General features: G+C 39.9%; 46 protein-coding genes (1 of these 46 running past the window's edge). 33 read left to right on the top strand and 13 right to left on the bottom strand.

Annotated features, from left to right (window positions below; translation table 11 throughout):
* Positions 1-132: 132 nt before the first annotated feature.
* On the bottom strand, positions 133-864 hold the full coding sequence (locus M3600_RS12190; protein ID WP_251646223.1) for a hypothetical protein: 732 nt from the start codon (positions 862-864) through the stop codon (positions 133-135).
* A gap of 152 nt (positions 865-1,016) precedes the next feature.
* On the opposite strand from M3600_RS12190, the gene M3600_RS12185 reads away from it, so the two are divergent.
* Entirely contained in the window at positions 1,017-3,071 is a 2,055-nt protein-coding gene (locus M3600_RS12185; RefSeq protein ID WP_237941370.1) for a methyl-accepting chemotaxis protein, read from the top strand.
* Between the two features lie 262 nt (positions 3,072-3,333).
* On the opposite strand, the gene M3600_RS12180 is transcribed toward M3600_RS12185, so the two are convergent.
* Positions 3,334-3,570 (bottom strand): helix-turn-helix transcriptional regulator, encoded by a 237-nt coding sequence (locus tag M3600_RS12180; protein ID WP_233313946.1) that lies wholly within the window; start codon positions 3,568-3,570, stop codon positions 3,334-3,336.
* A 290-nt stretch (positions 3,571-3,860) separates the two neighbouring features.
* On the opposite strand from M3600_RS12180, the gene M3600_RS12175 reads away from it, so the two are divergent.
* From M3600_RS12175 to M3600_RS12115, 13 genes are all read left to right on the top strand, one after another.
* Positions 3,861-4,430 carry a glycerol-3-phosphate acyltransferase gene (locus M3600_RS12175; protein WP_233313945.1) on the top strand — a complete coding sequence of 190 codons (570 nt, stop codon included), beginning with the start codon at positions 3,861-3,863 and terminating at the stop codon, positions 4,428-4,430.
* A gap of 32 nt (positions 4,431-4,462) precedes the next feature.
* The gene (locus M3600_RS12170) at positions 4,463-6,079 is read left to right on the top strand and encodes an aminotransferase class V-fold PLP-dependent enzyme (protein ID WP_251646221.1); all 1,617 of its coding nucleotides are present in this window, start codon (positions 4,463-4,465) and stop codon (positions 6,077-6,079) included.
* A 222-nt stretch (positions 6,080-6,301) separates the two neighbouring features.
* On the top strand, positions 6,302-7,327 hold the full coding sequence (locus M3600_RS12165) for an XdhC family protein (protein WP_251646219.1): 1,026 nt from the start codon (positions 6,302-6,304) through the stop codon (positions 7,325-7,327).
* Positions 7,324-7,965: an NTP transferase domain-containing protein gene (locus M3600_RS12160; RefSeq protein WP_251646217.1), complete on the top strand. Its 642-nt coding sequence runs from the start codon at positions 7,324-7,326 to the stop codon at positions 7,963-7,965. Before M3600_RS12165 ends, M3600_RS12160 begins: the two co-directional genes overlap by 4 nt.
* Positions 7,940-8,824 (top strand): FAD binding domain-containing protein, encoded by an 885-nt coding sequence (locus M3600_RS12155; protein WP_251646215.1) that lies wholly within the window; start codon positions 7,940-7,942, stop codon positions 8,822-8,824. Before M3600_RS12160 ends, M3600_RS12155 begins: the two co-directional genes overlap by 26 nt.
* On the top strand, positions 8,815-11,121 hold the full coding sequence (gene pucD / locus M3600_RS12150) for a xanthine dehydrogenase subunit D (protein WP_251646203.1): 2,307 nt from the start codon (positions 8,815-8,817) through the stop codon (positions 11,119-11,121). The genes M3600_RS12155 and pucD overlap by 10 nt, the downstream gene beginning before the upstream one ends.
* Positions 11,118-11,600, top strand: coding sequence for a (2Fe-2S)-binding protein (locus M3600_RS12145; protein ID WP_233313939.1), 483 nt, complete (start codon positions 11,118-11,120; stop codon positions 11,598-11,600). Before pucD ends, M3600_RS12145 begins: the two co-directional genes overlap by 4 nt.
* A 27-nt stretch (positions 11,601-11,627) precedes the next feature.
* Positions 11,628-12,140 (top strand): 2-oxo-4-hydroxy-4-carboxy-5-ureidoimidazoline decarboxylase, encoded by a 513-nt coding sequence (uraD, locus tag M3600_RS12140; RefSeq protein ID WP_251646194.1) that lies wholly within the window; start codon positions 11,628-11,630, stop codon positions 12,138-12,140.
* 22 nt (positions 12,141-12,162) lie between these two features.
* On the top strand, positions 12,163-12,507 hold the full coding sequence (gene uraH, locus M3600_RS12135) for a hydroxyisourate hydrolase (protein WP_233313937.1): 345 nt from the start codon (positions 12,163-12,165) through the stop codon (positions 12,505-12,507).
* A gap of 26 nt (positions 12,508-12,533) precedes the next feature.
* Positions 12,534-13,835 carry an allantoinase gene (locus M3600_RS12130; protein ID WP_237941379.1) on the top strand — a complete coding sequence of 434 codons (1,302 nt, stop codon included), beginning with the start codon at positions 12,534-12,536 and terminating at the stop codon, positions 13,833-13,835.
* A gap of 247 nt (positions 13,836-14,082) precedes the next feature.
* A complete protein-coding gene (gene purT, locus M3600_RS12125; RefSeq protein ID WP_251646190.1) occupies positions 14,083-15,273 on the top strand; it encodes a formate-dependent phosphoribosylglycinamide formyltransferase in 1,191 nt (396 codons plus the stop codon).
* Between the two features lie 49 nt (positions 15,274-15,322).
* Positions 15,323-16,585, top strand: a complete 1,263-nt coding sequence (locus M3600_RS12120) for an L-lactate MFS transporter (protein WP_251646188.1) — start codon at positions 15,323-15,325, stop codon at positions 16,583-16,585.
* Positions 16,586-16,648: 63 nt separating this feature from the next.
* Positions 16,649-17,560: an AEC family transporter gene (locus tag M3600_RS12115; RefSeq protein WP_237941382.1), complete on the top strand. Its 912-nt coding sequence runs from the start codon at positions 16,649-16,651 to the stop codon at positions 17,558-17,560.
* A 38-nt stretch (positions 17,561-17,598) separates the two neighbouring features.
* On the opposite strand, the gene M3600_RS12110 is transcribed toward M3600_RS12115, so the two are convergent.
* Positions 17,599-18,729: a CAP domain-containing protein gene (locus M3600_RS12110; protein ID WP_251646187.1), complete on the bottom strand. Its 1,131-nt coding sequence runs from the start codon at positions 18,727-18,729 to the stop codon at positions 17,599-17,601.
* Between the two features lie 416 nt (positions 18,730-19,145).
* Here M3600_RS12110 and M3600_RS28945 point away from each other — a divergent pair, with 416 nt between their 5' ends.
* The 3 genes from M3600_RS28945 (at position 19,146) to M3600_RS12100 (ending at position 22,120) form a co-directional block, all read left to right on the top strand.
* Positions 19,146-19,277 (top strand): hypothetical protein, encoded by a 132-nt coding sequence (locus tag M3600_RS28945; protein ID WP_267913281.1) that lies wholly within the window; start codon positions 19,146-19,148, stop codon positions 19,275-19,277.
* 187 nt (positions 19,278-19,464) lie between these two features.
* A complete protein-coding gene (locus M3600_RS12105) occupies positions 19,465-20,859 on the top strand; it encodes a M20/M25/M40 family metallo-hydrolase (RefSeq protein ID WP_233314756.1) in 1,395 nt (464 codons plus the stop codon).
* A 190-nt stretch (positions 20,860-21,049) separates the two neighbouring features.
* A complete protein-coding gene (locus M3600_RS12100) occupies positions 21,050-22,120 on the top strand; it encodes a branched-chain amino acid aminotransferase (RefSeq protein ID WP_233313931.1) in 1,071 nt (356 codons plus the stop codon).
* A 41-nt stretch (positions 22,121-22,161) separates the two neighbouring features.
* Here the strand turns inward: M3600_RS12100 and M3600_RS12095 are convergent, their stop codons facing one another.
* Together M3600_RS12095 and M3600_RS12090 are read right to left on the bottom strand one after the other, a co-directional pair.
* A complete protein-coding gene (locus tag M3600_RS12095; protein WP_233313930.1) occupies positions 22,162-23,019 on the bottom strand; it encodes a dimethylarginine dimethylaminohydrolase family protein in 858 nt (285 codons plus the stop codon).
* Between the two features lie 59 nt (positions 23,020-23,078).
* Positions 23,079-23,888, bottom strand: a complete 810-nt coding sequence (locus tag M3600_RS12090) for a Cof-type HAD-IIB family hydrolase (RefSeq protein WP_233313929.1) — start codon at positions 23,886-23,888, stop codon at positions 23,079-23,081.
* Positions 23,889-24,065: 177 nt separating this feature from the next.
* On the opposite strand from M3600_RS12090, the gene M3600_RS12085 reads away from it, so the two are divergent.
* From M3600_RS12085 to pepF, 4 genes are all read left to right on the top strand, one after another.
* Positions 24,066-24,266, top strand: a complete 201-nt coding sequence (locus M3600_RS12085) for an IDEAL domain-containing protein (protein ID WP_233313928.1) — start codon at positions 24,066-24,068, stop codon at positions 24,264-24,266.
* Positions 24,267-24,602: 336 nt separating this feature from the next.
* On the top strand, positions 24,603-25,418 hold the full coding sequence (locus M3600_RS12080; protein ID WP_237941384.1) for an STAS domain-containing protein: 816 nt from the start codon (positions 24,603-24,605) through the stop codon (positions 25,416-25,418).
* A gap of 219 nt (positions 25,419-25,637) precedes the next feature.
* The gene (locus M3600_RS12075) at positions 25,638-26,753 is read left to right on the top strand and encodes an NADH-dependent flavin oxidoreductase (RefSeq protein ID WP_251646229.1); all 1,116 of its coding nucleotides are present in this window, start codon (positions 25,638-25,640) and stop codon (positions 26,751-26,753) included.
* Positions 26,754-26,951: 198 nt separating this feature from the next.
* Entirely contained in the window at positions 26,952-28,745 is a 1,794-nt protein-coding gene (pepF, locus tag M3600_RS12070; protein WP_251646186.1) for an oligoendopeptidase F, read from the top strand.
* A gap of 89 nt (positions 28,746-28,834) precedes the next feature.
* Here the strand turns inward: pepF and gltC are convergent, their stop codons facing one another.
* On the bottom strand, positions 28,835-29,737 hold the full coding sequence (gene gltC, locus M3600_RS12065) for a glutamate biosynthesis transcriptional regulator GltC (protein WP_233313925.1): 903 nt from the start codon (positions 29,735-29,737) through the stop codon (positions 28,835-28,837).
* Positions 29,738-29,876: 139 nt separating this feature from the next.
* Here gltC and gltB point away from each other — a divergent pair, with 139 nt between their 5' ends.
* The 8 genes from gltB to M3600_RS12025 all read left to right on the top strand — a co-directional run bounded on the left by gltB (position 29,877) and on the right by M3600_RS12025 (position 41,152).
* Complete coding sequence (gene gltB / locus M3600_RS12060) at positions 29,877-34,430, top strand: glutamate synthase large subunit (RefSeq protein ID WP_251646183.1); 4,554 nt, start codon at positions 29,877-29,879, stop codon at positions 34,428-34,430.
* A 17-nt stretch (positions 34,431-34,447) separates the two neighbouring features.
* The gene (gltD, locus tag M3600_RS12055) at positions 34,448-35,938 is read left to right on the top strand and encodes a glutamate synthase small subunit (protein WP_233313923.1); all 1,491 of its coding nucleotides are present in this window, start codon (positions 34,448-34,450) and stop codon (positions 35,936-35,938) included.
* A 220-nt stretch (positions 35,939-36,158) separates the two neighbouring features.
* Positions 36,159-36,698 (top strand): HD domain-containing protein, encoded by a 540-nt coding sequence (locus M3600_RS12050; RefSeq protein WP_233313922.1) that lies wholly within the window; start codon positions 36,159-36,161, stop codon positions 36,696-36,698.
* A 97-nt stretch (positions 36,699-36,795) separates the two neighbouring features.
* Entirely contained in the window at positions 36,796-37,260 is a 465-nt protein-coding gene (locus tag M3600_RS12045) for a hypothetical protein (protein WP_237941387.1), read from the top strand.
* Positions 37,261-37,335: 75 nt separating this feature from the next.
* The gene (locus M3600_RS12040; RefSeq protein WP_251646180.1) at positions 37,336-39,570 is read left to right on the top strand and encodes a DEAD/DEAH box helicase; all 2,235 of its coding nucleotides are present in this window, start codon (positions 37,336-37,338) and stop codon (positions 39,568-39,570) included.
* An 84-nt stretch (positions 39,571-39,654) separates the two neighbouring features.
* Positions 39,655-39,861, top strand: a complete 207-nt coding sequence (locus M3600_RS12035; RefSeq protein WP_233313919.1) for a hypothetical protein — start codon at positions 39,655-39,657, stop codon at positions 39,859-39,861.
* A 79-nt stretch (positions 39,862-39,940) separates the two neighbouring features.
* Positions 39,941-40,600 carry a peptidylprolyl isomerase gene (locus tag M3600_RS12030; RefSeq protein ID WP_233313918.1) on the top strand — a complete coding sequence of 220 codons (660 nt, stop codon included), beginning with the start codon at positions 39,941-39,943 and terminating at the stop codon, positions 40,598-40,600.
* A 117-nt stretch (positions 40,601-40,717) separates the two neighbouring features.
* Complete coding sequence (locus tag M3600_RS12025) at positions 40,718-41,152, top strand: peptidylprolyl isomerase (protein ID WP_233313917.1); 435 nt, start codon at positions 40,718-40,720, stop codon at positions 41,150-41,152.
* A gap of 111 nt (positions 41,153-41,263) precedes the next feature.
* Here M3600_RS12025 and M3600_RS12020 read toward each other — a convergent pair whose 3' ends face one another.
* Positions 41,264-41,986: a glycosyltransferase gene (locus M3600_RS12020; protein WP_233313916.1), complete on the bottom strand. Its 723-nt coding sequence runs from the start codon at positions 41,984-41,986 to the stop codon at positions 41,264-41,266.
* A gap of 231 nt (positions 41,987-42,217) precedes the next feature.
* Here M3600_RS12020 and M3600_RS12015 point away from each other — a divergent pair, with 231 nt between their 5' ends.
* Positions 42,218-43,300, top strand: a complete 1,083-nt coding sequence (locus M3600_RS12015; protein WP_251646178.1) for a glycosyltransferase family 4 protein — start codon at positions 42,218-42,220, stop codon at positions 43,298-43,300.
* 56 nt (positions 43,301-43,356) lie between these two features.
* Here M3600_RS12015 and M3600_RS12010 read toward each other — a convergent pair whose 3' ends face one another.
* The 6 genes from M3600_RS12010 to M3600_RS11985 form a co-directional block, all read right to left on the bottom strand.
* On the bottom strand, positions 43,357-44,247 hold the full coding sequence (locus M3600_RS12010) for an NAD-dependent epimerase/dehydratase family protein (RefSeq protein ID WP_251646177.1): 891 nt from the start codon (positions 44,245-44,247) through the stop codon (positions 43,357-43,359).
* Positions 44,240-45,070 carry a dTDP-4-dehydrorhamnose reductase family protein gene (locus M3600_RS12005; protein WP_233313913.1) on the bottom strand — a complete coding sequence of 277 codons (831 nt, stop codon included), beginning with the start codon at positions 45,068-45,070 and terminating at the stop codon, positions 44,240-44,242. The genes M3600_RS12010 and M3600_RS12005 overlap by 8 nt, the downstream gene beginning before the upstream one ends.
* Positions 45,071-46,057: a polysaccharide biosynthesis protein gene (locus tag M3600_RS12000; protein ID WP_251646174.1), complete on the bottom strand. Its 987-nt coding sequence runs from the start codon at positions 46,055-46,057 to the stop codon at positions 45,071-45,073.
* Entirely contained in the window at positions 46,050-47,141 is a 1,092-nt protein-coding gene (gene wecB / locus M3600_RS11995) for a non-hydrolyzing UDP-N-acetylglucosamine 2-epimerase (RefSeq protein ID WP_233313911.1), read from the bottom strand. Before wecB ends, M3600_RS12000 begins: the two co-directional genes overlap by 8 nt.
* 170 nt (positions 47,142-47,311) lie before the next feature.
* Positions 47,312-47,830, bottom strand: a complete 519-nt coding sequence (locus M3600_RS11990; RefSeq protein WP_233313910.1) for a hypothetical protein — start codon at positions 47,828-47,830, stop codon at positions 47,312-47,314.
* A 42-nt stretch (positions 47,831-47,872) separates the two neighbouring features.
* Complete coding sequence (locus M3600_RS11985) at positions 47,873-48,391, bottom strand: hypothetical protein (RefSeq protein WP_237941390.1); 519 nt, start codon at positions 48,389-48,391, stop codon at positions 47,873-47,875.
* A gap of 192 nt (positions 48,392-48,583) precedes the next feature.
* Between M3600_RS11985 and M3600_RS11980 the strand changes: the two genes are divergently transcribed.
* The 3 genes in view from M3600_RS11980 to M3600_RS11970 are tightly spaced (at most 37 nt apart) and all read left to right on the top strand, a layout consistent with a single transcriptional unit that may run on beyond the window.
* Complete coding sequence (locus M3600_RS11980; RefSeq protein WP_233313908.1) at positions 48,584-49,798, top strand: glycosyltransferase family 4 protein; 1,215 nt, start codon at positions 48,584-48,586, stop codon at positions 49,796-49,798.
* 37 nt (positions 49,799-49,835) lie between these two features.
* On the top strand, positions 49,836-51,068 hold the full coding sequence (locus tag M3600_RS11975; RefSeq protein ID WP_237941392.1) for a glycosyltransferase family 4 protein: 1,233 nt from the start codon (positions 49,836-49,838) through the stop codon (positions 51,066-51,068).
* Positions 51,068-51,983 carry the 5' portion of a hypothetical protein gene (locus M3600_RS11970; RefSeq protein ID WP_251646172.1) on the top strand. The gene runs 278 nt beyond the window's last position, so only the first 916 of its 1,194 coding nucleotides appear in the window; its start codon is at positions 51,068-51,070; its stop codon lies off the right edge, out of view. Before M3600_RS11975 ends, M3600_RS11970 begins: the two co-directional genes overlap by 1 nt.

Raw genomic sequence — 51,983 nt, 5'->3', positions numbered from 1 at the left:
GTTTGCATGTGAAAAATGTGGGGGTGAAATGTATCCTGAGTATTATAAAGGGGTACATGGCATAGAGTACAAATTATCGGATATTCTCTAACCATGAAAAGGACCGGGCTATGCCCGGTTTTTCTTACTTTCTTATTTATTTTCCTTATCATTCGCCTTCACAAAAAATTGGTGTACAGGCATAACAAGTGATTTCATATTGTCCTCTAGCTTAGTTGCTAGAAATTGAATTCTTTCAAAAACGATGCCTTTAAGCTGATCCATTTGTCTTGTTAGTTTACCGACTTTCGCATCTGTATCTTCCATTTTCTCTAGGATTGTTTGCTGGAAAACCTCTTGAAGGTCTAATTTTTCTTCGATTTTTTGCTGCGTTTCTTCATTCGCACTTATTTTTGCTGTTAAGGAGTCAGAGCTCTGCTTAAATGTTTCTAATGATTTAGTAAGTGTATGAAGCGCAGTTTCTTGGATGGTGAACTGATCGAGTATGGCTGTATGAACGAGCTGCTCTTCAATGAGCTTTTGTTCGGTGTCTGCAGCCAATCTTTCTGTTTGCTGGGTGGTCTGGAGAATCGTTTTTATGTCATCTTGGTTTCGTTTTGCTTCTTCAAGAATATCTTTAGACAAAGCTTCCTGCACAAAAAGTAATTCCTCCAAATGCTGTATTTTTTCTCCTTGCGCATTGCTGTTTCTATTTCCTTGAAGTAAAAGCTCCTCTAATTGCAATGCAAGCTGCTCGTTTTTTATCTGCTGGTTTGCTAAAACAGATTGCAGATAGTTATGATGATATACCGATTGGCACGTATCTGCGGTTATATTTGTCTCTGGCAAATACACAGATGTATTTCGATTATCATATTCAGGCAATTTACTTCCTCCTTTTTTATCTATTCCTTACAGCTTATGTGCTTCTTTGCAAAAAGGTTGCTATTGCTAAACAGCATTCTATCCGAGATAAAATTTAACATTTCTCGAGATTGTCCGATAAAAATATGTATTAATATTTTTGGAGGTTACTTATGTCATTAAAAAACAAAATGATTGGCATCACGAGCTTAATCATTATTGTGCTCATAGCAGCATCAAGTCTTGTGCAATTTGTGGAAACAAATCGCATGAAAAAGGATACAAAGGCAGTAATGGAAGAATTGGATGCCAACTCAACAAAAGATGTGGAAGAAAAGCTAACAGAATTATCAACGCAAATTTCACAGCATGTAGTAGTTTTAGAGGAGCAGTTAGACCAAGCAATGGCAAATGCTGCTTATACGCTTCAACAAATAGATGCGCAAAAAAATATCTCTAATCAAGATTTAAAGGAGATAGCAGAACAAACAGGGATGAATGATTTCTTAATTACGGATGAAAAAGGGGTTTTTACTCATTCAACAGATAAAGCATCCATTGGCTTTGATTTGCTTGCCATAGATCCAACCGTTAAGGGACTTCTGTCAGGTGAACTTAAAATCATGGAAGGTCCGCTGACAATAAAAAAAGAAAGTGGTGAGATCTTTAAATTTACCTCTATTCCAAGACTAGATGGAAAGGGGATAGTAGAGGTCGGTCAAAATGCCGAAGTTTTTGAAGAGTCTCTTTCTAAATTTATTCAAGATGGAAACGGTGTTCAGTCACTGTACTTAATTAGCAGCAGTGGTATTGTTTTGACGGAAACCTTGAGAGAAGGACAAGAGCAAGTGTTTGAAAAGGGTTCAACGATTAAGGATGAAACAATTCAATCAGTTATAGATTCAAAAAAACCGGCCTTATCCATAAAAGATGGAAAAGCTGAAACATATTATCCAGTTATCGTTAATGATGAAGCGAGATATGTGCTAATGGCGCAAGTGGATACAGCCTCTTATTTTGAGAATGCAAATATCGCAAGTGCGGCTTTGACGGATGTTCAAGACAGCTTGACAAAAACGAATATGACTTCCCTTATTTTGTCACTAATCCTGTCAATTGGCTTGATTGCCGCATTGGTTTATATTATTAGAAAAAGCTTACAGCCATTGGATCATATTAGATTGCATGCTCAAAAAATAGCAGAAGGCGACCTGCAAAGTGATGATGTGATTACGAACTCTAAGGACGAAATTGGCGAACTTGCCGCTTCCTTTCGTGTAATGACCGACAACCTTAGGGAGGTTATCCAAAAGGTGAGAATCAGCTCAGAACAAGTCGCAGCCTCAGCTGAAGAGCTGACAGCAGGCACAGAAGAAATGAATGCCGCATCAGAGCATATTTCAACAACTGTCCATGAAGTGAGTGCAGCAATGGATAACCAAGTTGTTGAATTGACAAAAACAGATCAGTCTGTAGCTAATATGCTTAATTATGTACAGAAAATTTCAGTCAGCTCTGATGGAGTTGCAAAACGGTCTGTGGATGCATCTGCAAAGGCAGCAGACGGAAACAAAGCAATTGATACTGTTGAAGCCCAGATGGATACGATTAACACTAGTGTTAGAGAGACATCAAAGGTTATTAAAGAGCTTGGCAGCTATTCAAGTGAAATTGGAGAGATATCGAAAGTTATTACTGGCATTGCTGACCAAACGAATCTTCTTGCCTTAAATGCAGCGATTGAAGCAGCAAGAGCTGGCGAACAGGGTAAAGGCTTTGCGGTTGTGGCAGAAGAAGTCCGCCAATTGGCAGAGCAATCCTCTGAATCAGCAGGCAAGATAAGTAATCTTATCGGCAGAATCCAAACAGAAACAATAAAAGCAGTTGAATCGATGAATAATGCGACTGCAGAGGTGGATGGCGGTATTAAAGTAGTCCATCAAACAGGAGAAATATTTGGTGAAATAAAATCTGCGGTAGATGAAGTCAGTGGTCAAATTACGCATGTTTCTCATTCTGTTAAAGAATTGAACAATGGCATGGAACAAATGGTTCTAGCAATCAATCTTGTCAAACAAATGGCAGAGCAAACAGATCAAGGAACACAGAATGTTTCGGCAGCTACAGAAGAACAAATTGCATCCATGCAGGAAATTTCTGCATCTGCACTCTCTTTAAGTAAAATGGCGGAAGAATTAATGACATTAATTAGCAGATTTAAGCTGTAAATAACAACAAAGCCCTCGAGCGTACTCGAGGGCTTTGTTTAGGAAATAATCAGATTTTTCGTAAGAAAATGAGAGAAAAGAGGGAGATATAAGATTTATTTTCACTAAAAAAACTTATGTAAATAATAAATAAGCATTTTGTTAACTGGAAATTAATAAAAGAATGGAGAAGGCATTTTTAATTAGCAATAGAAGGAAAAAAGAAGGGGAGAGCAAAGTTGATAAGAAGAGCAAATTATTTGCCCCTCTTGTTTTGCTCGTTTTACATGAATGGAGGGATGCCTTTACTAAATTCAGAGATAATAGTAGTGATGGACTGTATGTCTTGATCATCTATGTTAAATGCCGTCTTCACCTTGTTCTCAAGCTCCTTGCTGACATTTCTTTTACCTACTTCCACAAGTGCAATTAACGCAAAGCTGCAATTGACAACCTTAGCAAAGTCTCTCTGTGTCATCTCATAGTTTTTTCGAATAAATTTAATAATTTCTTTGTTCATTTCGTTCACCTCGGTTTTACAAGCAAATACATCTGAACCTGGACATAAATCACCCCAGATTCTAAACATTTCTTCTCAACTATCTATATATCGGATAGATTGCTACATTCATAATAAAAAAACTAAAGAAATTATTCAACAGGTATTTCGCATCTGTAAATAAAATATCTTCATTTTGGTCTTATCTTAAAGAAAAATTAATAATAATTGTGTAAATTTATTCTAATCATGTATAATTTACTTGGTTGAAAATTACAGTTAAATAGTAAAAACAGACAGAGGGTGTAAATTTGCTAGTTTTGTATTTCATTTCCGCTTATCTACTCGGAAATCTTTTATTTGGTGTCATCATTGGGAGAATTCTGTCAGGGACAGATATACGTTCAGAAGGCAGCCAAAATGCTGGGGCAAGGAATGCTGGCAGGCTGTATGGTAAAAAAGCTTTTGTACTTACGTTTTTAGGAGATGCCTTAAAAGGTGCGGCTGTTATTATAACAGGAAGATTACTTGGTTACTCGACTGCAGTGTTGCTTGCCGGCTTGCTGTTTGTTTGTATCGGGCATATTAAGCCGCTTGTTTTTCGGTTTAAAGGCGGAAAAGGAATCTCCACATTAATCGGCGGACTAATCGCGATTCATTGGCTGTTTGTCCCGATCATCATTGTCAGCTTCTTTGTTTTTTATCTTCTATACCGAGGTTTTACTGTACCAGGTTTGCTGAGTTTAACTGTTTGTGCCTTCGCTTTTTTCTTAATGGAAAAGGACGTTTGGTCAGGCTGCCTTGCTCTGCTGCTGGTAGCTGTGATTATACTCGCCCATCGTGTCAGCTGGAGGGAGTTTCTAGTTAGAAAAACTAAATAATAAGCTTATATTTCTTGGAGAGGTGTATTTTAATGGTGAAAAAAACTTCCTATTTATTCAAAATTGCTTCACATCCACAGGAATTCGAACAGATTTTTCGGTTAAATCATGAAACCTTTGCTGAGGAAATTCCCCAGCATGACAGAAATGAGCAAGGAGTGCTAATTGATTCTTTTCATGACCAAAATACATATATCATTGCCTTAAAGGATCATCAAGTAATTGGCATGATTTCTCTGGCAGATAAGCGGCCTTTTTCCTTAGATAAAAAGCTGGGAGATATTGGTGTTTACTTGTCTGACATAGTGAATGTAAATAAGCTTTGCGAAATCAGGCTGCTCTCTATTAGGAAGGAGTACCGGAAAACAAAGGTTTTCGTTGGCTTATTGCGCATGCTTCACCATGTCTTTATCGAGAAAGGCTACGATGGAGCTGTTATTAGCGGCATTCTCCGTGAGGAAAAACTGTATAAGCATATCGGGTTTATTCCGTTTGCCCATCAAGTTGGCAGTCATGGAGCAATCTATCAGCCTATGTATCTGTTAAAGGAAAGAATTTTGCTTTCAGAAAAAGTCTTGCCGGCAACGGTTTCTTTTTTGCCAGGCCCTGTTTTAGTAACAGACAATGTCCTTGATGCGTTTTGTCGCCAAGGTTTCTCCCATCGTGACAACTTATTTATGGAGATGATGGAACGAGTGCAGACAAGGCTGACAGATCTTACGAAAGCTAAATATGTTCAAGTAATGCTCGGAACAGGAACGCTCGCAAACGACGCTGTCGCCGCCCAGCTGTCTCTATTAAACGGTAAAGGCCTAATCTTAAGCAACGGAGAATTTGGAGAGCGTTTGGCGCAAAGGGCAGCAAGATTCCAGCTTCATTGCCAAGTTTTAAAGAAAGAGTGGGGCGAGCCGTTCTCAGAGGAGGAATTGAGAACAGCACTCAATGGAGGAGTGGAATGGATATGGTATGTTCATTGTGAAACCTCTACGGGCACTGTCATTCCGATTGAACATATAACCAAGTTAATAGGTAACAAGCCGATTAAACAGGCAGTAGACTGTATCAGCACGATAGGAGCACTGCCAGTCAGCCTTAAAAATGTATATTTAGCAACAGCTGTGAGTGGAAAAGGAATTGAATCAGTCTCAGGATTAGCTCTCGTATTTCATAATCATGCTGTTAAGCCGAATGAACAGCTTCCACCGTATTTAGATTTAGGACTGTACCATTCCCATAACAGTGTCCCATATACCCATTCTTCCCCATTGCTTGCTGCATTAGAGCAAGCGCTCACAAAAGATTTCACAAAAAAGTTTAGCGATGTTGCCGACTGGTTTGCATACACATATAAAAGACTGACAGATGCTAAGTTTTATGTGTTGCCGGCAGCAAATTTGCACTGTTCCCCAATCCTGACAGTATGTCTTGATCCCGCTCTTTCCTCTGTTATGATTGGTGATTGGATGAAAAAGCAAGGTTTTCATCTCCATTATCAAAGCAGCTACTTGCAAGAGAGAAACTGGATTCAAATATCAATGTTAGCAAATGTGTCAATTGAAAATACCGAGGCAATGCTGCAAATATTTTTTAGCATTTGTTCTTATCTGCAACAATTACTAGACGACAACAGAGAAGCGCTGGCAAACTGATTTTTTACAATATATTAGCAGGTTAAATAGTTGTGCAATTTAGCTAATTCTAAATATTTTTATTATATAAATTCAACAATGACATTTTTTATGGAGAAAGATAATATTTTTTAATAACAAATGATGTTATATTTATTAACATGAGGGCGGTTATAAGCCCTCTTTCTTTAAATAGTTAGAGTTGTTTCTATCCCAGAATAGCCACCCATTTAGGAGGTTAACATGATGTCTTCAGATGAGTATGCTGTTATACACGCTGTTGCAGCTAGTTGCTCTGGCGGTTTTTTAACGACAATCATTGATGTAACAGGTTCTGCATACCGCAGAGAAGGAACGATGATGTTCTTTTCAGAGGATAACTGGGAAATGGGTTTGTTGAGCGGCGGCTGCGTCGAGCAAGATATTTTAGCAAGAATGGAAATCGAGGGGCATGATAGAAGATCATCCTTTTCCCTTATATATGATTTGCGTTCAGAGGATGATTTATCTTGGGGACAGGGCGCAGGCTGCGACGGCAGCATAACTGTATTGATGGAATATGTGAGCAGTGAGCTTAAGAATAATCTCACCTTGGTGAGGCAATGGCTCGAAAATGGCGATACAGTAGAGCATATTAAGATGCTTGATGATGATTTAAACGTCATTTCAAGTGTGTTTATCAGTGAAACAGGAGAGAATGCTGGCAATTTTGACACTCATTTTGTGCACTCTGTTCCAGTGAATAAGCTGTATGCTGACGAAAAGACAGGCAGATATTATTTTCGCCAAACCTTCTTACCACAGCCAAGATTGATTATATATGGTGCAGGAGCTGATGCACGGCCAGTTTGTGAAATAGCCAAACAGGCAGGTTTCCAAGTAATTGTTGCTGATTGGCGCCAAAGCTATTGCACAAAAGAGCATTTCCCCCATGCTGACCTGCTCGTTAATGGCAATCCTTTGTCTGTGCTGGAGGAAGTTCATGTTAGAAGCAGCGATTTTATTGTTATCATGACACATAACTTTACGAAGGATAAAGAGCTGATGAACTATTTACTTGGTGGAGAGTATGCTTTTGTCGGTATGCTCGGCTCGAAAAAACGAGCAGATCGGCTGTTGGGCAATAAAGGCAAACCAGACTGGTTTTATTCTCCTGTGGGGCTGAGCATAAATGCAGACGGTCCTGAACAAATAGCAATCAGCATTGCAGCACAATTAATTGCAGTCAAAAACAGCAATACGGAAAGCTCGAAAGTGGTGAAAAGTTGAAGGTAATTTACCTCGCTGCTGGGCAAAGCAAAAGGATGGGCTGCAAAAAAATGGCACTTCACTTTGGAGGAGAAGCGCTGGGAATGAGGGCGTTAAAAACAATCCTTCATAATCCAAAAACCTATGTGTATGTTGTCGTGCATCCACAAGATAACTTAGATTGGATTTCTGCAGATGTGCAGCAACAGCTATCAGCTGGAAGAGGGGAATTAGTTGTCTCTGAAAAAGCCCATTTAGGGCAATCCTGCTCCTTAATTGCAGGCGTAAAAAAAGCAGAAGAGCATAAGGCAGACAAAGTGCTGATTTGCTTGGCAGATCAGCCTTTCATTCCTAAATCTATGCTGCAAACCTTGCTGTGCCAGTCATTGGAGAAAGACGAAAAATATATTGCTTGCTTAAATAACGGAGTCATTAAACCGCCTGTAGTGTTATCCTCTTTATTGTTTGATCGAATTTATGAATTGACTGGAGACACAGGAGCAAGAACTATTCTAAAAGACTCAAGTTTAAAAGGGAAGTTGCTTGAATTTATTGATGATGACTTTTTCGCAGATATCGATACAATGGCTGACTATCGAAATTATTGCCGTGTTTTAGAAGATAGGGGGGCAGATGATGAAAAATTCACTACAAAATGATGATACAGCTGTTGATGCACCTGCGGGCTTAGGAGAGGTTTTTTCATTAAGACAGGAAGGTTCTATGTTTATTGCCGGAGGCACTCTTTTACAATTGAACTGGGAAGCTGGTCAGCCAAAACCACATCATTTGATCAGCTCCCACCGGTTAGAAAGCTTACAAGGTATAGAAGAAGAAGCATATTTTTTGCGAATCGGTGCATCAGCTTTATTGTCTGATTGTATCCTTGACTTAAATATTCAGAAAAGAGCGAAAATTTTAGCGGAGGCCTGTACAAAAATTGCTGCACCTGCTGTTCGGAACAGGGGTACATTAGGCGGAAATATTTGCAGCAGAGTAGGAGATTCTATCCCTGCTTTACTTGTTTTAGATGCACAGCTGCATTTTTTTAATGGCGTTTCAACGTATGTTGTTCCATTATCACAATGGATTAAAGCTGGTCCGCTAACAGAGCCTGATTTGCTTGTTTCGGTAAATATCCCGCTATCCACCGAAAGCCGGAGCATATCCTTTTTTCAGAAGATAGGACGCAGAGAAAGCTTCACTGCTGCCATTATTTCTTCAGCAGGCAGGATAGAGATGGAAAATGGCGTCATTACAGATGCAAAAATGGCCATCGGCGGCGGTGCTCACCAGCCGCAAAGACTGTCAGACGCGGAAAGCTATGTACTGCAGAAAAGCTTAAAAACGATGGAGTGGCAAGTGTTACGCTCTATGATTGAACATGGCTTCCATTCTTATTCTGACCCTTTTGTTACAGACAGCTACAGAAGAAAAGCGGCTGCCAATATTATTGTTGCCAATCTTTATAACCTGCTAAATTCGGAGTATGTAAAGGAGGATGAAGGATGCGATTGACTAGAGCAGGCTCTCAAAACAGGTGGAAGGCAAGAAGAGATGGGATTCAAAAAGTAACGGGTGAATTGAAGTATCTTTCGGATATGTCCTTCCCGAACATGCTTTATGGAACTGTGCTCCGCAGTGAATATGCCTTTGCAAAAATAAACAGTATTGATACTTCAGAAGCTGAAAAACTTCCAGGTGTTAGTGCGGTTCTGACATCAAAAGATATTCCTGGCTTAAATGGCTTTGGCATTGTTATTCAAGACCAGCCTGTTTTTTGTGAGGATACAGTCAGATATGTGGGAGATGCCATTGCTGCAGTTGCTGCAGAAACACAGGAAATTGCCGAAAAGGCGGCAGCGCTTATTAAGGTCGAATACACTCCTTTGCAGCCCATTACAGATCCGGAAGTCAGCCTGTTAGCAAAAACTCCTAAGCTCCATGAAAATGGCAATCTTCTGCATAATGCCTTTTACAAACAAGGAGCTGATGTAGAAGAAGCGTTTGCAAACTGTGCTTGTATCGTGGAAGAGGTCTACTATACACCAAGGCAAATGCATGCATATATGGAAACAGAAGGTGGAGTTGCTGTTCCTCATGAAGATGGCTTAACGATATATGCTCCAACCCAGCATGGCTTTAAAGATCAGCTGCAGCTATCCAGAATACTAAATATGCCAGAGAGCGATATAAGAGTCATTTCAAGTCCGATTGGCGGATCTTTTGGCGGAAAAGATGAATTAAATATCCAGCCCTTTATTTGTTTGCTTGCAAGAGCAACTGGAAAACCAGTTAAAATCCATCAATCGAGAAGAACGTCTGTTAAAGCAGGCCTAAAAAGACATCCGATGAAAATAACCATGAAAACTGGCGCAGATAAGGATGGCAACCTGCTTGCACATAAGGTGAGGATATTGGCTGATACAGGTGCATATGCCACATTGGGACCTGCTGTACTTGACTTTGCTGTTGAGCATAGTACCGGACCTTATAGGATAAAGCATGTTGAGGTAGAAGGCTATTCTGTGTACACAAATAACGGTGTTGCTGGAGAATTTAGAGGTTTTGGCGGTAATCAAGTCACCTTTGCACTAGAAAGCCAAATCGAAAAGCTGGCTGAGATGTTAAACATAAGCAGCACAGCACTGCGCCGTAAGAATTTGCGGAAAACAGCAGATCCTGGGCCAGTGAATCAGCAAATCGTTCCAACCGCCGGAGCGGAGCAAGTATTAGATGAAATACTGAAATCACCGATTCTTCAAGACAAACCTCCTAACAATGAAAGTCAGCCATTTATTTTAAAAGGGAAAGGCTACAGCATAACCATGCATGGTGGAGGGCTTGGTTATGGCCGCTCCGATCCTTCAGGAGCTAGATTGTCCTTAAATGAAAAAGGTAAATTAGAGATTTCGTTTGGTTTTGAAGAATGTGGTCAAGGTCTGCTGTCAACGATTGAAATGATTATGACAGAGTCTTTTGCTTGTTCTGCAGATGATGTTGAAATAACAATCGGCGATACTGCAAAAGTACCTCACTCCGGTTCTTCGACTGCCTCTAGGGCTACAAATATGGTTTGGACCGGTATCAACAAAATGAAAGGTTCGTGGTGTGATAAGGTTTATTCTTTTGTTTCCCAACAGTCAGGAGTGCCCCTTGAAGTCTTAAATACGGGACATGGAGGGATTTGGGAATATCAAGAAAATGGTAACTCAGCCCTCGTTATGACTTATAAAGAAGTAGCAGACAAAATTTCCGAGCTCCCAGTTGTTACGGCAAGCTATCACTTTCCGACAACTCCAGAAAGCATCGATGGCGGACATTTTTTATATTCCTTTGCTGGAGCAGCTGCAGAAGTAGAAATAGATGCACTGACAGGAAGAGTATATGTCAGTAAACTCGATCATGCCATTGCTGCCGGACCTGTCGTCAACCCGATGGGCTACTTAGGGCAGATTGAAGGTGGCGGGAGTATGGCACTCGGCTTTACATTGATGGAAGATGCCGTTATGGATAATGGCAGGTATATGACGGAAAACTTTGATTCTTACTTAATTCCAACCATTCTGGATATCCCCAAATCCACGAATGTGTCAGCTATCGAAGAGTTAGAGGACGGCGACGAGTATGGACCGCGCGGCGTTGGGGAAATTGGGACAGTAGCAGTAGCTCCTGCTATTGTTGCTGCCATTCATGATGCTACAGGCCACTGGGTTAACAAGCTGCCTATCTGTCCAGAAGAGATTATGGAGTTTGCCTTTACAAAAATCAGCAAAGAAAATCAAAACGGCTGGTTAGGAGGGGACAAAGGATGAAGGAGCAGCTGCAAGCTGGAAAGACAATCCGCTTTAATGTGAATGGCAGCTCAGTAGATTTATCTGTCCCTGCCACTTATAGATTAGTAGATATCCTTCGCAAGGAATTAAACCTGACAGGCACAAAAATATCTTGTGAAGTCGGCAGATGCGGAGCATGTTCCGTTATCTTGAACGGAAAGCTTGTCAATTCCTGTTTAGTCATGGCCTACCAGCTGGAAGATGCAGTGGTGCAGACAATTGAGAGTGTTAGTGCAGATGCATTACATCCGATCCAGGAAGCCTTTTTGCAAGGAGGCGCCTTGCAATGCGGATATTGCACACCAGGGATGATTATGGCACTAAAGGGCTTATTGGAACGTGAAAGCCAGCCGACGAAAGAAGAAGTTCTGCAAGGACTTTCAGGGAACTTGTGCAGATGCACAGGATACGAAGGGATTTTACGGGCGGTGGACATCTTGGCAAATAAAGCAGAGTAACTAGCATAGTAAGGAAGGGTCGATGAAATGTATACAATAGCAGCAATAAATGCGATGTCAAAAAATGAGTTTATTGAAAAAATAGGCTGGGTTTTTGAACACAGTCCGTGGGTCGCAGACAGAACTTGGGTAAGACAGTCAACTTTTGAGTCCCTGCAAACATTGCACCACGAAATGGTCAAGGTCGTTAGAGAAGCGGCAAGAGAAGAGCAGCTAGATTTAATTCGGGCCCATCCTGATTTAGGAGGAAAAATAAAGATGACACAGTCCTCGGTGAATGAACAAAAGGGGGCAGGACTAGATACGTTATCGAAAGTGGAATATGAAAGCTTTCTCCAATTAAATAACGAATATCGCACTAAATTTCATTTCCCATTCATTCTGGCAGTGAAAGGACATACGAAGGATTCTATTTACGAGGCGATGAAAGGGCGTATCCATCATACAATGGAGGAAGAGTTCGAAACAGCATTATCTGAAATATTCACTATCACTTTTTTTAGACTGGAAGGAGTCGTCCAAAAAGTGCTCGAAGCATAATTGATAGAAAGGAGATTGTGAAATGAAGACAGGAATAACGACACATGTATTGGACCTGGTAAAGGGAGTGCCAGCAAGTAATATCCTTGTAGAACTGTGGAAATACAGCGGAGCGAATCAATCTGAGCTCATATCCAGCGGTTATACAAACGATGATGGCAGAGTCGAAACGCCGCTTTTGACGGAGCTTGTGCATGGAGAATATGAACTAGTTTTTTATGTAGAGGATTATTTTAAAAACGGAGAGATGCAAAACGTGTTTTTTCGAAGAATACCGATACGGTTTTTAGTGGCTGAAGGAGAGTCCCATTACCATGTGCCACTTCTTTTATCGGCATGGGGTTATCAGACATACCGAGGCAGTTAACGGTTTTTAATAAAGGAGGCAAGCGAATGGGTCAATATGATGTCGTCATAAAGGGTGGAATGATCGTATTAGAGACAGGTGAGATTCAAGCGGATATTGCCATTAAGGATGGTAAAATCGCAAATATCGCCACTGATATTGATATCGACAACGATGCTCAAATAATTTCCGCTTCTGGTTTGCATGTGTTTCCAGGTCTGATAGACACACATGTTCATTTCAATGAACCAGGACGAACAGAGTGGGAGGGGTTTGCAACAGGCAGTAAAAGCTTGGCAGCAGGAGGAGTGACGACATTTTTTGATATGCCATTAAACAGTCATCCACCTACTGTCAATAAATATGGATTCGAAGCAAAGGACATGTTGGCAAACGAAAAATCATTAGTTGATTATAAACTTTGGGGCGGACTTGTTCCGCAAAATCTTAGCGAGCTAGAAGAGCTGCATGCTTGCGGTGTCATTGGCTTTAAGGCATTTATGTCAAACAGCGGCATTGAAGATTTCGAAGCAGCAGATGACAAGACCTTATTTGCTGGTATGAAAAAGATAGCAGCCCTTGACAGTATTCTTGCTGTTCATGCTGAAAGTGATGTTATTACAGAAGAGCTAAGCAAGGTGCTCGGAGCAGAGGATGGCGGGGCATTTTCTGCATCAAGACCAATCTATTCTGAATTAGAAGCAGTAAATCGCATTCTTTCTTATGCTGAAGCTACAAATTGCAAAGTTCATATTGTACATATTAGCAGCAGTGAGGTGCTGCAGCCGATATTAGCTGCCAGAAGAAAAGGGATTAACGTATCTGTTGAGACATGCCCTCATTATTTATCATTGACTGTCGATGATTTGAATCAGCTAGGCGCTGTTGCCAAATGTGCGCCGCCATTACGAAATAACCAAGAAATAGAGGGGCTGTGGAAGGCGATTGAGGAAGGAGCAATTGATATAATCGGCTCCGACCATTCCCCATCTTTAGTGGAGATGAAGCAAGGAAGTCTTAAAGAGGCATGGGGAGGCATTTCTGGCTGTCAGTCGACATTGTCTATTCTGCTGGAGGAAGGTTATTGGAAACGAGGTATACCGCTCTCCGTGATTGCGAGGATAACAAGCACCAACCCTGCAAAGCGGTTTGGATTATATCCTAATAAAGGGAATATAACAGTTGGCAGTGCTGCAGACCTTTGTTTAGTTAATATAAGTGAGAAATATACATTAACAAAAGAAGATCTTTATTATCGAAATACTCAAAGTCCTTATATTGGAAAAACATTTCGTGGAAAGGTGAAGCAGACAATGCTAAGAGGAAGAACTGTTTTTCAAGATAAGTGAATGGTTAAGAAACACTTTTGAAGACTTCTATTTGATTGATTTGAAAGCAACTAAACTAATTAAATCGCTATCCTCCAAAGAGTGCCGATAAGCACTCTTATTTATTTTTCTTCTAATCGGAAAAACCGAACTATATTTATATAACTTTATAAAATGTTCGTTATTTTTATAAAAAAACCTTGAAATTGATAGGTGAAGTACGTTATTATGCTCAATAAAGGAACGAACAATAGAGGGGGTTGTTTATATGTTCGGTGCAATAAATTCCAAACATACGAAAAAGATAATGCTTCTAGGAGCAGGAGAGTTAGGAAAAGAAGTGATTATTGAGGCACAGAGACTAGGAATTAACACGATTGCTGTTGACCGCTATGCAAATGCACCAGCAATGCAGGTAGCACATAAATCGTATGTGGTCGATATGCTTGATGGCCAAGCACTTAAAGAAATCATTATCAGAGAAAGGCCTGATTTCATTGTGCCTGAGATTGAAGCCATTGCAACTGAAATGCTCGTTGAATTAGAAGGAGAAGGCTTTAAAATTATTCCGACTGCAAATGCTGTCCATTTGACGATGGACCGGGAAGGAATTAGACGACTTGCAAGTGAGAAACTGAATTTGCCAACAGCGAAGTATGAATTTGCAGACAGTTTAGCAGAATTGCAGAATGCCGTTGTTACTATCGGTGTACCGTGTGTAATTAAGCCGATAATGAGTTCTTCTGGTAAAGGGCAAAGCATCTGCCGCAGTCTTGATGATGTAAAGAAATCATGGGAAGAAGCGGTAGAGGGAGGCAGAGGGAAAAAAACACGAGTAATTGTAGAGGAATTCATCTCCTTTAATTCAGAAATAACATTGTTAACGGTCCGCTCTATCAGTGGCACGCACTTTTGTCCGCCGATTGGTCATATCCAAAAGGATGGGGATTATATCGAGTCATGGCAGCCTCATCAGATGACCGCCGAACAGCTTGAACAGTCAGAGCAAATTGCCGCACAAATAACAGACGCTTTAGGAGGCTACGGACTTTTTGGTGTAGAGCTTTTCCTAACAGATAATGGTGTGTATTTCAGTGAAGTGTCGCCAAGACCTCATGACACTGGAATGGTAACATTAGCAACACAGGATTTATCAGAATTTGCCTTGCACATCCGTGCTGTATTGGGCTTGCCTATACCGCAAATCAGGCTGAACTCGCCTGGTGCAAGTAAGACTTTAAAGGCATCACGAGAAAGTGCGGATTATGAAATCCATGGCGTTCTAGAAGCATTAGCATCTAAAGACAGCCAGATCCGAATTTTTGGAAAACCGAATGCAGTTGTCGGCAGACGCTTAGCTGTTCTTTTGCAAAGAGGAGAAACAGCAGAAGCAGCACTTGCTGATGCAAGAGAGGCTCACGCTAAGCTGTCGATTACTTATGGGAAGTCCGAACAATAGATTTTATTTAAGCCCAGAAAAACTAGACTAAGAAGCAAGGGAGACTGTTATGAAAACAAAAAATCGCTGGTTAATTGCCCTTTCAGCAGTTGGCATTCATATTTCTATTGGCTCTGTTTATGCGTGGAGTGTTTTTACAAAACCATTGGAAGAAACGTACAATTGGAGTTTAACAAGCATTTCCTGGACATTCAGTATCGCTATATTATTTTTAGGTCTCTCTGCAGCCTTTTTAGGACATTTCGTGGAGAAATTCGGTCCCCGTGCTGCTGGAACACTCTGCGCCGCTCTATTTGGATTAGGAATGGCAGGGTCAGGGTTTGCGGTAAGTATTGAATCCTTGCCCCTTTTGTATATCACTTATGGAGTATTTGGCGGAATTGGTCTTGGAGTAGGCTATATTACGCCAGTATCAACATTGGTGAAATGGTTCCCTGATAAACGAGGGCTGGCAACAGGGCTGGCTATAATGGGGTTCGGCTTTGCTTCCATGATCAGCAGTCCGATTATGAATAAGTTGATTAGCTCTGTTGGTATACCTTCTACATTTTATATTTTGGCAATCATCTATTTTATAATAATACTAGCTTCAGCTCAATATTTGGCTCCGCCTCCAAAAGGCTATGTACCTGCTGGCTACAAGAAGGCATTGGAGACAGGGACTGCTGCTCCGAAAGCTGATTTAGCTCAATCGACAGCCAATGAAGCAATAAAAACAAAAAGATTCTGGGCTTTATGGACAATGCTTTTCATTAATATTACATGTGGAATTGCCATATTGGCTGTTGCATCTCCAATGGGACAAGAGCTTGCTGGAATGTCCGTTACAGGAGCCGCCGTATTAGTCGGTATTATGGGTGTATTTAACGGATTAGGAAGAATTGCATGGGCATCTGTTTCCGATTATATTGGTCGTCCTAATGTATACACATTGTTTTTTGCGATTCAAATTGCTGCCTTTTTTGTATTGCCTCATTTACAAGACGCTATTACTTTCTCTATAATAGTATGTATCATAATGTCTTGTTACGGGGGAGGATTTGCATCGATCCCTGCGTATATTGGAGATATGTTCGGAACGAAACAGCTTGGTGCCATTCATGGCTATATACTGACAGCGTGGTCTGCAGCAGGGATTGCTGGTCCTAGGTTTGTCTCATGGATCAGAGACACGACAGGAAGCTATCAGGAGACGTTGATTGTCTTTTCCTGTATGTTCATCGTTTCACTGACAATCTCCTTATTAATCCGTTTGGATATTAAAAAGATTAAGTTGATGAATAAAGAAATTAGTGGAGGCAACAGCATTTAATAGGTTGGGGGTAAACCCCTGACCTTTTTTTGAGTTTTCCTCTTATGATTGGAGATTAGCAATATGGAAAACTTTAATAATCAGTTTATCATTTCCTTCATTATAATTGCCCTAGGCTATTGTTTGAAGAAGTGGCAGATTCTCAAGGAAAAAGACGGGGAAGCGATGGCACGCCTTATTTTTAATGTTACGTTGCCAAGTTTAATCATCGTAACATTTCATCGTATAACAATCGATTCCTCCCTGATGATGCTGATGGTCCTAGGCTTTGTATATGGTATCATTGTCGCAATATTAGGCTTGTTTTTATTCAGAAAGGAGGAGCGGAGAGATAAAGGGATGCTTGGCATGCTGATCCCTGGGTTTAACATAGGCTTGTTTGCTTATCCTTTAGTTCAAGGTATCTGGGGAGAAGCAGGATTAAAGTATTTCGGCATGTTCGATATTGGTAATGCTATTATTACATTTGGAGTCAGTTATTTAATTGGAAGCTATTATGCAAAGGAAGGCGTTGTGCTGAACTTCAAGCATGTTGCCGGCAAAATGGGCAAATCAATCCCGTTAATGACATATGTGGTCATATTTATCATTAATATTACCGGCTTGCCACTGCCGACTGCTGTTATAGACATCAGTTCTGTCATCTCTCAGGCTAATATGCCTCTGTCTTTACTGCTTCTAGGAATCTATTTGAATTTTTCATTTGAAAAAAGCCACTGGAAGGGCATTGGAAGGGTATTGGGGTTGCGCTATGGTGTCGGTTTACTTGTTGGAACATTAGGGTTCTTCCTTCTGCCAGTCGATGATATGTTCCGCTATACAGTCCTGATTGGTCTTATTCTGCCGATGGCCTCCTCTGTATTACCTTACAGTGTAGAGTTTAAGTATAATCAGAGATTTGTCGGCACAGCAGCAAACCTGTCTATCCTTATCAGCTTTGTCTTGTTATGGGTGATAGGAAATATGATTGTGTAAACAAACAAGGCTATTCCTTTTGCAGGATAGCCTTGTTTTTATTTTGTAATAAAGTTTTCCGTATAATACGGCTGTGATTTTTCATTGAAAGCAACACCGACACCTAGGTAAGTAAAGCCTTCCTGCAGAATATTCTCCCGATGTCCTAAAGAGTTCATTAAACCTTCATGTGCAAAAATACTGCTGTATTGCCCGTAAGCAAGATTTTCACCAGCCATTGTATACTTAATGCCGTCAGAGAGCATCCGGTCAAATGGGGACTCACCATCGAGGTTTGTATGGTCGAAATAGTTGTTTTTCGCCATATCCTCACTGTGCTTCCTTGCGGTTACCTTTACATTATCTTCCCATGTCAATACGCCAAGACCGTTGTTAACCCTGCTGGCGTTCGTTAAATCAAACAGCTGGAATTCAAAGCCCTCTTCCAGTTGGGCGCTTCCGTCTGTATAGAAATCACTTCTGTCCTCTTCAAGCTCAGTTGTCACAATCTGCATTGCCGTTACTGTATTGTTTTCATGCTTATCAAAAAATACGGTGACATAACTGCCGTCCATCTCAAAAACTTCATAATCTCTGTCTTCTGGAAATTTATAACGGACAAAGCCTTTTGTCAGTTCATCGAGGGGATTTCCTAACGTCTTCAAGACACTGTCTTTATTGCTGCCTTTTTTCACTCCGTTTGTAGAGGAAATCAAATCTTGATTTGTATACAGCGCTGCTACCTTTTTATTGGAATCAAATCCTACCATAACAAAATTTTGATAGTTTTCGTGGTACGTATTCCATGATATGCCGTACTCATTCATAGATGTACGCTGCGGTTTACCTAATTCCTGCTCAACTGCTTCCTCCGAATCACCCATTTGAATATTATAAATGGAAAAGGTCTGATGAGCTGGTGTCTCTAATTCCGGTTTTTCTGCCTGCTTCGTCAGTTCCGTTTCCGCACCAGTATCCCAGTCTGGGAGGATATCTTGTGTATCTTGGAAAATCTGTTTACTTTGCTCAATAAATTTTTCAATAAAATTAGCAGCTTCCTGCTCGTTCACTTCGGCTTTTGCATAATCAATCGCATTCGGTATCGTTTCCGTGCCAAATTTATGCTGTATATATTGCACTCCGACGTAGACAATTAAAATGAGCAACGCCAGTTTTATAAGCCTTCTCAAAATTAAATCCCTCCATTTCCTCTCCATGATTGCCTGAATCAGGAAAAAACATAAGCAAATGATTAATTTTTGCTAGAAATTAACGAATATAGACAGACGTTTGAAGGGAATATATAGTTTCAAGTATACCATCTTCCAATAAGTGAAACATCTTTTGAGTAAGAGGAAAAACTTGCTAATCTATTGGCGAAAGACAGTATTACAGGCTGTAATGTTCATGTAATTTGGGCGTAATGGGCTAATTGATAAAAACATGCTATAATGAGCATGTAAAACAACAGCATGGATATAGTTTCCAAGCTATAAAGTGCTACATACTTGTAATGCAGCAATGTAATAACTAGAGAAATAGTCGTTTAAGAATTGTTTCAAGGGGGCATTACTAAGCATGATTAGGCACTAAAGGAGGCTACAAAATGCAATTAATTAGAGCCGATATAGACCAGCTTCTGCAAGACACGCTGGATCTGGCTAGCTGTGTCAGTGAATGGAACATCAAAACTATTGAGATTGATGATCTGCTCGAAGATACGAAAAACTGGAATTAAACTTATCTAATAAAGTCTAAATCACTTTTGAAAAGACGATCTTTCTTTTCCGAACTGATTTAGATTTTTTTTGTGACTAAAATTATTTTTTTAATTTATAAAATATTTTGAAAAATAGCAGGTTTTTTTCTTCGGTTGGCGAAACAATAGAGTATCTAAATATAAAGGAGCTGGCAATATGGAAAAAATGGATTTACAAGCAATTGAAACGAAGACAAAGGAAAATTTAGAACAATCCTTTGCTATTTTAGAACAATATTTACAGTTAGAAACAGTATCTGCGCAAAACAAGTTCATTCCAGAAACAGTGGAGTATATTTCTGGTGTGATAAAGGATTTCGGCGGTGACGTTCAGGTGCTAGATGATCTTGGTGGAAACCCAGTTGTTTATGGATTTTTCCCAGCAGGAGAGAAGGGGGATTCGACTAGTACGCTTCTTTATTATAACCATTATGATGTGCAGCCTGCCGATCCTCTTGATGAATGGGTGACTGAACCGTTTGTACCTACCGTGCGCGACGGAAAACTGTTTGCAAGGGGAGTTTCTGATAATAAAGGGGACACAATCGCGAGACTTACAGCCATTAAAGTGCTACAGGAAACAGAAGGCGGTCTTCCCTGTAATATTAAGTTCCTTATTGAAGGAGAAGAAGAGATAGGAAGCCCTAACTTGACTCCTTATTTAGAAAAGTATGCTGAATTGTTTCAAGCTGATGCCTGCATTTGGGAATTTGGCGGAAAGGATGAACAAGAGCGGATCAGCATGGTAGCAGGCATTAAAGGGATGGCTTATATGGAGCTAACAGCAGTAGGTGCTGACATCGATATGCACTCCTCGGTAGGAGCGTATGTCGACAATGCAGCGTGGAGACTTGTTCATGCCTTAGCCTCTATGCGCAATGAACACAATGAAATTATTGTCGAAGGTTTTTATGATGGAATAACACCACCAACTCCTGCAGAGGAGGAGGTCGTTCAGTCATTGCCGTTCAATGAAGAAGCCGTTCAGGAGCTGTATGGGTTAAAAAGGCCTTTAATAACAGAGGCTTTAGGAAAGGACCCTCGTTATGCAATGGTTTTTGAACCGACAATGACAATTTGCGGGATCGAAAGCGGCTATACAGGGGAAGGAGCAAAAACAGTTCTGCCAAAAAGCGCAAAAATGAAGCTGGATTGCCGCCTTGTGCCTGGTCAAGATCCGAACCATATTTTTGAATGTGTTGTGAATCATTTGAAAAAGCATGGTTTCGATGATGTGTCTGTAAAGTTGATTAACGGTCAGAAAGCGTACCGCTCGGATTTCAGTCATCCGTTTATCAGTCATGTACAGCAGTCAGCTAAAGAGGTTTACAATAGTGATGTTGTGCTCGCACCAAACTCGGCAGGAACAGGACCGATGTTTGATTTTGGCAGAATTTTGAATTTGCCGATTGTCAGCACAGGAGTTGGCTGGGTCGGCAGCAAGGCTCACGCACCGAATGAGAGCATCCGCACATCAGATTATGAACAAGGAATTGTTTATATGGCCCATATGCTTAAAGGTTTTCCGGCAGCACTAAAGCAAGAGAAAATAGAACTGTAAGCAAATATTTTTTGGAAAGAAATATAGCGCCAGTCCATTTTGTGGCGCGTATTTCTTTTTATTTGTGCTATAACAATAAGATGGTTAAGCAAAAAAAGTTTTTAAAAAAATATATATTCCTCTTTTCCTCCAGAAAAGTTACGTTATAATAGATAGAAATAATAATTTACATATGAAGGAGTTTTTCAACGTGAGTGAACAAACAATCACAGTAACATTAGCTGCAGAAAAGAAACCGAAGCCAGATCCGTCTAAATTGGAATTCGGTAAAGTATTTACGGATCATATGTTCATGATGGACTATACAGTAGAGAACGGCTGGCATAATGCTCAAATTCTACCATATCAGCCAATCACGTTAGATCCTGCTTCAGTTATTTTCCACTACGGGCAAGCAGTTTTTGAAGGTATGAAAGCATATTTGACAAAAGAAGAAAAAGTATTGCTTTTCAGACCGGAAAAAAATATGGAACGTCTGAACAAATCAAATGAGCGTCTTTGCATTCCAGAAATTGATGAGGATTTCGCTCTTGATGCTTTAAAGCAGCTGATTAATATTGATAAAGATTGGATTCCATCAGGAGAAGGAACTTCCCTGTATATCCGTCCTTTCGTTATTTCTACACAACCATTTTTAGGTGTTGCGGCTTCTATCAGCTATAAATTCATGATCATCTTGTCACCGGTTGGTTCATACTACAAAGAAGGTGTTAAACCTGTAAAAATCTTTGTTGAAAATGAGTATGTCCGTGCCGTTGCTGGCGGAACTGGCTCAGCAAAAACAGCTGGTAACTACGCAGCAAGCTTAAAAGCGCAGCAAATCGCTACACAAAAAGGCTATTCTCAAGTATTATGGCTTGATGGAGTCGAAAAGAAATATGTAGAAGAAGTAGGCGCGATGAACGTATTCTTCAAGATTGGTGATGAAGTTATTACACCAGCATTAAACGGAAGCATCCTTGAAGGTGTGACAAGAAGAAGCGTCATGGATCTTCTTAAACATTGGGACATCCCTGTAGTTGAACGCAGAATTTCTGTTGAAGAGATTTTTGAAGCTCATAAAAATGGTGAGTTGAAAGAAGCATTCGGTACAGGAACAGCAGCGGTTATTTCTCCAATTGGTGAGTTCTTATGGAATGAAACATCCATTACTCTTAATAACGGAGAAACTGGCGAGCTTGCGAAAAAAGTCTATGATACATTGACAGACATCCAAAACGGAAGAGCAGAAGATCCGTTTGGCTGGACAGTCGAAGTATAAAATAAAAGAGCCGCTGTCAATCATGGCAGCGGCTCTTTTAATTATGTTGTCTGTGTTTCCCTGTACAAAGGAAGTGTGCAGCAGCGGAAGGCTCCGCCTGACTTAATGATTTCCGTTATATCAACCTCAATCACTGTAAAACCGCGTTTGCGCAGCTCACTATTTACACCTTTATTAATGGGAAGACTGATGACTTTTTTATGACCGATAGATAGTACATTTGTTCCGAGTGTTGCTTGCTCTTCCTTTGTCACCTCAATGAGAGAATACCGCTTCTTTAACAATTCCAATTTATCTTTATCAATTTCCCCAGGATAAATCAGCGCATCATGCGGCGAAAGAATATTGAATACACAATCAAGATGTAAAAAGCTGTCTGTGAATGGAACAGCAATCACTTCATAGTTAGGCAGCAAGCTTTGAAGATGATTAATGGCTTGTTCATTTGTGCGATTGCTGACACCGACATAAATGGTCGAGCCGTCAATCAGCACATCACCGCCTTCAATCTTGTCACTGTTTAATTTCGTAAAAGAAATTTCCTGCTCGTTCAGCCAGTTTAACAGAACATGCTCTTCTCCTTTACGGACATCATGCCCCATTTTCGCAACGAACATTTGATCACCAAGTGTAAAGCCGATATCCCTAGTAAATACCTGTTCAGGGAATTGCTTCTCAGCAGGAAGGAGCACAACTTCAATGCCTTCAGCTTTCAAAGCTTCAACAAAGCCTTGATGCTGTTTAACAGCTAATTCTGTATCAATATTTTCTTTCATATACTGCTTTTGGATCGCATTTATTGGTTCTTTAATAGTCATATATAATGGAGATGTTAAAATCACTTTTTTTAATGGGGCATATTCGCTGTGGCTCCCAATCAACAATTGATCATTCTTCATATTAATCCTCCATTTTTTAAGTTTTGGGCAATCCATTCACAAGCTGACAAAATAAGCTTTTAAGCGTTTAAAATAAATTTTTCGACCGCTTTGGCAACTCCGTCATTATTGTTTGTATCTGTTACATAATCGGCTATTAGCTTAATGTCGTCAGGAGCGTTGCCCATTGCAATGCCAAGACCTGCAAATTCAATCATTGCGGCATCATTATAGCTGTCTCCCATTGCGATAACTTCTTCTCTTGTGATGCCAAGGCGATCAATCAATAATGATAGGCTTGTGCCTTTAGTAACACCTTTCTCCGTGAATTCAAGGAAAAACGGTTTGGAGCGCATAACACTCAGTTGCTCTGAAAGTTCTGTCTGTAATACTTTCTCCACATTTTTCAGAATATCCTCTTCTTTAACCATTAATACCTTTACAACAGGGTCTTTTATGTAATCAACAAAGTTAGGCACAGCTTTGATTGGCAGCCCAGTTATTTGTGCTTCAATCTCCGTAAATGGATTGTTTTCTTCTGTCACAATAGTATCGCCAACATATGTATGAAGCCAAACCTTTTCTCTTTTACTCAATTCAAACAGCTGGTGTACAACCTCTGGTAAAAGCGTACTGCTGAAAATCTCTTCATTCGTTCGGCAATTGGTGATTTTCGCGCCGTTAAATGAAAGGATATAGCTGCCATAATCAGACAGATGTAGTTCTCTTGCAGTATCCCACATCGCAAACGTAGGTCTGCCTGAAGCAAGAACTACCTTAACCCCTTGTTCCTGTGCTTTAATCAATGCTGCCTTTGTCGCTTCTGAGACTGTATGGTCATCCTGAAGCAATGTGTCATCCATGTCTAGTACAATCATTTTATATTTCATTTGTATCTCCTTAAAAAAATTTATTCTACATCTTAAGAATACATGAATATCAGTTGAGATTATAGCGGAAAGGGAGATTTTTTTCTTATTAGAAAAAGGGAGAAATTACCTCGAAAAAGTATTTGAATTATCAGAAAATTGTTGCTATAATATAAAAAAGCAAAGGGGTTGATTCAAATGGAAAAGTATTTATTAAATGCACCACAACAGTCAGAAGGAAATGTAGTTGATTCTTTATTAGCTGAAATGGTCTTGGAGAAAGCCCTTTATAATTTCAAGAAACAGAGTCTAAAAAAGCAGATTGATGCAACATTAATCGCTGGTGATAAGCCTGAGTTTCTTCGTTTAACAGAAGAACTAAACAAGTTGATCTCCTAAATAGTTTTTAATAATAGTCGTTATATATCAAAGCATGGAGATGCAAATCTTCATGCTTTTTGTTGTTCGTTTGAAAAAAATGAAAAAGGACACCAAAAATGGTGTCCTTACGTTATTGAGGCAATAAACTGTGCTCCACATAGCACATTAGCGTTTATTGACTTATTCAATAGAGCTCATCGCAGAAATAAATATACCATATCTATTAATTTGTTGCAAGCTATTATTTTTTTATAGTCAAATTAGCTGCAATAAAGACGGAATATTTCTCCCAAAACCGCCCTTTTTTGCGTTATAATCTAGTTATACTATTGGGGTAAAGGGTGGGAATGATATATGACAACAATGTGTAAAGTGGCTGAGTACATAGAGGAAAATACAGAAGTCCTTGCTCATAGAATAGTAGAGGGAGTTCTCAGCAGTTTAGATTTAAGCATCCCTGATGACGAGAGAAATAATGCATTTCTCATGTACAAAGAGTTTTTAGGGTTTTTAGGCAAGTCACTTAATACAGGTGTGTCAGGAGTGCCAGCGGATTTAATTGCTTGGAGTAAGCACAATGCTGAACAGCAATTGAACGCAGGAGGAAGAATTTCAGAAATCGTTATCCGCTACCAGCCGACAAGGAAGATTTTTAATGAGCTGCTGACAGAGTTAAGCATTAAGTTTGGACTAGCTCTTAGTGAGAATGCTTTTTTAATAAAAATGGTTGACGATATACTCGACACTAGCTTAAGTGAAACAGTCTCCACTTATGAATGTTTATCAGAAAGTTACCGAAAGAAAGCCCAGCAGGAATTGGCGGAGCTGTCTGCCCCAGTTGTGCTTGTAAAAGAAGGTGTAGCTGTTCTGCCGCTTGTTGGCTTAATCGATGCCTACAGAGCTTCGTATATAATGGAAAAAGTTGTCCCCCATATAGCTGGGCTTCAGCTTGAATATCTTATTACAGATTACTCTGGCATTAAAAATATAGATTCGGAAATCGCTTCTTATCTGTACCAATTAGGCGAGGTGCTTCAGCTCCTTGGCATCAAGGTCATTGTAACCGGCTTGCGCCCGCAGCTTGCTCAAACAGTTGTGGAAACAAGACTAAATATGGCGGCAATCAAGGTTTATGCTAATCTTAAGCAGGCACTGGAGTCTTTGAAGTAACCGATTTAAAGTTATTTTTATATAAGTACAGCACCGCTTGGTAACACCAAGGGTGCTTTTTTGTTTTTGGCCGAGTTCAATCGTTTGACTATTTAAGTGCGAGAATATTAAGATGACATTACTTCAATAATTCACCCTGATAAAGGCATACTACAGGAGTGAAGCAGAAGTTCATTTAATCAAGAAACATTATGTAAATATAATTTAAAAGGAGTGTTAATTTTGAGTAATCAATCCGAAAAGCTTTTCCAACCATTGAACTTGGCAAATAAGCTGGAACTGAGAAATCGTTTAGTAATGGCGCCAATGACTAATTTCTCATCAAACGAGGACGGCACAGTTACCAAAGCTGAGGTTGACTATTATGCTAGACGTTCTAAAGGTGTCAGCATGGTTATTACTGCATGTACATATGTAACAGAAAACGGCAAAGGCTTCCCGGGAGAATTTGCTGCATATTCTGATGAATTCATTCCGTCTTTAAGAGAACTTGCATCTGCAATAAAAAAAGAAGGGGCGAAAGCAATTCTGCAAATCTTCCATGGCGGCAGATCTTGTCCTCCAAACCTAGTGCCTAATGGTGAGCTTGTAAGTGCCAGCGATGTTGCACAAGACAATAATCCAGCTCCTAGACCTTTAAAAGAAGAAGAGATTCTTGAAATTATCACAGCATTCGGTGAAACAACAAGACGTGCTGTGGAAGCAGGGTTTGATGGTGTTGAAATCCATGGCGCAAACGGATATTTGCTTCAGCAGTTTTATTCACCGCACACAAATAGACGCAACGACAAGTGGGGCGGTACTCTAGAGAATAGAATGGAATTCCCGCTTGCTGTTGTTGATGCTGTGAAAAAAGAAGCAGAAAAAGCAACAGAGCCATTTATTGTTGGTTATCGTTTCTCTCCAGAAGAACCGGAAACTCCAGGTTTAACGATGGAGGAAACATTTGCCTTGATTGATGCACTTGCAGACAAAAACCTAGATTATTTGCATGCTTCCTTACAAGAGTTCTGGTCAGCACCAAGACGTGGCGCTGATGATAGCAAATCCAGAATTGAATGGATTATCGAGCGTGTCAATGGACGTGTGCCAGTGATTGGTGTCGGCAGCGTGTATACAGCAGATGATGCAAAAAAAGCCTTTGAAACAGATATTGATCTTTTAGCTATTGGCCGTGAGCTCATTATCGATCCTGATTTTGTTCAAAAAATCGAGGAAGGCAGAGAAAGTGAAATTGTTTCAGTATTAGATAAAAGCAAGCAGAAGGAACTGGTAGTGCCAGATCCGCTTTGGAATGCAATTATCAACTCTCCTGGCTGGTTCCCAGGAGTATAAGCAATTCTTGCCCCCCGGCGATTATCTCCGGGGGCTTTTCTTTAACAGCGCAAAAGATTCATGACAAATTAGTTTCCTGCATAAACTAATCATCTAAAGCAGAAAATTTTTCTGCTAAAACAATAGTGTTAATTTTTGGACAGGAGTAAATGCTATCCATTATGATGGAATAAACTTAAACAAATGAGGAGGCTGCAGATGATTTCTTATAAAGACAGAAATGAAGTAAAAGACATAGAGAAATGGAATCTTAGTGATCTGTACGAAACAGAGCAAGCTTGGAAAGCAGATTTGGACATAGTCAGTGAAAAGGTTGGCGAGATTGCTACCTACAATGATAATATAAACGATGCCAAAAGCTTGCTTGCCTATCTAAAGCTATCTGAAGAAATCGGTTACATATATAGGAAGGTTTTCGCTTACGGCATGCTGCTGCTTGATACAGATACCAGAAATAACAGCGCTCAAAGCCTTGTAGACCAAGCGAGAAGTGCAGGGCAAAAATGGAGCAGCGCAAGCTCGTTTTTTATGCCGTATCTTTTAAGCCTGGAAGAGAGCCAATTAAAAGCATATATTGCGCAAGAAGAAGGCTTGAAATATTTTGAAAAGGATTTGCTGGAGTCGTTTGCCTATAAAAAGCATGTTTTAAGCAAAGAAAAGGAAGAGATCTTATCAGAATTAGGGGAGTCCCTGTCTGTTCCAAGCCAAGTGTTCGGGATGATTAATAATGCAGATATTAAGTTTGGGGATGTGACAGATGAGAACGGAAACAAAGTTGAGCTGACAAGAGGTATGTATTCAAAGCTGATGGAAAGCGATGATAGAGAAAAAAGAATCGAGGCCTACAAGGCATACTATCAACCTTATCTCGGACTCAAGAATACAATTGCAGCAACTTTTTCATCTGCAGTCAAAAATAATGTTAAAACATCCAAACTGCGCAATTATCCTTCAGCCCTTGAAAAAAGCTTGTTTGGTGATCGGGTTCCAAAGGAAGTTTACGAGAACCTGATAGAATCAACTAGAAATAATTTGAAATATATGGATGGATATATGCAATACCGCAAGCAAAAATTAGGTGTCGATGAGCTGCATGCATATGACTTAAGTGTTCCCCTTGCAGGCGAGGCAGCGAAGCAGGAAATCTCATTTGATGAAGCCTATGATATTATGCTGAAAAGCTTAGAGCCGCTTGGGTCTGAGTATATTGATGTTTTGAAAAGCTTTAAGGAAAAACGTTATTTTGATGTGAGAGAGACACCAGGGAAAAGGTCGGGAGCTTATAATCTAGGAGTATACGGGGTACACCCATTCATCCTGTTGAATCACCGAGATGACCTTGACAGTCTTTTTACATTGGCGCATGAGTGCGGCCATGGGATGCATTCTTATCTCAGCAATAAGCATCAGCCGGCAATCAGTGCAGGATACAGCATCTTTGTAGCTGAAGTTGCATCAACAGTCAATGAAGTCTTGCTGATTCGGTATCTGTTAAAAACAGAAACAGATCCGAAAAAACGGGAGCATTTATTGAACCACTTTATCGACAGCTTTAAAGGGACTTTCTTCACGCAAGTAATGTTTAGCGAGTTCGAAAAAGAGGTACATGAGAAAGCAGAAAAGGGAGAACCGCTAACACTTGATTTTTTCAATGAGACTTATGAGACTCTTTTTAAAGCTTACAATGGCAGCGAGCTAGTCCTTGATGATGAAGTGAAGCACGGGTGGTCAAGAATTCCGCATTTTTATCGTCCGTTCTATGTTTATAAGTATGCAACAGGCTTTGCTTCTGCTATTACAATTGCTGATAAGCTTTTGGAAGGCAAACAGGAAGACTTGGATAGCTATTTAGAATTCTTAAAGAGCGGCAGCTCAGATTTCCCATTAGACTTGCTGAAAAAAACAGGTGTTGACTTAACTACTCCAGAACCAATAGAACATGCAATGTCTATTTTCCACTCTCTTGTAGAAGAGATGACAAAAAAGGGTTAAAAATTGGTTAAAGCCGTATACTTTGTATACGGCTTTCTTGAACCGTTAGGAACAAGTTGCATAAAAATTAATTATTTTGCATAAAATTTTTATTGGTATTTTTCTAGAATGGAGAAAAACTCAATCACGTAATGATAGAAAGTTTGTACAGACGGCGGCAGCTCTCGGTTTTTGGGAATGATAATACCGACCGTACGGCTGATTGCAGGATTCTCAATTGGCACCCTTGCTGTGAATTTTGGAACATTATCATAAAAGGTGCTTTCAGGAAGCAATGTCACTCCCATTCCAGCTGAAACTAACCCTTTAATAGCATCTAAATCCTCTCCCTCAGAACTTATATTCGGCAAAAAACCTTCTTGTTTACATGCATCATAAGCTATTTTTTGCAAAATATAACCTTTCGGAAACAATACAAATGATTCATTTCGTAAATCCCTTAGCCGAAGTGTACGTCTTTCGGACAACGGATGATTGCTTGGGAGAAGGGCAAAGATTTTTTCTGTAAATAATATATTCCCTTTTAAATCAAAATCATCTGTCGGTACAGGGCCTAATAACGCTAAATCCAGATCTCGATTTTTTACCGCATCGATTAAGAAACTGTATGAGCCTTGTCGCAATTGAAAGGCTATGTTCGGATGCCTTTCTTTAAAAGCGGAAATTATCGTCGGCAGCAAATGACTGGCAAGGCTTGTCGGAAACCCGATTTTAATGGAGCCTCTTTCTGGATCTAAATAAGCATCAATTTGTTCTTTAGCACGATCTACTGCTTTCATAATCGCAAGGGAATGAGTTAAAAATATTTTACCAATTGATGTCAATTTGACATTTCGTCCTTCTCTTTCAAATAGAGGGACACCTAGCTCATCTTCCAAATTAGCAATTTGTCTGCTTATAGCGGATTGCGCAACATGTAGGCGTTCAGCAGCTTCTGATACATGTTCTCTTTCTGCAACTTCGATGAAATATTTCAGTTGTCTTAATTCCATTTTTTAGGTTAATCCTCCTATTCATCTCAATATTAGATTACTTCTATCCAAATAATATATTGTATATATGAATTTGCATAGTATAATTGGGTTATCTGAACAAAAAAAAGTGTTAGAAAATCTGACAGGGGTGGTTGAAATGACGTACAACCAATTAGCTAAAGCACAAGGTCTATACCGACCTGAATTTGAACATGATGCGTGTGGAATCGGGTTATTTGCTCATATTAAGGGGATGGCAACTCACGACATCGTTTCAAAGGGACTAAGCATGCTATGTAAATTGGATCATCGCGGTGGTCAAGGCAGCGATCCGTTGACAGGAGATGGATCCGGATTAATGGTTCAAATTCCAGATGCATTTTTCCGCAAGGAGATTACGGATTTTGAATTGCCAGAGCGCGGACAATATGGTGTCGGAATGGTTTTCTTTTCAAAGGATGATCCAAACAGACATGAAATTGAAAATAAGATAAATGAATATATCGAGCTTGAGGGCCAAGAGCTACTCGGCTGGCGAACTGTACCTACAGATGTCAGAAAAATCGGAAAAGTCGCTCAAAAGAGCTGTCCTGTAATTCGACAAGTGTTTATTAAAAATAATAATGGTTTAGAGAAGCTTGGTTTCGAACGCAAGCTTTATATTATCCGTAAATTATCTGAAAATTGGGGCAAGGCAGAAGAAAGAGAATTTTACTTTGCGAGTCTGTCTACGAGCACCATTGTATATAAAGGGCTGTTAACTTCCGATCAAGTAGAAACATTCTATCTTGATGTGCAAGACCCAGAATTCGTGTCCGCATTTTCTATTGTGCATTCACGTTTCAGCACAAATACTTTTCCAAGCTGGGAAAGAGCCCATCCAAACCGTTATTTGATCCATAACGGAGAAATTAACACATTGCGCGGTAACTTCAATTGGATGAAGGCAAGAGAACAGCAATTTGTGTCAGAAGCTTTCGGTGATGACCTGCAAAAGGTTCTGCCAATTCTTGATGCAAATGGAAGTGATTCATCTGTTTTCGATAACGCCTTGGAATTCTTCATTCTTGCAGGCCGTAAGCCGGCTCATGCAGCAATGATGCTTATCCCGGAGCCTTGGACAGAGAACCCTCACGTGACTGGCGAGAAAAGAGCATTTTATGAGTTTCATAGTGCAATGATGGAGCCATGGGATGGTCCGATGGCCATCACATTTACAGATGGTAAGCAAATCGGGGCAATATTAGACCGAAACGGTTTACGTCCTGCTCGTTATTATGTGACAAAAGATGATTATATTGTGTTCTCCTCCGAAGTAGGTGTTGTACCGGTAGAAGAAGAAAACATTCTATATAAAGACCGTTTAAGCCCAGGAAAAATGCTGTTAATAGACTTAGAGGAAGGCAGAATCGTTTCTGACGATGAGCTGAAAAGCGAAATTTCATCTCAAGAGCCGTATGCAGAATGGCTGGAGGAAGTTGTTAAGCTAGAGCAATCGGAAAACGATGAAGCAGAGTCTTTCCAAGATTTACTGACACGCCAGCGTGCTTTCGGATACACGTATGAAGATATCCAAAAAAACTTGCTGCCTGTTGTAACAGAAGGCAAGGATCCAATCGGTTCAATGGGGAATGACACACCGCTTGCTGTATTGTCTGAAAAGTCCCAATCATTATTCAACTACTTCAAGCAGCTGTTCGCCCAAGTAACCAATCCTCCTATTGATGCAATCAGGGAGCATGTGGTCACATCAACATTGACTTGGTTAGGAGCTGAAAGCAACCTGCTTCACCCGACAGCTGAGAATTGTCGCCGCATTCAGTTGGAAGGTCCAATCCTTTCTAATGCTGAAATCAATCAGCTGAAAGCAAATGAGCTGTACGGATTTACAGCACAAAGCTTTGCAGCGACTTTCACAGATAACTTGGAGATGAGTCTTCAAAGCCTGTTGAAGCAAGCAGAAAATGCCATTGCTGAAGGTGTTAGCCTGTTAATTGTAACGGATAGAGGAATGAATCAAGAACAAAAAGCTATACCTGTCCTGTTAGCAGTCAGCGCACTGCACCAGCATTTAATTGAAAAAGGACTTCGATCAAAGGTTAGTATCATCGTAGAATCAGGTGAAACAAGAGAGGTTCATCATTTCGCGAGCTTAATCGGTTTTGGTGCAGATGCTATCAACCCGTATTTAGTGTATGCGACTTATCAGAAGACAATTGAAGATGAATTGCTGAACATTTCCTACGAGGAAGCTGTAGCACGCTATAATCTTGTAATTACTGAAGGTGTCGTTAAAGTAATGTCCAAAATGGGTATCTCTACCGTGCAAAGTTACCGCGGAGCCCAAATCTTTGAAGCAGTCGGCATTGGCCAAGAGGTTATCGATAAATACTTCGCTGGAACTGTATCACAATTAGGCGGAATAGGTATAGAAACAATTGCAAAAGAAGCTGCTGACAGACATGATGCAGCATATGCAAATATTCTGGATGAGACTTTAGATTCTGGAAGTGAGTTCCAATGGAGAAAAGGCGGAGAACATCACGCGTTCAATCCAAAGACAATTCATACATTGCAATGGGCATGCCGAAAAGCTGATTACAGCTTATTTAAGCAATATTCAGAGGCAGCCAATGAAGAGAGATTAAACTTCTTGAGAAATTTGTTTGCCTTTAATGCTAACCAGAATCCAATTGATCTAGAAGAAGTCGAATCAGTTGAATCCATTGTAAAAAGGTTTAAAACAGGAGCTATGTCCTTTGGATCGCTTAGTAAGGAAGCGCATGAAACATTGGCAATTGCAATGAACCGTCTAGGCGGCAGCTCAAACAGCGGGGAAGGCGGAGAGGATCCAGCCCGTTACGAGCTTGATGTGAATGGCGACAATCGAATCAGCGCCATTAAACAGATTGCATCAGGACGTTTTGGTGTAAAAAGTCATTATTTAATAAATGCCCGCGAATTGCAAATCAAGATGGCGCAGGGTGCAAAGCCTGGGGAAGGCGGACAGCTGCCAGGAAACAAAGTATATCCTTGGGTTGCAGACGTAAGGGGCTCTACTCCGGGAGTTGGCTTAATTTCACCTCCGCCGCATCATGATATTTATTCTATTGAAGATTTGGCACAGCTTATTCACGATTTGAAAAATGCGAACCGTGATGCTCGAATCAGTGTGAAGCTTGTTTCAAAAGGCGGAATCGGCACGATTGCTGCAGGTGTGGCAAAAGGTGCGGCAGATGTTATTGTTGTTAGCGGCTATGATGGCGGTACGGGTGCATCACCAAAAACAAGTATCAAACATACTGGTCTTCCGTGGGAGCTTGGATTAGCTGAAGCACATCAAACATTAATGCTTAATGGTTTGAGAAGCAGAGTTGTCCTAGAAACAGACGGAAAGCTGATGACAGGTAAAGATGTTGTGCTGGCAGCATTGCTTGGCGCAGAAGAATTTGGCTTCGCAACAGCACCGCTCATCGTCTTAGGATGTGTAATGATGCGTGCTTGCCACTTGGACACATGTCCAGTCGGGATTGCCACACAAAATCCAGATCTTCGTTATAAATTTGCTGGAGATCCAGATCATGTTGTCAACTTCATGCGTTTTGTCGCAGAAGAAGTAAGAGAGATTATGGCACAATTAGGCTTCCGCACTGTTGATGAGATGATTGGAAGAACAGATGTATTAACTGTCGGTGAGAATGCTAAAAACCACTGGAAAGCAAAAGACCTTGATTTAACTAAGCTTCTTTACCAAGTGGATGGAATTAGAACATTCCAAACGCCGCAAAACCATAAAATTGCAGAAAGCATTGATATGAGAAAAATCCTGCCTGCAGTAGAAAAAGCGATTCAAAATGGCGAAAACATTGACCTGCACTACCATGTACGCAATACAGATCGTGTTATCGGTACAATTGTCGGCAGTGAAATTTCTAAAAAGTATGGAGAGCAGGGATTGCCTGAAGATACAATCAATCTGCATTTATCAGGATCTGCAGGCCAAAGCTTAGGTGCATTTATTCCAAAAGGATTGACAATCCGCTTGAACGGCGATGTGAATGACTATGTTGGAAAAGGTTTATCCGGCGGTAAAATCGTCATTAAGACTCCATCAGTTGAATCGTTTTCTGCTCAAGATAATGTTATTGCAGGAAATGTTGCATTCTATGGTGCAACTAGCGGTGAAGCCTTCATTAACGGTAAAGCAGGAGAGCGTTTTGCAGTCCGAAACAGCGGAGCTAGCATTGTAGTTGAGGGTATTGGTGATCATGGTCTGGAATATATGACAGGCGGGGAAGTAGTCATCCTTGGTGAAGTCGGCAAAAACTTCGGTGCAGGTATGTCTGGAGGAATTGCTTATGTATTGCCAAGCGACAAGGACAGCTTTAAGGATCTTTGCAATATGGAAATGATTCTGCTTGAAGAATTGACAGATAAGGCAGAGTTGGAGAGAGTAAGGACTTTAATCAGTAAACATGCGGAACAAACAGACAGCTTCTCAGCACAGCAAGTGTTAAACAGCTGGGAGAAAAATGCTGCTAAATTCGTAAAAATAATCCCTAAAGATTACAAACGGATGATCAGCCAAATCCAAGAAGGCATTGACCATGGATTAACGCAAGAAGAAGCGGAAATGAAAGCTTTTGAGAGCAACTCAAACCAAGGCAAAAAAAAACAGCAAACTACTAAGATGACTTTAGCAGTTCGGTAAGAAAGGAGAGAAAACAATTGGGCAAAGCGACGGGTTTCATGGAATATAAAAGAGAGGAAGCGGAAGAAAGGTCTCCCCTCTCCCGCATTAACGATTTTAAGAAGTATTCTGCTCCTTTCTCTGACGAGGTGCTAAGCAGACAAGGTGCACGATGTATGGATTGCGCCACACCATTTTGCCATATCGGGATGGAAATCGGAGGAAGCACCTCCGGTTGCCCGATTCATAACTTGATTCCTGAATGGAATGATTTAGTTTATAAAGGAAGATGGAAGGATGCACTTGAAAGATTGCTGAAAACAAACAACTTCCCTGAATTTACAGGAGCAGCATGTCCTGCCCCTTGTGAAGGGTCTTGTGTTCTTGGCATTTCCGATCCAGCTGTAGCGATTAAGAATATTGAGAAAACTATTATCGATAAAGGGTTTGAAAACGGCTGGATTTCACCAAGAATACCATCACACCGTACAGGCAAGAAAGTAGCGATTGTCGGTAGCGGTCCTGCTGGCCTTGCCAGCGCTGATCAGCTTAACCAGGCGGGGCACTCTGTCACTGTATTTGAGCGCTCTGATCGTCCTGGCGGGCTGTTGATGTACGGTATCCCTAACATGAAGCTGGAGAAAAAGGATGTTGAAAGAAGAGTTAACCTCCTGACACAGGAAGGAATTGATTTTGTCACAAATACGGAAATCGGTAAAGACATTACGGCTGAAGAGCTAAAAGCTCAGTTTGATGCTGTTATCCTTTGTACTGGAGCGCAAAAGCAAAGAGATTTAAATATCGAAGGCAGAGAAGCAAATGGCGTTCATTTTGCAATGGATTATTTGACACAATCAACGAAGAGCCTGCTTGATCCAAGTCTAGGTAAACCGAGCATTGATGCAGAGGGAAAGGATGTTATCGTGATCGGCGGCGGTGATACTGGGGCAGACTGTGTTGCAACAGCACTTCGTCAAAAATGCAAAACAGTTGTTCAGTTCGGAAAACACCCACAGCTAGGATTAGCTCGTGCTACTGATAATATGTGGCCTGCTTTCCCTCATGTTTTCACACTTGATTATGCGTATGAAGAAGCACAAAAGCAATTTGGTAAAGATCCTCGTGAGTACAGCATCCAAACAACGAAAATGGTGCATGACGAAGAGGGGAACCTGAAGGAGCTTCATACAGTGCAAATGGAGAAAATCAGACAAGAGGACGGCAGATTTTTATTTAAAGAGATTCCTGGCTCAGAAAAGGTTTGGCCTGCTCAGCTAGTGTTTATTGCAATTGGATTTGAAGGTCCAGAACAATCTGTTCTTTCTCAGTTTGGTGTAGATACACGCAATAACAAAATTGCCGCTAAATATGGCGAATTTGAAACAAATGTAGATGGCGTTTTTGCAGCAGGTGATGCAAGAAGAGGCCAAAGCTTAATTGTATGGGCAATAAATGAAGGCCGAGAAGTTGCGTATAAAGTAGATCAATATTTGATGGGTGTAACTTGTTTGCCAACCGTTAATGCATAATTATTTTCTGGTATCCTAAAGGATGCCAGTTTTTTTTATGGAAGAAGAATAAATCATACATAAAATGGGTAAAAAAATGAAAATGTGTTTACCCTTTTTATTATCTTTTTTCATCTAATAGTATATAATGGGTAAAAATCAAGGGCTGTCCTCGTAATAGAGCAATTAATATTTAAGTTTTTTGGACATTGCCTGCAACAATTCAAGGGGAGTGTCGGAGATGAGAGATGTAAGACTGACAGATATTTTTAAACACCATATTGCGCAGAAGTATATTACGCGATCAGGATTAGCTCATGCTCTGGCCGTAGCTTATCATGCTTTTGAGTTGGCTAAAGAAAGAAATATAGATGTGGATAATGCCGCTAAAGCAGGATTTCTTCATGATATGGGACATTATACGTGGTATAAGGACGGTAAATGGGATTATCAGCTGTATAAAAAAAATGATATTCATCCTATTAAAGGGGCAGAAAGAGCACATAAACTCCTTATCAGACTCGGTGAAAATCCGGTTAAAGCAAAAGAAATTGCATTAGCTGTTTTGTTTCATACAGACAGTTTCATTCCTGGAGGAAATGTCATCCTAACACCGCTGCAGGAAATTGTTAAAGCAGCAGACGAAAAGGATGAGGAGCCAGGCGGGCATCACCATTACCGGACGATAAGTATTAAAAGAGCAATAGAGAGCTTGGAAAGACTAGACGAAAAAATTGATAAATATATCACCCAAGACGAAGATAAAACGGAAGGAAAGTAGGCAATTATGCCCCTTTTCCTTCCGTTTTTTTGCATTATTGCATAATTGCAAAGAGCGGAAAAATAATAAAGGGAAATTAACGAATAGGAGTATTATCATGACAGCTAAAATGATACTTTATATAAGTTTGCTTCTCCCGTGGTTTTCCTTGCTGTTTGCTAATAAGAAGCGCATTAAAAAGTATATACCTGTAATAATTTTAACGGTTTTTTTAATGACAATCATTTTTCAAATAGCGTTTCATTATAAATGGTGGATTATTCATACATATATTGTTCCATGGGGATATATGATTGATGTTAGCTTCGCATATGGGCTATTTCCGGTAGGAACGTTTTGGATATTTTATTTCACAAGCAGCCGCTTTATTATTTTTACGATTACGAACATCATCATGGATACATTAATGGCATTTGCAGTGCTGCCAGGCTTAAGTAAGCTTCATATTGCTGAATATAAAGGGATTGCTCCATGGCAGTATTTTTTAATCATGTACGGACTTTCGTTTATCATATATGGTTATTATGTTTGGCAGCAGAGGATATACAAGGAAGACCCTTGAGTCTTCCTTTTTTCATTCATGATGACAATTTGGTGCTATAATAAAAAAATCATTAAGAAGTTAGAAGGGAATACAATGATAAGCACCTCTAGATATATAAAAGAATGGCAGCTTGCTCTTCAGCAGGAAATAAATCATTTAAAAAGGTTCTCCAGTACGAAAATAGCGTTATTTAATGGCCAACATCTTCAAACAGAGGAGAACTATACATATTATTTTGAAAGCATTTCTTTCGTTAAAATACCTATCGGTTCATCGGTTGTCCTTACTTGGGGGAAAGCCAAGATTAACGGCCGCATTCTGTCTTCAGATGGTAAAAGCTTAATCCTCCAGATTGACAAATCAATCGGCGATTATGTGTCAGAAGCTTTTGTCTGCCACGATCCTTGGGAGCTTTTGGAGCAGCTGATGATCCGGTTTGATGCGATTAAGGAAAATAAGACGAAAAGAATGCGAATTAAAAGGCTGATGAATCCTTCCATGCCTGCGAAGCATCCCCAGGATATGATTAAAAACCATGTTCATGATCTTTCCTTGAGAAGCAAGTATAATCCCATCACCTTTGTATGGGGACCGCCGGGAACAGGTAAAACATATACATTAGCAAGAGTTGCCCTCCAAAAATATTGGAAGGGAAAAAGGATTCTTCTCCTGTCTCAAAGCAACCAAGCAGTAGATGTGCTCATGAAGGAAATAACGAAAACAGCACAAAGCAAAAAAAGATTTAAAATTGGCGATATTCTCCGGTATGGAGGCAATGCAGCAGAAATGGATATGCACGATGAAAAAATAACAACAAGTGCACTTCTTGACGAGAAGGACAAAGCTTTAGCTGTTCAAAAACAAGAATTGTTAGATGAAAAGATTAAATTAAAAAGAGATTTAGCGAGATCCTTCAGTAGCAGAGATTCACAAGCTCTACTTAAAATGGAGGAACAGATTGCAAGAGTATTAGAAAAAATACGAAAAAAAGAATTGCAGTTTATTAAAAAGGCGATGGTAGTTGGCACTACACTTGCTAAAGCTGCGACAGACCCAGCTATTTATGAGGATGAATATGATCTTATTCTCCTTGATGAAGCAAGTATGGCCTATGTGCCGCAAACAGCCTTTGCAGCTTCACTTGGAAAGCGATTGATCGTTTGCGGCGACTTTAAACAATTGCCTCCGATTGCAGCAAGCAGAAGCGAAGCAGTGAATAAATGGCTGAAAGAGGATATTTTCCATGCGTCAGGCGTTGCCGACAGTGTAGCATCTGGGTCCCTTCATCAGCATTTGCTGTTACTGAATGAACAGAGAAGGATGCATCCAAGCATATCGTCTTTTACTAATAAGCATATTTATCACTCACTTGTTTCCGATCATCCAACCGTTTCATCATCGCGAAAAGCGATCACAGAAAAAGGTCCTTTTCCGAAAGAAGCCAATATCCTCTTGGATACAAGTAATTTTGGCTATTATGGCAGCTTTGAAAAAGGCACAAAATCACGTATTAATCTCATGCATATGCTGCTCTCCTTACAGCTGATTGTAGAAGCATGGAAAAGCGGAATAAGAAGCATTGGCTATGTGACGCCATATAGAGCTCAAAGTGAACTGATGGACGCTGTTACCGCTGAACTGTTCCCTAAGCAGCTTGCTGATAGCAGTATTCAGATAGCGACAGTCCATCGTTTCCAAGGCAGTGAAAAGGATATGATTATATTTGACAGCACAGAAGGGTACCCTCATGAGCGGCCGGGAATGCTGCTGCTTGGAAAAGACAGTGAAAGATTATTGAACGTGGCAATTACGAGGTCTAAGGGTAAGTTTATTCATATTGCTAACTGTGATTTCATCAAAAGAAGAGTAGGCAGAGATAAGGCTGTAAGAAAGCTTGTGGAGCATCAATGGAGTGAGAATTTACTAGTTGAACAGCAGAAAATCGGCACATGGATTAATTCCAGCCACCCGTATCTTAAATGGCAGCATGCAAAAAACACGAAAGATATATGGGAAGATATGAAGAATGGAAAAACCATTGTTGCTGCAATGCCGGATATAGTTCAAGTTCCACAAGACTGGCTGCAGCTTTTAGAAGCAATTGCTGCAAACACAATATGCAAAGTATATGGTCCAGTAAAGAGTTTTAAAAATAAACGTGTCGATAGTATGGAATATGACGCACCCTTTCCGTTTGTCATTGTAGATGAACACATCGTATGGATTGGTCATCCACTGCAGCTCGTGCCAGGAGCAAAGCCACCTTCCATAGCAGTCAGAATAGAATCGAAACAGCTTGCCGCCTATTTGCTTAAACAGCTGTCGTAAAATTTACGATGGTTGTTTACAGCCTTAAAGGAAACAGGGTATCATTTAATAGTAGTTTGTAAATTTTTCTGGAGGGATTGCTAAATGACTTTAAAAGAAACGGTTGGGCAAGTGCTCACAACAGAAGATGCTGTAAATAAAGCACTCGAAACATACGATAGTGAAGGGTATATTACTGTCACTGACAAGGAAGCACAAGAGCAAATCCTTGCTAAGCTTGAAGATAATGGATTTTATGTGTATGATGAACAATTTATTGATGGAGTTTACCGTATCTATATTGAACTGTAAGTACATTTGACTGTTTTAGATTTGTTTATTTTTATCTCTTTATGTACAATTAATTCGTCAAGTATATAGGGGGTGTAATATGGAACAGAAGAAGAAATTCCGACAAAACAGATTATTGCTTGCATGTTTGTTGTTGCTAACGATGGGACTTGCAGCATGCGGCAGTACGAATGAAGCGGAGGATTCAAAAAGCTCTACATCTAATTCTCCAACTATTGAGGTAAATCCAATTGTGACCATTACCATGGAAGATGATTCAAAGATTGAAATCGAATTATATCCGAAAAAAGCGCCGAATACTGTCAACAACTTTGTTACACTTGTAGAAAAGGGTTACTATGATGGATTAACATTTCATCGAGTTATTCCTGACTTCATGATCCAAGGCGGAGATCCGGCGGGGAATGGCACAGGTGGTCCTGGCTATGCGATAAATGGGGAGTTCTCAGACAATGGATTTGACAATGATCTGAAGCATGAACGAGGCGTAATCAGCATGGCAAGATCAGGCGATCCAGATTCAGCAGGCTCTCAGTTTTTCATTATGACTAAAACGACAGAAAGCTTGGATGGCCAATATGCTGCATTTGGTAAAGTCATTAGCGGCATGGAAGTAGTCGACAAAATCGTTGCCGTTGACAGAGATGCTAATGATAAACCGAAGGAAGATGTTATCATGAAGAAAGTAAGTGTGGATACGAAGGGCGTTAATTTTCCAGAGCCGCAAAAGGTAGAATAGCACTAGCTTTTTTTAAGGACAAGCAATACATTTTATTTCTTGATAGAATGTATGGTATGATAAGTTGAAACATTTGTCCCAACAAAATAGGGACAAAGATTAAAGGAGATGTAAATAATGGCAGAAAATGGATACATACTAATGCAAAACGGTGAAAAGATCGAATTCGAACTTTATCCGAACGAAGCACCAGGAACAGTAGAAAACTTTACAAAACTTGCTAAAGAAGGCTTTTATGATGGATTGACTTTCCATCGCGTTATCCCAGGCTTCGTAAGCCAAGGTGGAGACCCTAACGGCAACGGTACAGGCGGTCCTGGTTACACAATCAAATGTGAAACACAAGGCAATCCTCATACACACCAAGAAGGCTCATTATCAATGGCTCATGCTGGTAAAGACACTGGCGGTAGCCAATTCTTTATCGTACATGATCCTCAACCGCATTTAAACGGAGTACATACAGTATTCGGTAAAGTAACATCTGGAATCTCTGCTGTTAAAGCAATGAGAAACGGCGATGTTATGGAGAAAGTTGTAATCGGAGAATAATTATAGCAATACTTAGACAAACCCCTATCGAACAAAAAGATCGATGGGGGTTTGTCCTATTCTAACTGTAATTATAGATTTTACGCATCCAAAAAATCACTTTTTTATTACTTAAAGAAGTAAATAATGATCAACAATATACTGAACTATAAGCGGTCTGTACATTGCCTCAATGACCTGCATTTCTGCAAGCATCTGCTGTTGGTATTTAGTTGTACCAGATTCAGAATGGGAGCGGAACTGTGTCAATGACTCTTCCAAGTAAACAATATGCACCCCTTTAGACAGTAAACGAAACCACATTTCATAATCATGTGTATATACCATTGCAGGGTTAAAGTCTCCATATTTTTCAAAAATGGTTTTTTTGATTAAAATAGTACATCCGTTTATTGGGTTAGAGTATAAATAACCTTCATATACTGCCTTCATAGTTGAATAGTTGGCACCATTAGATGGGATTCGTACATTATTGTTACTGTCGATAATATCATAGTTTGTAAAGCTTGCGTCTAATCCTCTTTCCAACATAAATTCCATTTGCCGCTTAAGTTTTTCGGGCTTGAAAAGATCATCTGAGCTAAGCCATGCTATATACTCACCGGTCGCTTCTGCAATGCCCCTGTTCAAAGCTGTTGCAGTACCACCATTTTCTTTTCGAATATACTTTATTCGTGACCTATATGGCATAATTTTTTCTCTGTATTTAACGGAGCCATCGTCAACTAGAACTATTTCTACATTCGGATAGGTTTGATTCAAGGCACTCCTGATGGCTTGATCTACATAAGCGCAATTATAAAAAGGGATGATGATTGATATTTTCGGATACAACTTACTTCCTCCTTCTTTTTATTCCTCTGTTTGTGTAGAAATTCTTTTCAGTAATAGTAATATATGTATATCTCCTGCTTGCTGTATAGGTATGTGCTTGACTGAATTACATCATTCATCAAAGTTTTTTCTCCTTAAAAAACAAAAAAGAGGTCAAATTGGAGCACTTTTCCATATCCTATTAGAAGCATGTTAAAAAATAATGATATGAAGGGATGCTGGAAAACAACAATGAATATTCTATTTGTCTATTATGTGCCGAGCGGCGGGGTGGAAACATTAAATCGCCAACGTTCAGCTGCCCTTAAACAGGCTGGTATTAACAGCCATTTCCTATATTTCCGCAAAGCAAGAGATTTAGTTAATGACCATGAAGGACCAACATTTATCACAGATGATGATACAGAAATTAAAGCAATTTTAGATAAAGGCAATTATCAATGGATGGTAATCATTTCAGACTATAAATCGATTCCGCGCTTTCGGAATTTCGGATACACTGGCCCTATTATTTTGGAAATACAAGGGTATGGACCAAAGCATGTGGCCAAAACCGAAATGACGAACGCAGTACCATATGTGACAACACCAAAAGTTGGGTTACTCAATCCTAAGACACCCCATATTTCTCAAATTTTCAGTGAATTATTTCCGTCCATACCAACCTACCAATTTAATAATTGTTTCGACAGCAAAAAATTCGCGTATAAGCGCCTGCCAAAATCGGAGAAACCGATTGTAGCTTGGATTGGACGACTGGAAGACAATAAAAACTGGAGAGAGTTTCTGCAGATAGGAAAACAGCTCTTAAATGGTGTTAATAATGGTATTCAGCTTTATATGTTTGAGGATCCTACATTATCGACACAAGAGGAGAGAGCAGCCTTTCAACTTTTAGTGGAACAGCTCCAGCTAGCTGAACATTTGACAGTATTGCCGAATATCCCGAATGAACAAATGGCAGATTATTATTCGATGATTGGAGATTCGGGCGGTTTTCTATGCTCTACATCTAAAGTGGAAGGTGCACCTTATTCTGTGCTCGAAGCATTCAGCTGCAAATGTCCTGTACTTACAACAGACTCTGATGGGGTGAGAAGTTCTATTATCCATAATGTAACTGGAAAGTATTATCCGCTAGGAGATATTGAAGCGGCGTGTAAGGAAGCGAAGGAGTTGATGTTCTCCGTACCCTTGAGGGAACATATCCGAACAAGTGCTTACTTGCATTTGAGACGTGAATTCAGTCCAGAGCAGTACTGCCAGAACTTTGTTTCCATGATGAGTGATTTTGGTGTAAAACCACAGAACTAGAGAAATCAACTGGTAACTACTAAAGAGAGTCGCGCATTTCATGCACGACTCATTTTTTATCCTTGATAATAATTGATCATATCAACTAAAGAAGATGTCAGTGACCTTTCCTGCTGCCAGCCTAACCCTTTCAGTTTAACAGGGTATATCACAGGAGCAGTATCGGAAGCATCAGAACAAGCTGATTTTATATCAATAGTTCTTCCTGTTAATTGTTCCAGATGCGCTAAAACATTTCCTAACGACTGGCTAACACCTGTTGTAATATCATACACTTCGTTTTTGCTTCCTTTAAGCAAGATATATTCATATGCAGACACAACATCGCGAACGTCGATAAAATCCCTTGTTGCATTTATATTTTGAACCTTGATAACTGGTGTTCTTCCATCTTTTAAAGCCTCGAGAATATTTTTAATAAAAATTGCACAAACGCCGTTAGAATTACCAGGGCCAATCAAGTTTGTTGGTTTTGCGACTCTAATGTCCATATCATACAGATTAGCCCAAGATAGAGCAATCATTGTTTGGATTGTTTTGCTTAAACTGTAAGGGTGCGGGATAGCGGATATATCCTGTGGATTGGTCTGCAAGGCTGAACCGACAATTAGAATTTTACAGTCTGGCCTGTGATTAGCTGCTGCCTGAAGCAAATAGGCTGTTGATAGCGCATTTATTTCCAGTGTTTTAACAGGATTATCCCAGGAGTCTCCGACATGATTTTGTCCTGCAAGATGCAGCAAGTAATCCGGCTTGCATGTTTCAATTAATTTATCCACATCCTGTTCGTTAGCTAAATCACATAGTAGGAGCTGTTTAATGCCAGGAATGAGGGAATTTGTATTTTTAGCTGCTCCATAAACATGGTAGCCTTTTTCTGCAAAAAATCTGCAAGCGTGGATTCCTGTAAACCCGCTAGCACCGGTAATTAAGATTGTTTTATTCATTTGCTTTCATCCAAGTTTTCATTTCCTTTAGCATATCCAAGTATGAGGGGGGAGTGTAGACATAATCTGTCCTCGTATTTACGATTGTCCTGTCAAGTTTATTTTCCTTATCAGGAAGGATTTTCACATCCTTTTTGTCAAACACTGTTTGGAACAGCTTTAGCAATTCGTACTTTGAAATTTTTTCTTTTACACATAAATGATAAAGACCTGTTACATTATTTTCAATCATCTTTTCAGTTGCTTTCGCCAGCTCTATGGTTGTTACACCATTCCAATATACGTGCTCATATCCATTAATTTCACCAGTCTGCTTCATAAACCACAAGAAGAGGCCAATTCCGTGTTCTTTTTGTTCAGGGCCAATTATTGAAGTTCGAATAGTCAGGTTTTCATCATCTTTAATTTCCCCGTATTGCTTTGTTTTGGAATATTGGGTAGTACCATCTGGAATACTGTCCTCTGTATAATCTCCTTCATCGCCGGAAAACACACAATCTGTACTAATATGAATCAATTTTCCGCCGTTTCTTTTCGCTAGTTTGACGAGCTGATGCGGTAAAAAGCTGTTTACTTGCATGGCAATAAAAGGATTTTTCTCGGCATCTTCGTTTAAGATGCCGATACAGTTAATGATTATATCTGGTTTTATAGATTCAATGATTTTCTCCAAAGAAATCAGATCGGTCACGTCCAGATAAATACTATCTTTATCCTGCTTATCCCTTGATGTGTAATAGACTTTAAATTTCGGATTTTTTCTGAAATAAGCTACCATTACATGTCCTGCCATCCCTTTGCCACCAAGGACTAAGAGCTTCATTTAGATAAGACCGCCTTTCGATAGTATCTCCTTGATTTCCTCTTTGCTGATTAAGCCGATGCCAGAATTATACTCATCCAGGTCAACAGGAGAGCAATTTTCATAATGCTCTTTTAACCCATCAATATGAATGGATGGCAAGATAACATAATATTCCTCATCATAAATGCATGTTGTAGTACACTCATATTTGGACAGCAGCAGCTCATGAATTTTCTCACCTGGGCGGATTCCGAGTATTTCGGTTTTTACATTTTCTACTTGTGAAAGTTCGACTATTACATCAGCTAAGTCTATAATTCGGCATGCAGGCATTTTCATGACAAAAATCTCGCCGCCAAAGCTTTCAAATGTTGCTTTAAATACTAGTTTGATTGCCTCTTGTACGGTCAAAAAGAATCTTGTCATTTTTAGATCTGTGATGCCGACCGTTTGCTTATCACGAATTTGCTTTTTGAAGACATGGATAACACTTCCGTTTGTTCCGAGAACATTACCACCGCGAATGTAGACGAATTTCGTATCTGTATTAAGTGTGTTCGCATGAATGATTAATTTTTCTCCCATCGCTTTTGATAAACCATAGAAATTAGACGGATCAGAAGCTTTGTCTGTTGAAATATAGACGACCTTGTGGACATTTTGTGCAATCGCAGCATCTATGACATTCTGGGTGCCAATGACGTTTGTTTTTAATGCTTCAAGAGGCTGGTGTTCACAAATTGGCACGTGCTTTAAGGCTGCTAAATGGAATAAATAATCGATATTTTGGCATGCATCCATCAAGGTTTCTTTTTCTTTAATGTCACCAATAATAAAATGCAGCTTAGGATGATTGTCAAACTCTTGTTTCATCATGAATTGCACAGATTCATTTCTGGAAAAAATGCGAATTTCCTCTGGATTTTCATTGAGCAGCTGCTTCACCAGCTCATGTCCCCATGAACCAGTTCCACCAGTAATTAAAATCTTTTTATTTTCAAACAACTTTCATTCCTCCCAATACAATTTTTACTATTTTATCTGATACATTTACATGATCATAGCCTTCAGGAAAAGACCATTTTCTTGATTGATTAACCATTGCCTGCACACAGCTTGTGATGTGTTTGCCATTCAGCCCGGACAGGATATTACTTCCGCATTCAATTGTTTCCATCCGTTCTGTAGTCTTGCGGATTGTTACAGTCGGAACATGGAATAAGCAGCATTCCTCCTGGACAGTTCCACTGTCAGTAAGCACACATAGGGCGTTTTGTTCTAGCTTCACAAAATCAAAAAATCCAAATGGCTCATAAAATTCAATTAAAGGATCAATCTTCAGCTCTTTGTTTTGTTCTATACGAGCTCTTGTGCGGGGATGTATGCTGCAAATAATCCTTTTTTTATACAATTTTGCTATCGAATTGATGCCAGTAATGATTTCCTTTAACCGATCTTTATAATCGACATTTTCCGCTCTATGTGTGGTAACGAGGAAATAATCTTGTTCTTTAAGGGAAAGTTTTTCTAATATCCGACTAGAATCAATTTGTTCGCCATAATGAAGCAGTACCTCGTAAATGGGATTTCCAGTCACAAGTATTCTGCTCGATGGGAATCCTTCCTGCATAAGATTCTGCTTGCTTTGTGGTGTGTATGGGAGATTAAAGCTAGAGACACTGTCAATTAGCTTTCTATTTTTTTCTTCTGGAACTTCCAAATCAAAGCATCGGTTTCCAGCTTCCATATGATAGACTGGAATGCCCATTCTTTCTGCTAAAATGGAGCTTAAACCACTGTTTGTATCACCAAGTACCAACACTTTATCCGGCTTTTCTCTATTTAATATCAATTCTAATTCTTTGAATATGACGGCAAGCTGTTCTCCCAACGACTGATGCTTTTCACTAAGCACATAATCTGGCTTTCTTATTCCCATTTCCTGAAAAAATATTTCACTTAATGACGAAGTGAAGTTTTGTCCTGTATGCACAAGGATATGTTTATCTGCCAATTGATCGAGTTTGCCAATTATCAAACTAAGACGTATGATCTCTGGCCTTGTCCCCAATATTGTCAATACTTTCATTTCTCACCTCTCGTAAAGCCTTTAATGAAGAATCTCTATAACATATGCATGTCCGTACCGCATGTTCTAGGCAGCAAACCTTTTTTAATAGAAAATTATGTTAATAAATGCTCTTAAGTAACAAAAAAACTCCCCGCTAATAAAGTGGGAAGCATAAACAGTTATTTTAGTTAAAGTGCAATTACTTCGTTAACCGTAACCTGTCCTAAATAATTTCCAGTGCCTGCTGCGCCTGATGTTACTGTTGAAGTAATAGTCAAAACTGCGTTAGTGCCGAGAAGCTGCAATGCAAGAAGGGCATCGCCGGATGCGATTTCTACACTTAAAGGTCCACCTGCATTCACAACATTCGTAAATACCGGTATTGTCGCAATAACAATGCCTAGTAGGTTGACGACTTCTAATATTCCGCTAACGATGACTGTTTCCGTTCCAGAAAAGGCATAGTTGACACTGACTGGCAAAGCAACATTTAAAAGACCTAACGGAAAAGTGAATCTGCTTACGAAGGTTACTGTTTGGTTCGTTGCACTATTAGGGGCCCAAATATAAGCATTGCTCCCGTCAATGAATGGGGCAGTGGCAGATGGTGTTACCACAACTGGTATTTGTGGAAATGTTCCGCCAGCAGTATTTGCGACAATAGTTGTATTGGCCGGAGTAGTATAACTTTGTAAAACGATTGGCATTTTTTCACCTCCTAGTTTTAATCTATCAGTTAGTTTTTAGGTTTAGACAATTGTTTGAACAGTGATTTCTCCTAGATAACGGCCAGTGTTGACTGGTTCGTAAGGAGTCGTGATAGGTGCAGTCACAACAGCATCAATGGTAATGTTTATCGTGCCGCCTAGTATACTTGCTGCCAATAGAGTATCAGCTGCAATTGTGCTTACGTTTAACGGATTTCCTAAATTCGTATCACCTGAGAATAAAGGAACTGTAAGAACAATGATTCCTAATACATCCAGTACCTGTAATGTTCCTGTAACAGACACAGTTTGATTTCCAGCATATGCATAAAATACTGTTAATGGCAAAGCTAGACCCAACAGCGGAGCACCTAATGAAAAGACACTGCGGAATGTTACTGTTTGGCCAGAAACACTGACTGGAGACCAAATGTAGGAGCTGTTTCCATCAATTAACGGAGTTTGTGGGCCTACAGTAACAACAGGACCAGGTGCTGTAGCAGAGTCTGCAATTCGGACAGTGTTTGTTGGATTTGTAAAGGCTTGTAATGCAACAGGCATTTATTTCACCTCCTTTCAATTTCTCGGAAGTTACAAAATAGCTTATGTGCAAAATACTAAGAAGCTTGGACAAATATTATGGGTAAAATATGGATTTTTTTAGAAAGTCCACCCGTTTTACAGGCAACAGCCTATACTAGTTTTATTTATTTAAATATGAATAAAGAGACAAAGCGGAAAGGGGCTGTATATATGAAAATCCTGCTTGCGACATACTGGATCGTTCCACATGTCGGAGGAGTATGGAATTATATGAACCAATTAAAAAAACGACTTGAGGTATTAGGTCATGAAGTAGATTTATTAGGGTACGGAGAATTGCATAAGTACACATATTTTGTATCAGAAGAAAAAAAGATTTTTAATGATGATTTACAAGTAGAAATAAACAGCCGTTTAGCAAGCATCCAGCATAAACCGTATATGGCAGATCCAGTTGTCACTTATTGTGAAAAACACCGGATTGGATATGAAATTGCCATTTCCAGTCTCGATTTGCTTAAGTACGATATCATTCATACACAGGATGTGTTTTCAACAACTAGCTTTGGGAAGCTGCAGTTGAATGGACCTAAGTTAATTGCAACCTTGCATGGTTCAGTTGCACACGAAATGAAAGATCATCTTCTCTATGAACATGTTACAGCAACTTCCCAAATAGGCTGTACGTATTTCGATGAATTGGAGTATTTAGGAGCAACTTCTGCTGATGTAACAATTGTTGCAAACAATTGGCTTAAGGATATTCTCATCAATGAATTTCATGTACCAGCAGAGCAAATGACTGTCCTCCATTATGGATTTGATATAGAAGCTTTTTTGAACAGAATCGATCCGCAGGATAGGAGCATAACAAAACCAATTGGGAAACAAGTAATTCTTTTTACTGGAAGACTAGTTGCATTGAAAGGTGTGCACGTATTAATTGAAGCATTAAAACAGCTCAGAGGTTCTTTATCGAATTGGGTATGCTGGATTGTAGGAGAAGGTGAAAAGCTGAATGAACTTAAGCTTCAAGCTGCAGAAGCTGGTTTGGGAGATATGATTGTATTCTTTGGAAAACGAGAAGACATCCCGCAGTTTCTATCTAGGGCAGATGTCTATGTTTTGCCAAGCATGATCGAAAACCAGCCATTATCTGTTATTGAAGCACAGATTGTCGGCAAAGCATGTATTGTGAGCGATGCAGGGGGACTCCCTGAAATGATTACACATGGGTTAACAGGATTGATTGTTCCAAAAGGGAATGTCGAAGAGCTTCGGAACAGTCTTTATATGCTTTTAGTAAATAAGCAATACCAAACGTTTCTTGGAGCTAACGCCAAGCAATGGGGACTAAAGCATTGGTCCTTAGAAACTGGAGTGGAGAATATTATGGCGATTTATCGCCAAGCAACCACCCCTTAAGACTTAGAAATATTACAGTAAAGGAGAATCGAAAAATATGAAAATACTATTAGCAACCTATTGGCCCATTCCCCATGTCGGAGGAGTCTGGCATTATATGGAACAACAAAAAAGAGAATTAGAAAAACTCGGGCATGAAGTAGACCTGCTCGGGTTTAATGAAGATACAAGTGTTGTATATATCTACAATAAAGATATCTCCATTGAGAAAGAAAAAATCATGCCATTGCTCGAAGCGAAGCTGACAGAAGAAGCATATCCAGAGATCCATGCTAATGCACTAGTGAAATACACTGAATTTCAGCGCTATGTTTTTGAACTTTCAGCGGCTTATCTTGGACTTGCAGAATACGATGTCATCCACACACAGGATGTCATTGCAACTGCAAGCCTTGCAAGAGTGTTGCCAGAGGGAACCGTGTTAGTTGCGACACTCCATGGTTCAGTGGCACATGAAATTAGACACCAGCTGAAAGGAATGCATAAATCATCTACCGGTTATATGGCTCGAGCCTATTATGATGAAATGGAAAAGGTTGGTGCTACTGCTGCGGCGTATACAATTGTAGCAAACAACTGGATGAAAAAAATTCTAACAGAGGAGTTCCAAGTGCCAGAAGAGCAAATAAAGGTGCTGCACTATGGTTTTGACACTGATACATTCCTTTTGGAAACACAAAAGGTAAATGAATCACTGTTACTTCCTGAAGATAAAACAATTATTACCTATACGGGGCGCCTTATTGAAATGAAAGGTGTACATCATTTAATTGCTGCCTTAGGTAAGCTTAAGGAAGACAGAGACGATTGGGTTTGTTGGATTATTGGGGAAGGCGATAAACAGAAGGAATTGGAAAAACAAGTAATAGAACTAGGATTGGAGGATGATGTATTTTTCTTTGGGAATCGGAGTGATGTCCCGTATCTAGTTTCCCAGTCCGATATTTATGTATTTCCTAGTCTATTGGAAAATCAGCCACTGTCACTGGTAGAAGCACAAATTGCCGGAAAGCCTGCCATTGTAAGTGATGCAGGAGGACTTCCTGAAATGGTTGAGGACGGGGTGACAGGTTTGATCTATCCGGCTGAAGATGTAGATGCATTATACGGATTGTTGCAGCTGCTGTTAAGTACGCCTGAATTTCAATCCATTATTGGAAATAATGCAAGAGTATGGGGACTAGAGCATTGGTCATTATCTAAAGGAGCTAAAAGTATTCTGGAAGTGTATGAGCTTGCGTTAGCAAAAGGGAGGGAGGAAGGAAGGTAATGAAGTTTCCTTGGAAACAGAACATCCATAAAATTCTCCCCTTTTCTGTAAAAAAGGAAGATGTGGACAAGACGAATGATCTTAATAAAGAAGAAAACACAAATAATCATACAGATGAAAAGAAGGCTAAAAAAACACAAAGACCGCTGCAATGGCGTCAACATCAACAGTGGCAGAATTATCAAAAATGGTTCGAACAGCAGCGAGAGCAGGAAAAGCAACGAAAATTAGAACAGCAAAAAAGACTAGAACAGTACCAGAGAGTAGTAGAGCAACAAAGACTTGAAACACAACAAAGATTAGAGGCACAACAAAGTCGTAAGAACCAGCTGAAGCTCGAAACACAACAAAGGCTTGAAACACAGCTGAAGCTCGAAACACAACAAAGGCTTGAAACACAGCAGAAGCTCGAAACACAACAAAGGCTTGAGGCACAGCAGAAGCTGGATACAAAACAAAAGCTTGAGAAACAGCATAAGCTCGAAACACAGCAGAAGCTTGAGGCACAGCGGAAGCTGGAAACACAACAAAAGCTCGAGACACAGCAAAGACTCGAAGCGCAGAAAAAGCTTGAAGAGCAGCAAAAACTCGAAGCGCAGAAAAAGCTTGAAGAGCAGCAAAGGCAGGAAGAACGGCAAAGAGTGTGGGAAAAAATCAATTCTGTTCTTCCTTCGGATTACAACATGCCAAACGAAAAATCGATATCTGTTTTTCAGCCGATGAAGGTAGATGCGTATCAACATTTATTTATTAGGAACTCCCCTGCTAATACCGCAGCAAAGCCGTTATTTATTGATAATCATATTATGGACCGACTTGGTGAAGTGCTACCTCAAGACTATCTTCTTCCTAATATCGGAACATTAGAGGTTTTCTCTAAGATGTCAAGTGACGTCTATAAATCTCTTTTTGTTA

Source organism: Niallia sp. MER 6, assembly GCF_023714395.1.
Taxonomy (GTDB): domain Bacteria; phylum Bacillota; class Bacilli; order Bacillales; family Cytobacillaceae; genus Niallia.
Note: the sequence above shows the minus strand (reverse complement) of the source record. Positions and strands in the feature narration are given on the sequence as shown.

Excerpts from the sequence above, each read along its gene's own strand:
- M3600_RS12185 (WP_237941370.1), top strand. The coding sequence starts at position 1,017 with ATGTCATTAAAAAACAAAATGATTGGCATCACGAGCTTAATCATTATT.
- M3600_RS12180 (WP_233313946.1), bottom strand. The coding sequence starts at position 3,570 with ATGAACAAAGAAATTATTAAATTTATTCGAAAAAACTATGAGATGACA.
- M3600_RS12170 (WP_251646221.1), top strand. The coding sequence starts at position 4,463 with ATGGTGAAAAAAACTTCCTATTTATTCAAAATTGCTTCACATCCACAG.
- M3600_RS12165 (WP_251646219.1), top strand. The coding sequence starts at position 6,302 with ATGATGTCTTCAGATGAGTATGCTGTTATACACGCTGTTGCAGCTAGT.
- M3600_RS12155 (WP_251646215.1), top strand. The coding sequence starts at position 7,940 with ATGATGAAAAATTCACTACAAAATGATGATACAGCTGTTGATGCACCT.
- pucD (WP_251646203.1), top strand. The coding sequence starts at position 8,815 with ATGCGATTGACTAGAGCAGGCTCTCAAAACAGGTGGAAGGCAAGAAGA.
- M3600_RS12145 (WP_233313939.1), top strand. The coding sequence starts at position 11,118 with ATGAAGGAGCAGCTGCAAGCTGGAAAGACAATCCGCTTTAATGTGAAT.
- uraD (WP_251646194.1), top strand. The coding sequence starts at position 11,628 with ATGTATACAATAGCAGCAATAAATGCGATGTCAAAAAATGAGTTTATT.
- uraH (WP_233313937.1), top strand. The coding sequence starts at position 12,163 with ATGAAGACAGGAATAACGACACATGTATTGGACCTGGTAAAGGGAGTG.
- M3600_RS12130 (WP_237941379.1), top strand. The coding sequence starts at position 12,534 with ATGGGTCAATATGATGTCGTCATAAAGGGTGGAATGATCGTATTAGAG.
- purT (WP_251646190.1), top strand. The coding sequence starts at position 14,083 with ATGTTCGGTGCAATAAATTCCAAACATACGAAAAAGATAATGCTTCTA.
- M3600_RS12120 (WP_251646188.1), top strand. The coding sequence starts at position 15,323 with ATGAAAACAAAAAATCGCTGGTTAATTGCCCTTTCAGCAGTTGGCATT.
- M3600_RS12115 (WP_237941382.1), top strand. The coding sequence starts at position 16,649 with ATGGAAAACTTTAATAATCAGTTTATCATTTCCTTCATTATAATTGCC.
- M3600_RS28945 (WP_267913281.1), top strand. The coding sequence starts at position 19,146 with ATGCAATTAATTAGAGCCGATATAGACCAGCTTCTGCAAGACACGCTG.
- M3600_RS12105 (WP_233314756.1), top strand. The coding sequence starts at position 19,465 with ATGGATTTACAAGCAATTGAAACGAAGACAAAGGAAAATTTAGAACAA.
- M3600_RS12095 (WP_233313930.1), bottom strand. The coding sequence starts at position 23,019 with ATGAAGAATGATCAATTGTTGATTGGGAGCCACAGCGAATATGCCCCA.
- M3600_RS12090 (WP_233313929.1), bottom strand. The coding sequence starts at position 23,888 with ATGAAATATAAAATGATTGTACTAGACATGGATGACACATTGCTTCAG.
- M3600_RS12085 (WP_233313928.1), top strand. The coding sequence starts at position 24,066 with ATGGAAAAGTATTTATTAAATGCACCACAACAGTCAGAAGGAAATGTA.
- M3600_RS12080 (WP_237941384.1), top strand. The coding sequence starts at position 24,603 with ATGACAACAATGTGTAAAGTGGCTGAGTACATAGAGGAAAATACAGAA.
- pepF (WP_251646186.1), top strand. The coding sequence starts at position 26,952 with ATGATTTCTTATAAAGACAGAAATGAAGTAAAAGACATAGAGAAATGG.
- gltC (WP_233313925.1), bottom strand. The coding sequence starts at position 29,737 with ATGGAATTAAGACAACTGAAATATTTCATCGAAGTTGCAGAAAGAGAA.
- gltB (WP_251646183.1), top strand. The coding sequence starts at position 29,877 with ATGACGTACAACCAATTAGCTAAAGCACAAGGTCTATACCGACCTGAA.
- M3600_RS12050 (WP_233313922.1), top strand. The coding sequence starts at position 36,159 with ATGAGAGATGTAAGACTGACAGATATTTTTAAACACCATATTGCGCAG.
- M3600_RS12045 (WP_237941387.1), top strand. The coding sequence starts at position 36,796 with ATGACAGCTAAAATGATACTTTATATAAGTTTGCTTCTCCCGTGGTTT.
- M3600_RS12040 (WP_251646180.1), top strand. The coding sequence starts at position 37,336 with ATGATAAGCACCTCTAGATATATAAAAGAATGGCAGCTTGCTCTTCAG.
- M3600_RS12035 (WP_233313919.1), top strand. The coding sequence starts at position 39,655 with ATGACTTTAAAAGAAACGGTTGGGCAAGTGCTCACAACAGAAGATGCT.
- M3600_RS12030 (WP_233313918.1), top strand. The coding sequence starts at position 39,941 with ATGGAACAGAAGAAGAAATTCCGACAAAACAGATTATTGCTTGCATGT.
- M3600_RS12025 (WP_233313917.1), top strand. The coding sequence starts at position 40,718 with ATGGCAGAAAATGGATACATACTAATGCAAAACGGTGAAAAGATCGAA.
- M3600_RS12015 (WP_251646178.1), top strand. The coding sequence starts at position 42,218 with ATGAATATTCTATTTGTCTATTATGTGCCGAGCGGCGGGGTGGAAACA.
- M3600_RS12010 (WP_251646177.1), bottom strand. The coding sequence starts at position 44,247 with ATGAATAAAACAATCTTAATTACCGGTGCTAGCGGGTTTACAGGAATC.
- M3600_RS12005 (WP_233313913.1), bottom strand. The coding sequence starts at position 45,070 with ATGAAGCTCTTAGTCCTTGGTGGCAAAGGGATGGCAGGACATGTAATG.
- wecB (WP_233313911.1), bottom strand. The coding sequence starts at position 47,141 with ATGAAAGTATTGACAATATTGGGGACAAGGCCAGAGATCATACGTCTT.
- M3600_RS11990 (WP_233313910.1), bottom strand. The coding sequence starts at position 47,830 with ATGCCAATCGTTTTACAAAGTTATACTACTCCGGCCAATACAACTATT.
- M3600_RS11985 (WP_237941390.1), bottom strand. The coding sequence starts at position 48,391 with ATGCCTGTTGCATTACAAGCCTTTACAAATCCAACAAACACTGTCCGA.
- M3600_RS11980 (WP_233313908.1), top strand. The coding sequence starts at position 48,584 with ATGAAAATCCTGCTTGCGACATACTGGATCGTTCCACATGTCGGAGGA.
- M3600_RS11975 (WP_237941392.1), top strand. The coding sequence starts at position 49,836 with ATGAAAATACTATTAGCAACCTATTGGCCCATTCCCCATGTCGGAGGA.